General features: G+C 65.5%; 50 protein-coding genes (2 of these 50 only partly in view). 32 read left to right on the top strand and 18 right to left on the bottom strand.

The genetic code is table 11. The features are described from left to right. From pcnB to QCE69_RS02090, 5 genes are all read left to right on the top strand, one after another. A protein-coding gene (gene pcnB / locus QCE69_RS02110; RefSeq protein WP_309929214.1) for a polynucleotide adenylyltransferase PcnB crosses the window boundary here: on the top strand, nt 1–971 show its 3' portion. 622 nt of this gene lie to the left of the window's left edge; 971 of the gene's 1593 nt are visible here — the last part of the coding sequence; the start codon falls outside the window, past its left edge; the stop codon is at nt 969–971. 96 nt (nt 972–1067) lie between these two features. After that, nucleotides 1068–1616, top strand: a complete 549-nt coding sequence (gene folK / locus QCE69_RS02105; protein WP_309929213.1) for a 2-amino-4-hydroxy-6-hydroxymethyldihydropteridine diphosphokinase — start codon at nt 1068–1070, stop codon at nt 1614–1616. After that, complete coding sequence (locus tag QCE69_RS02100; protein WP_309929211.1) at nt 1613–2293, top strand: deoxynucleoside kinase; 681 nt, start codon at nt 1613–1615, stop codon at nt 2291–2293. The genes folK and QCE69_RS02100 overlap by 4 nt, the downstream gene beginning before the upstream one ends. A gap of 56 nt (nt 2294–2349) precedes the next feature. Beyond that, nucleotides 2350–3165 carry a 3-methyl-2-oxobutanoate hydroxymethyltransferase gene (gene panB / locus QCE69_RS02095; RefSeq protein WP_309929209.1) on the top strand — a complete coding sequence of 272 codons (816 nt, stop codon included), beginning with the start codon at nt 2350–2352 and terminating at the stop codon, nt 3163–3165. A gap of 124 nt (nt 3166–3289) precedes the next feature. Beyond that, complete coding sequence (locus QCE69_RS02090; RefSeq protein ID WP_309929207.1) at nt 3290–3589, top strand: hypothetical protein; 300 nt, start codon at nt 3290–3292, stop codon at nt 3587–3589. A 30-nt stretch (nt 3590–3619) separates the two neighbouring features. Here the strand turns inward: QCE69_RS02090 and QCE69_RS02085 are convergent, their stop codons facing one another. Further along, nucleotides 3620–4552: a CopD family protein gene (locus tag QCE69_RS02085; protein ID WP_309929205.1), complete on the bottom strand. Its 933-nt coding sequence runs from the start codon at nt 4550–4552 to the stop codon at nt 3620–3622. A 479-nt stretch (nt 4553–5031) separates the two neighbouring features. Between QCE69_RS02085 and QCE69_RS02080 the strand changes: the two genes are divergently transcribed. The 4 genes from QCE69_RS02080 (at nt 5032) to QCE69_RS02065 (ending at nt 9662) form a co-directional block, all read left to right on the top strand. Beyond that, a complete protein-coding gene (locus QCE69_RS02080) occupies nt 5032–5769 on the top strand; it encodes a c-type cytochrome (RefSeq protein WP_309929203.1) in 738 nt (245 codons plus the stop codon). Between the two features lie 21 nt (nt 5770–5790). Next, nucleotides 5791–7089, top strand: coding sequence for a cytochrome c (locus QCE69_RS02075; RefSeq protein WP_309913903.1), 1299 nt, complete (start codon nt 5791–5793; stop codon nt 7087–7089). A 150-nt stretch (nt 7090–7239) separates the two neighbouring features. After that, the gene (gene trhA, locus QCE69_RS02070) at nt 7240–7860 is read left to right on the top strand and encodes a PAQR family membrane homeostasis protein TrhA (protein WP_309807302.1); all 621 of its coding nucleotides are present in this window, start codon (nt 7240–7242) and stop codon (nt 7858–7860) included. A gap of 236 nt (nt 7861–8096) precedes the next feature. Continuing rightward, entirely contained in the window at nt 8097–9662 is a 1566-nt protein-coding gene (locus QCE69_RS02065) for a DEAD/DEAH box helicase (RefSeq protein WP_309913901.1), read from the top strand. Between the two features lie 37 nt (nt 9663–9699). On the opposite strand, the gene QCE69_RS02060 is transcribed toward QCE69_RS02065, so the two are convergent. The 3 genes from QCE69_RS02060 to QCE69_RS02050 form a co-directional block, all read right to left on the bottom strand. Next, on the bottom strand, nt 9700–10212 hold the full coding sequence (locus QCE69_RS02060; RefSeq protein WP_309929200.1) for a hypothetical protein: 513 nt from the start codon (nt 10210–10212) through the stop codon (nt 9700–9702). Between the two features lie 45 nt (nt 10213–10257). Further along, a complete protein-coding gene (locus tag QCE69_RS02055) occupies nt 10258–11082 on the bottom strand; it encodes a ferritin-like domain-containing protein (protein ID WP_309913895.1) in 825 nt (274 codons plus the stop codon). 418 nt (nt 11083–11500) lie between these two features. Next, nucleotides 11501–13138, bottom strand: a complete 1638-nt coding sequence (locus tag QCE69_RS02050; protein ID WP_309913891.1) for a gamma-glutamyltransferase family protein — start codon at nt 13136–13138, stop codon at nt 11501–11503. A gap of 456 nt (nt 13139–13594) precedes the next feature. Here QCE69_RS02050 and QCE69_RS02045 point away from each other — a divergent pair, with 456 nt between their 5' ends. Then, on the top strand, nt 13595–13792 hold the full coding sequence (locus QCE69_RS02045; RefSeq protein ID WP_309807295.1) for a hypothetical protein: 198 nt from the start codon (nt 13595–13597) through the stop codon (nt 13790–13792). Between the two features lie 93 nt (nt 13793–13885). Here the strand turns inward: QCE69_RS02045 and QCE69_RS02040 are convergent, their stop codons facing one another. Then, nucleotides 13886–14266, bottom strand: coding sequence for a hypothetical protein (locus tag QCE69_RS02040; protein ID WP_309929198.1), 381 nt, complete (start codon nt 14264–14266; stop codon nt 13886–13888). A gap of 219 nt (nt 14267–14485) precedes the next feature. Here QCE69_RS02040 and glpK point away from each other — a divergent pair, with 219 nt between their 5' ends. After that, entirely contained in the window at nt 14486–15982 is a 1497-nt protein-coding gene (gene glpK / locus QCE69_RS02035; protein WP_309929196.1) for a glycerol kinase GlpK, read from the top strand. A 140-nt stretch (nt 15983–16122) separates the two neighbouring features. Here glpK and QCE69_RS02030 read toward each other — a convergent pair whose 3' ends face one another. The 3 genes from QCE69_RS02030 to QCE69_RS02020 are packed head-to-tail and all read right to left on the bottom strand — an operon-like array spanning nt 16123 to nt 18433. Further along, on the bottom strand, nt 16123–16809 hold the full coding sequence (locus tag QCE69_RS02030) for an HAD family hydrolase (protein ID WP_309913882.1): 687 nt from the start codon (nt 16807–16809) through the stop codon (nt 16123–16125). A gap of 37 nt (nt 16810–16846) precedes the next feature. Next, nucleotides 16847–18043 carry an MFS transporter gene (locus QCE69_RS02025; protein WP_309913879.1) on the bottom strand — a complete coding sequence of 399 codons (1197 nt, stop codon included), beginning with the start codon at nt 18041–18043 and terminating at the stop codon, nt 16847–16849. Between the two features lie 12 nt (nt 18044–18055). Further along, nucleotides 18056–18433: a VOC family protein gene (locus QCE69_RS02020; protein ID WP_309929194.1), complete on the bottom strand. Its 378-nt coding sequence runs from the start codon at nt 18431–18433 to the stop codon at nt 18056–18058. Nucleotides 18434–18539: 106 nt separating this feature from the next. Here QCE69_RS02020 and QCE69_RS02015 point away from each other — a divergent pair, with 106 nt between their 5' ends. From QCE69_RS02015 to QCE69_RS01950, 14 genes are all read left to right on the top strand, one after another. Beyond that, nucleotides 18540–19511, top strand: coding sequence for a LysR family transcriptional regulator (locus QCE69_RS02015; RefSeq protein ID WP_309931522.1), 972 nt, complete (start codon nt 18540–18542; stop codon nt 19509–19511). A 132-nt stretch (nt 19512–19643) separates the two neighbouring features. After that, nucleotides 19644–21023, top strand: coding sequence for a tRNA (N6-isopentenyl adenosine(37)-C2)-methylthiotransferase MiaB (miaB, locus tag QCE69_RS02010; RefSeq protein ID WP_309929191.1), 1380 nt, complete (start codon nt 19644–19646; stop codon nt 21021–21023). Between the two features lie 20 nt (nt 21024–21043). Continuing rightward, nucleotides 21044–22159 (top strand): PhoH family protein, encoded by a 1116-nt coding sequence (locus QCE69_RS02005; protein ID WP_309929189.1) that lies wholly within the window; start codon nt 21044–21046, stop codon nt 22157–22159. Further along, the gene (ybeY, locus tag QCE69_RS02000; RefSeq protein WP_309913871.1) at nt 22156–22620 is read left to right on the top strand and encodes an rRNA maturation RNase YbeY; all 465 of its coding nucleotides are present in this window, start codon (nt 22156–22158) and stop codon (nt 22618–22620) included. The genes QCE69_RS02005 and ybeY overlap by 4 nt, the downstream gene beginning before the upstream one ends. Nucleotides 22621–22647: 27 nt before the next feature. Continuing rightward, the gene (locus QCE69_RS01995) at nt 22648–23343 is read left to right on the top strand and encodes a gamma-glutamylcyclotransferase (protein ID WP_309929187.1); all 696 of its coding nucleotides are present in this window, start codon (nt 22648–22650) and stop codon (nt 23341–23343) included. Between the two features lie 203 nt (nt 23344–23546). Further along, a complete protein-coding gene (locus tag QCE69_RS01990) occupies nt 23547–24452 on the top strand; it encodes a transporter associated domain-containing protein (RefSeq protein ID WP_309913867.1) in 906 nt (301 codons plus the stop codon). Between the two features lie 99 nt (nt 24453–24551). Next, on the top strand, nt 24552–26225 hold the full coding sequence (gene lnt, locus QCE69_RS01985) for an apolipoprotein N-acyltransferase (RefSeq protein WP_309913865.1): 1674 nt from the start codon (nt 24552–24554) through the stop codon (nt 26223–26225). Nucleotides 26226–26410: 185 nt separating this feature from the next. Next, a complete protein-coding gene (glyQ, locus tag QCE69_RS01980) occupies nt 26411–27439 on the top strand; it encodes a glycine--tRNA ligase subunit alpha (RefSeq protein WP_309807279.1) in 1029 nt (342 codons plus the stop codon). Between the two features lie 17 nt (nt 27440–27456). Continuing rightward, nucleotides 27457–29556, top strand: a complete 2100-nt coding sequence (gene glyS, locus QCE69_RS01975) for a glycine--tRNA ligase subunit beta (RefSeq protein WP_309929185.1) — start codon at nt 27457–27459, stop codon at nt 29554–29556. A gap of 21 nt (nt 29557–29577) precedes the next feature. Next, nucleotides 29578–30135, top strand: coding sequence for a D-glycero-beta-D-manno-heptose 1,7-bisphosphate 7-phosphatase (gmhB, locus tag QCE69_RS01970; RefSeq protein WP_309807277.1), 558 nt, complete (start codon nt 29578–29580; stop codon nt 30133–30135). A 26-nt stretch (nt 30136–30161) separates the two neighbouring features. Continuing rightward, entirely contained in the window at nt 30162–30935 is a 774-nt protein-coding gene (locus tag QCE69_RS01965) for a lysophospholipid acyltransferase family protein (RefSeq protein ID WP_309807276.1), read from the top strand. An 82-nt stretch (nt 30936–31017) separates the two neighbouring features. Further along, complete coding sequence (locus QCE69_RS01960; RefSeq protein ID WP_309913860.1) at nt 31018–31935, top strand: SprT family zinc-dependent metalloprotease; 918 nt, start codon at nt 31018–31020, stop codon at nt 31933–31935. 133 nt (nt 31936–32068) lie between these two features. After that, the gene (gene gloA / locus QCE69_RS01955; protein WP_309830565.1) at nt 32069–32455 is read left to right on the top strand and encodes a lactoylglutathione lyase; all 387 of its coding nucleotides are present in this window, start codon (nt 32069–32071) and stop codon (nt 32453–32455) included. Nucleotides 32456–32638: 183 nt separating this feature from the next. After that, entirely contained in the window at nt 32639–33571 is a 933-nt protein-coding gene (locus QCE69_RS01950) for a DMT family transporter (protein ID WP_309929182.1), read from the top strand. 12 nt (nt 33572–33583) lie between these two features. Here the strand turns inward: QCE69_RS01950 and QCE69_RS01945 are convergent, their stop codons facing one another. Further along, nucleotides 33584–34597: a DedA family protein/thiosulfate sulfurtransferase GlpE gene (locus tag QCE69_RS01945; RefSeq protein ID WP_309913854.1), complete on the bottom strand. Its 1014-nt coding sequence runs from the start codon at nt 34595–34597 to the stop codon at nt 33584–33586. A 189-nt stretch (nt 34598–34786) separates the two neighbouring features. On the opposite strand from QCE69_RS01945, the gene QCE69_RS01940 reads away from it, so the two are divergent. Further along, nucleotides 34787–35647 (top strand): MBL fold metallo-hydrolase, encoded by an 861-nt coding sequence (locus tag QCE69_RS01940; protein WP_309929181.1) that lies wholly within the window; start codon nt 34787–34789, stop codon nt 35645–35647. Between the two features lie 7 nt (nt 35648–35654). Here the strand turns inward: QCE69_RS01940 and QCE69_RS01935 are convergent, their stop codons facing one another. After that, on the bottom strand, nt 35655–36371 hold the full coding sequence (locus QCE69_RS01935) for a FadR/GntR family transcriptional regulator (RefSeq protein WP_409021191.1): 717 nt from the start codon (nt 36369–36371) through the stop codon (nt 35655–35657). A gap of 103 nt (nt 36372–36474) precedes the next feature. On the opposite strand from QCE69_RS01935, the gene dgoD reads away from it, so the two are divergent. Then, nucleotides 36475–37623, top strand: a complete 1149-nt coding sequence (gene dgoD / locus QCE69_RS01930) for a galactonate dehydratase (RefSeq protein ID WP_309807271.1) — start codon at nt 36475–36477, stop codon at nt 37621–37623. A gap of 24 nt (nt 37624–37647) precedes the next feature. On the opposite strand, the gene pabB is transcribed toward dgoD, so the two are convergent. From pabB to grpE, 4 genes are all read right to left on the bottom strand, one after another. Continuing rightward, the gene (gene pabB, locus QCE69_RS01925; protein WP_309929178.1) at nt 37648–39456 is read right to left on the bottom strand and encodes an aminodeoxychorismate synthase component I; all 1809 of its coding nucleotides are present in this window, start codon (nt 39454–39456) and stop codon (nt 37648–37650) included. Between the two features lie 28 nt (nt 39457–39484). Further along, nucleotides 39485–40627 (bottom strand): molecular chaperone DnaJ, encoded by a 1143-nt coding sequence (dnaJ, locus tag QCE69_RS01920; protein WP_309807269.1) that lies wholly within the window; start codon nt 40625–40627, stop codon nt 39485–39487. A 245-nt stretch (nt 40628–40872) separates the two neighbouring features. Further along, entirely contained in the window at nt 40873–42831 is a 1959-nt protein-coding gene (dnaK, locus tag QCE69_RS01915) for a molecular chaperone DnaK (RefSeq protein ID WP_309929175.1), read from the bottom strand. 231 nt (nt 42832–43062) lie between these two features. Beyond that, a complete protein-coding gene (gene grpE, locus QCE69_RS01910) occupies nt 43063–43671 on the bottom strand; it encodes a nucleotide exchange factor GrpE (protein ID WP_309913843.1) in 609 nt (202 codons plus the stop codon). A gap of 388 nt (nt 43672–44059) precedes the next feature. Between grpE and QCE69_RS01905 the strand changes: the two genes are divergently transcribed. Next, a complete protein-coding gene (locus QCE69_RS01905) occupies nt 44060–44221 on the top strand; it encodes a hypothetical protein (protein WP_309807266.1) in 162 nt (53 codons plus the stop codon). On the opposite strand, the gene QCE69_RS01900 is transcribed toward QCE69_RS01905, so the two are convergent. The 3 genes from QCE69_RS01900 to hrcA all read right to left on the bottom strand — a co-directional run bounded on the left by QCE69_RS01900 (nt 44193) and on the right by hrcA (nt 46842). Beyond that, the gene (locus QCE69_RS01900) at nt 44193–44600 is read right to left on the bottom strand and encodes an RNA-binding S4 domain-containing protein (RefSeq protein ID WP_309929172.1); all 408 of its coding nucleotides are present in this window, start codon (nt 44598–44600) and stop codon (nt 44193–44195) included. The genes QCE69_RS01905 and QCE69_RS01900 overlap by 29 nt on opposite strands. A gap of 25 nt (nt 44601–44625) precedes the next feature. Continuing rightward, nucleotides 44626–45693, bottom strand: a complete 1068-nt coding sequence (gene hemH, locus QCE69_RS01895; protein WP_309913839.1) for a ferrochelatase — start codon at nt 45691–45693, stop codon at nt 44626–44628. 132 nt (nt 45694–45825) lie between these two features. After that, nucleotides 45826–46842 (bottom strand): heat-inducible transcriptional repressor HrcA, encoded by a 1017-nt coding sequence (gene hrcA / locus QCE69_RS01890; protein ID WP_309807262.1) that lies wholly within the window; start codon nt 46840–46842, stop codon nt 45826–45828. A 258-nt stretch (nt 46843–47100) separates the two neighbouring features. Here hrcA and QCE69_RS01885 point away from each other — a divergent pair, with 258 nt between their 5' ends. Together QCE69_RS01885 and recN are read left to right on the top strand one after the other, a co-directional pair. After that, nucleotides 47101–47997 carry an NAD kinase gene (locus QCE69_RS01885; protein ID WP_309913836.1) on the top strand — a complete coding sequence of 299 codons (897 nt, stop codon included), beginning with the start codon at nt 47101–47103 and terminating at the stop codon, nt 47995–47997. 34 nt (nt 47998–48031) lie between these two features. Next, nucleotides 48032–49687 carry a DNA repair protein RecN gene (recN, locus tag QCE69_RS01880; protein WP_309929169.1) on the top strand — a complete coding sequence of 552 codons (1656 nt, stop codon included), beginning with the start codon at nt 48032–48034 and terminating at the stop codon, nt 49685–49687. Nucleotides 49688–49729: 42 nt separating this feature from the next. On the opposite strand, the gene glnE is transcribed toward recN, so the two are convergent. Beyond that, on the bottom strand, nt 49730–52573 hold the full coding sequence (glnE, locus tag QCE69_RS01875) for a bifunctional [glutamate--ammonia ligase]-adenylyl-L-tyrosine phosphorylase/[glutamate--ammonia-ligase] adenylyltransferase (RefSeq protein WP_309929166.1): 2844 nt from the start codon (nt 52571–52573) through the stop codon (nt 49730–49732). A gap of 145 nt (nt 52574–52718) precedes the next feature. Between glnE and QCE69_RS01870 the strand changes: the two genes are divergently transcribed. Together QCE69_RS01870 and QCE69_RS01865 are read left to right on the top strand one after the other, a co-directional pair. Further along, nucleotides 52719–57044, top strand: coding sequence for an AsmA-like C-terminal region-containing protein (locus QCE69_RS01870; protein ID WP_309929162.1), 4326 nt, complete (start codon nt 52719–52721; stop codon nt 57042–57044). 83 nt (nt 57045–57127) lie between these two features. Further along, on the top strand, nt 57128–57387 hold the beginning of the coding sequence (locus QCE69_RS01865) for a carbon-nitrogen hydrolase family protein (protein WP_309913825.1). 571 nt of this gene lie beyond the right edge of the window; the window shows 260 of its 831 coding nt (coding positions 1–260); it begins with the start codon at nt 57128–57130; its stop codon lies off the right edge, out of view.

Below are 57387 nucleotides of genomic sequence, written 5' to 3'. Positions count from 1 at the left end.
ACGCGATGTACTACGATCCGGCCACGCAGACCGTGCTGGACTATCACGACGGCATGGCCGACATCCGCGCGCGCCTGCTGCGCATGATCGGCGACCCGGCCACGCGTTATCGCGAGGACCCGGTGCGCATGCTGCGCGTGGTGCGCTTCGCGGCGAAGCTCGGTTTCGAGATCGACGAAGCCACGCGCGCGCCGATCAAGGAACTCGCCGACCTGATGAACAACGTGCCGGCCGCGCGTCTGTTCGATGAAATGCTCAAGCTGCTGCTGTCCGGCCACGCGCTCGCGTGTCTCACGCGGCTGCGCCAGGAAGGTCTGCATCATGGCGTGCTGCCCTTGCTCGACGTGGTGCTCGAACAGCCGCACGGCGAGAAGTTCGTCACGCTCGCGCTCACCAGCACCGACGAACGCGTGCGCGCGGGCAAGCCGGTGTCGCCGGGCTTCCTGTTCGCCACGCTGTTGTGGCACGACGTGCAGACCCGCTGGCAGCAATACACGGCGAACGGCGAGTATCCGGTGCCGGCGCTGCATCGCGCGATGGACGACGTGCTCGACATGCAGACCGAGAAGCTCGCGATCCACAAGCGCTTCTCGTCCGACATGCGCGAGATCTGGGGTCTTCAGCACCGGCTGGAAAAACGCGGCCGCAGTGCGCTGAAGCTGCTCGAACACCCGCGCTTCCGGGCGGGGTATGATTTCCTGCTGCTGCGTTGCGAATCGGGCGAGCTCGATGCGGAGATCGGTCAATGGTGGACCGACTTCATCGAGAGCGATCACGTTGCGCGTGAAGGCCTGCTCACGCAAGGCGGCAAGGAAAGCAGCGGCCCGAAGAAGCGGCGCCGCCGCAGCAACGCCAAGCGCCGTTCGGGCGATGCCGCCGCAGCCGGTCCGCAAACCGAAATGAATTCAGGCAGTGTTGACGGCCCCGCACCGGACAACGCAAGCAGGCGCGAAGACGCGGACAACGCATGACGCAGGTTTTGGTTAAAGTAGCGCAGAGCGACATCGCCTGAGTGTGTCGCTTGTCCGCTTCTGCTTTTGCTGAGACCCACGCGTAGGACTTCTGCCATGACGATTGCTTATCTGGGCCTGGGAGCGAATCTCGGCGATGCGCGCCAGACCCTGAAAGACGCCGTCGTGTGTCTCGCCCAGCAGCACACGATCACCGTGCTCGCGAAGTCGAGCCTCTACCGGACTGCGCCCATCGACGCCACCGGCGACGACTACTTCAACTGCGTCGTCAAGCTCGAGACCAGCCTGCCCGCCCGCGCGCTGCTGCGTCTGTGCCACGGCATCGAAGAGCAGTTCGGACGCGAGCGGCCGTATCGCAACGCGCCGCGCACGCTCGATCTCGACATCCTGCTGTACGGCGCATCGAGCGTCGACGAACCGGATCTCGTCGTGCCGCATCCGCGCATGACCGAGCGCGCCTTCGTGCTGGTGCCGCTCATCGAACTCGAACCCGATCTCATCCTGCCCCAGCGCGGCCGCGCGGATGCCTTCATGGCGGCCGTCGTCGAGCAGCGCATCGAGAAAGTCGCCGCCTGCCAGTGCATGGCCGGCTCACCCGCACGCGGCGCGGATCCCGCCGCCTCCAACAAGACCGATTGCCGATGAGCGTCCCGCCTCTGACCGTCACCGCGCCGCAACTCAAGCCGCCGCATCGCTACATTGCGATCGAAGGGCCGATCGGCGTCGGCAAGACCACGCTCGCCACGCTGCTCGCCGAACGCTGGTCGATGCGCACGCTGTTCGAGCGTCCGCAGGACAACCCGTTTCTCGAACGCTTCTATCGCGACACGTCGCGCCACGCGCTCGCCACGCAACTGAGCTTTGCGTTGCAGCGCACGGCGCAGGCAGCGGAGGCCGCCGGCATCGTCGCGAGCGGCACGCCGCTGATGGCCGACTTCGTCACGCAGAAGAGCGAACTGTTCGCGCGCCTCACGCTGAGCGACGATGAGTTCCAGTTGTACAAGGACATCGCGGGCCGTCTGCACGCCAGCGGTCCCGCGCCCGATCTCGTCATCTATTTGCAGGCCAGTCCCGAAGTGCTGTTCTCGCGCATTCAAAAGCGCGCGCTGCCGATGGAACTGCAGATCTCCGACGCCTATCTGCGCGCGCTGTGCGACGCCTACAACGAGTTCTTCTATCACTACGACGCGACGCCGCTGCTCACCGTGAACGCGGAACATCTGAATCCGCTCGCGTCGGATGAAGATCTCGCCTTGCTTCTGGAGCGCATCGACAGCATGCGCGGGCGCAAGGAATTCTTTGTCAAGGGCGTGTCGGCGTGAGCGCATGACGGCGTAGTGATGCAACGGCGCCCTTTCTCCTCTCCAGTGAAACCATCATGACGTACCTGCAGGAAACGAATCGCTCGACGATCACCGTCCCCAAGCTCCAGGCCATGCGCGAGGCAGGCGAACGCATCGCGATGCTGACCTGCTACGACGCGAGCTTCGCCGCGCTGCTCGACCGCGCGGGCGTCGATGTGCTGCTGATCGGCGACTCGCTCGGCAACGTGCTGCAAGGCCACGGCACGACGCTGCCGGTGACGGTGGACGACATCGCCTATCACACGGCCTCGGTGACGCGCGGCAACAAGAGCGCGCTGATCGTCGCCGACATGCCGTTCGGCACGCTCGGCTCGAAGGAAGAAGCCTACGGTCACGCCGTCAAGCTGATGCGCGCGGGCGCGCAGATGGTGAAGATCGAAGGCGGCGAGTGGCTAGCGGAAACGGTGCGCTTTCTCGTCGAACGGTCGATTCCGGTGTGCGGGCATGTCGGCCTGACGCCGCAATCGGTGCATGCGTTCGGCGGCTTCAAGGTGCAGGGCAAATCGGACGCCGCGGCCGAACGCATGAAGCGCGACGCCCTCGCGCTCCAGGAAGCGGGCGCGCAACTGCTCGTGATCGAAGCCGTGCCCACCTTGCTCGCCCGTGACGTGACGCAGGGCCTCGCCATTCCGACGATCGGCATCGGCGCAGGTATCGACTGTTCGGGGCAGGTGCTCGTGCTGCACGACATGCTCGGCATCTTTCATGGCAAGCGTCCGCGCTTCGTCAAGGATTTCATGCAGGGTCAGCCGAACATCTTCGCCGGCGTCGAGGCCTATGTCCGCGCGGTCAAGGACGGCAGCTTCCCCGGTCCGGAACACACCTTCTGACGCGCTGCGGGCCGCACGCTCCGGCCCTGCATATCCTGCCCACGAATTGCGTTTTCTCGTACATACTGGCGAGCTTCTTGCGGCTATGCTCGACAACAGTCACTAAAAAACAGCGAGAACGATCATGTGGCAAGTTCTTCCCGACGAGTACGTTCGGGCCCAGCTGGCAGTCGGTTCACTCGTCGCGCTCGGGGTGGCGCGCGTGGTGGCGGCGGGCATCGGCGCCCAGCGCGGATGGCGCATCACGCGGGTGACGCGCTGTTTCATCGGCGCGGCGGCGGTGTTCTGCTTGCCGCAACTGCTCGAAGTCATCTTTTATAGCGACTCGCACCTGGCCTTCGTCGAATTGCAGGGGAAGGTCATTGGCTGCGCGGTGGCACTGTTCTGTGCGCCGATCATCAGTCACCGGCTCGGGTACGAATAGGCGGAGAGTCGAACAGGCGCGGCCAGCCGCTCAACCCGCGAGCGACGCGCCCGGCACGCTGTGAGACAGCACGGCCGCGGCGACGAACACGCCGGCCATCAGCAATGCTTCGAGGCGCAGAACGTTGATGACCGTGTGCGCATCCGCTGTCGCCGCGCTGCGCTGCAAACGCGGCAGTCCCGACCAGCGGTTCAGCGCGCCGAGCAGCAGCGCCGCCGCGATCAAGCCAAGCTTGACGAGCAGTGCATGACCCCATGCGCTCGACATGAGCACGCCCGGCGAGCCGCCGGTGCCGCGCCACGCGTTGAACGCGCCCGTCGCGATGACCAGCGCCACCGCGACCATCGCCGCGCGCGACATGCGCGCCGTCAGGCGGATCAGCGTTGCGCGCGCCGTCGATGTATCCAGCGCCGGCAACACCCACGCGCCCGCGATGACCACGCCGCCCCATCCAGCCGTTGCAAGCAGATGCAACGCCTGCACGGCTTCGGCCGCGGAGAACGCTCCGGCGTCGGCCGCATGTCCGACCGCCGACTTGCCCGCTGCCACGATCAGCACCGCGCACGCAGCCAGTCCCGTCCGCGCTGCCGATGCCGGCCGGTCCGACACGGCGGCAAGCCACAACAGCACGCTGCCCGCCAGACTGACCGATCCGCCGATACCCGCATGCGTGCCCGTGGCCACGAGCCACAGCGAGGCGCCGGCCTTGATGACGGGCGCGCCGCTCATCGCCGCTGCTTCCAGCCAGAGCGACGCAAAGCTGCACAGCACGAGCACGCTCGCGGCGCCGGCCCCGATGCGCGCGGCCCGTCGCCAGCCGGCCAGCGCCGGCGAAAGCGGCGCAAAGGCCTGTTCCCGGGACAGCCACACTCTGAACATCAAGGCGCCAAGCGCGCAGGCGAAAGCGATATCCGCGGCCGCCGCGAAAGCGGTCTGCGCGAACCAAAGGGAATCGTCACTCATCGTGCAAGGTGTACTGCAAGAGCAAAGGGAAGGCGCATGGCCAGGAGGATGATCCTGGAGAGAAACCGGAGCGAGTCTAAACCAGGCCGGGGAAGTCGATCGGACAGGTCACGGTGCGGCACAGCATCGATTGCCTGCAAAACGCCTTGCAATTTGCCCATGCACTTCCGAAACTGCATGGATCGTATGGGCTGAAGCGTGCTTCCGAGTCGAGTCTTTGTCGAATGACAAGGCCTGGCTTTTGAACCGTTCGCTGCTGCGCGGCAAATTGTCGCGAATGCACTGCAACCGGACTCACGGCGCGATTGTGTCAAATAGTCATCATCATGCATCGATGATAGAATGCCGCGTCGCATCAGAGGCTCGTCGAGCCGCTGTGGCCGTGGTCCGCCACCTGTCGCCACTGTCAGTCCCCTGCGTGGCCGTGGTTCGCCACCTTCGCACCGAGCCGCACGAAGCTCGGCAGGTCCCCGAATTTCATGGAGTGTCGCGTGTTTCCAAGACGCATCTTCCGTCCGCTGCTTGCCTTGGCTCTGATCAGCAGCGCCGGCGTTTTCGGCGCACAAGCGCAAGCCCAGACGGCCAATCAGCCGGCGACCGACAGCATGGCCGCGCGCGTGCAAGGCTGCACCGCGTGCCACGGCGTTCACGGCGAAGGCACGGACAACGACTACTTCCCGCGTCTGGCCGGCAAGCCTGCGGACTATCTGTACAACCAGCTCCAGAATTTCCGCGAAGGCCGGCGCAAGTATCCGCCGATGAACTACCTCGTCACGTACCTCTCGGACGACTACCTTCATCAGATCGCCACGTACTTCTCAAATCAGCGTCCCCCGTATCCGCCGCCTGCCAAGTCGAACGTGTCGAGCAGCACGCTCGCGCGCGGCCAGCAGATCGTGCTGAACGGCGATCCCTCGAAGAACATTCCCGCTTGCGCGGCCTGCCACGGCAAGGGTCTCACCGGCATGCAGCCGGCCATTCCGGGGCTCGTCGGCCTGCATTCGGACTACATCAGCGCGCAGGTCGGCGCATGGAAGTCGGGCACGCGTCACGCGAAGGCTCCTGACTGCATGCAGCAGATCGCCTCGCGCCTGACGGACGACGACGTCACTGCCGTCGCCGCCTGGCTCTCCACGCAACAAGCACCCGCCAACCCGGTGCCCGCGCCCGCTGGCTCGTTGAAGATGCCGCTCACCTGCGGCAGCGAACCGCAATAAGGCGTCTGGAGCGACAACACAATGAAACGCAAGTCCCTGTTCGCACTTTCCTCGGCTGTCGTGGTGGCAGCCGTCGCAGCCGGCGCCGTCCTCTGGTCGGGCGGCGACAACCTGCATTCGGGCGGCGCCGTCGCGGCGACGCCGGCCGACAAGGCCGCCCTCATCAAGCAAGGCGAGTATCTGGCCCGCGCCGGCGACTGTATCGCGTGCCATACGGTGCGCGGCGGCAAGCAGTTCGGCGGCGGCCTGCCGATGGCCACGCCGTTCGGCACCATGTTCACGCCGAACATCACGCCGGACGATCAATACGGCATCGGCAAGTGGACGTCGGACGACTTCTACCGCGCGATGCACACGGGCCGATCGAAGGACGGCAGCCTGCTTTACCCGGGCTTCCCGTTCACGAGCTACACGAAGGTCACGCGCGCCGATTCGGATGCAATCTACGCGTACCTGCGCTCGGTCGCGCCGGTCAATGAGCCGAGCCGTCCGCACGAACTGCGCTTCCCGTTCAACAACCGCAACCTGCTGATCGGCTGGCGCACGCTGTTCTTCTCGGAAGGCGAGTACAAGCCGGATCCCACCAAGTCGGTCGAATGGAACCGCGGCGCGTACCTGGTCGAAGGCCTCGGCCATTGCGGCATGTGCCATACGTCGATCAACGCGATGGGCGGCCCGGTCAGCTCGGCGGCCTTTGCCGGCGGCCTGATCCCGCTGCAGAACTGGTATGCGCCGTCGCTGACGTCGAACAAGGAAGCCGGCCTCGGCGACTGGGACCTGAAGGACATCAACGACCTGCTGAAGACCGGCGTGTCGCAGCGCGGCGCGGTGTTCGGTCCGATGGCCGAAGTGGTCCACAACAGCCTGCAGTACATGACCGACGCGGACATCAACGCGATCTCGACGTATCTCAAGTCGATCCCGCAGAAGAAGGAAGCGCCGGAAGTCATGCAGCTCGAAACCTCCGAGAAGTTCGGCGGCGAACTGCTGACGCTGGGCAAGAAGGTGTACACCGAGAACTGCGCGAAGTGCCACGCGGAGAACGGTCTCGGCAAGCCGCCGGCTTACCCGCCGCTCGCCAACAACCAGTCCATCCAGATGCCGTCGGCCGTCAACCCGATCCGCATGACGCTCAACGGCGGTTATCCGCCGAGTACGGAAGGCAACCCGATGCCGCACGGCATGCCGCCGTTCGCACAGGCGCTGTCGGATACGGAAGTGGCTTCGGTCGTGACGTACATCCGTATGTCCTGGGGCAACCACGGTACGCCGGTGTCGCCGCAACAGGTCAGCAACCTGCGTTCGGCGCCGCTGGACTGATGTTCGACTGACATGTCCGGCGGTCATCCGCCTAGACAGCGTACAATACGCCATGGGGCGCAGCCTTCGTTAGTTGGGGCCGCGCCCCTTGTCTTTTGGCTGGGCCGTTTTGTGATTGCCGCGTGTGCGGCCCTGTCGCGTGGATTTCCTATGCATGTCGGTGAGCGTTTCAACAGCATCAGCCATCTGATTGGCGCCTTGCTGTCGGTGGCGGGCCTGGCGACGCTCGTCACGCTCGGCGCGCTCGAAGGCGATGCCTACAAGGTCGTGAGCTTTGCGATATACGGTGCGATGCTCTGCGCGCTGTACGTGATCTCCACGCTGTATCACTGGGCGCGCACACCGCGCGTCAAGGCCATACTCCAGAAGTGCGATCACTCGGCGATCTACCTGCTGATCGCCGGCAGCTATACGCCCTATACGCTGGTCACCCTGCGTGGGCCGTGGGGCTGGTCGCTGTTCGGCGTGAGCTGGGGCCTCGCGGTGTTCGGCATCACGCAGGAACTGACGCTCGGGCGCCGAACCCGCAGTGTCTCGATGGTGCTCTATGTGCTGATGGGCTGGCTCGCGCTCGTAGCCGTTCATCCGCTCGTGACGGCGCTGCCGCCCGCGGGACTCGCGTGGCTGGTGGCGGGCGGTCTGGTCTACACCGCCGGCATCTGGTTTTTCATCAACGACGAGCGCATCCGGCACGGACATGGCATCTGGCATCTGTTCGTGCTGGCAGGCAGCCTGTGCCAGTTCGTGAGCGTCGCGCGCTATGTCGCGTGAGCTCCGGCGGGACGGATGCCGCGGCATCGTACTATCGTCGATGCAACTTAGCGCCAGATGACGTGTCTTGATAGCACGTCGACCCTTGCGGTATTGCCGGGCGGTCATTGACCGCCAATCGGCCCGCCGCCCGATTTCTCCGAGCGTCACGCATGCGCTCTGCTGGCCGGACTCCGGTTCGCCGCAGCCCCGATTCGCATGCGCGCCGTTCGACATAACGAAGTGAATGTCCATCTATGTCTTTTGATTCACTCGGCCTGTCCGAACCCCTGCTTCGCGCCGTCAACGAACTCGGCTACTCCATCCCCACCCCCATTCAGCTCCAGGCGATTCCCGCCGTCCTGAAGGGCGGCGACCTGCTCGCGGGCGCCCAGACCGGCACGGGCAAGACCGCCGGCTTCACGCTGCCGATCCTGCAACGTCTGTCCCAGCTCGCGCCGGCCGCGGGCGGCGCCAAGCGCCCGGTGCGCGCACTGATCCTCACGCCGACGCGCGAACTCGCGGCGCAGGTCGAAGAAAGCGTGCGTGCCTACGGCAAATATCTGAAACTGCGCTCGACCGTGATGTTCGGCGGCGTCGGCATCAATCCGCAGATCGACGCGCTGCGCCGCGGCGTGGACATCGTCGTCGCGACGCCGGGACGGCTGCTCGATCACATGCAGCAGAAGACGATCGACGTGTCGCAGCTCGAGATCCTCGTGCTCGACGAAGCCGATCGCATGCTCGACATGGGTTTCATCCACGACATCAAGCGCGTGCTGGCGCGTCTGCCGGCGAAGCGGCAGAACCTGCTGTTCTCGGCCACCTTCTCCGACGAGATCAAGGCCCTCGCCGACAGTCTGCTCGCGTCGCCCGCGCTCATCGAAGTAGCGCGCCGCAATACGACGGCTGAAACGGTCGAGCAGAAGATCCATCCGGTCGATCGCGATCGCAAGCGCGAGATGCTCACGCACCTCATCCGCACGCACAACTGGTTCCAGGTGCTGGTGTTCACGCGCACGAAGCACGGCGCCAACCGGCTTGCCGAGCAACTCGGCAAGGACGGCATCAGCGCGCTCGCCATTCACGGCAACAAGAGCCAGTCGGCCCGCACGCGCGCGCTCGCGGAGTTCAAGGACCAGACGCTGCAGGTGCTGGTCGCGACCGATATCGCGGCGCGCGGCATCGATATCGATCAGCTGCCGCACGTCGTCAATTTCGATCTGCCGAACGTGCCGGAAGACTATGTGCACCGCATCGGCCGCACCGGACGCGCGGGCGCGGATGGCGAGGCGGTGTCGCTGGTGTGTGTCGACGAGCATCAGCTCCTGCGCGATATCGAACGCCTCATCAAGCGGCCTATTCCGCAGGAAGTGATCCCCGGCTTCGAGCCGGATCCGAATGCGAAACCCGAGCCGATCCAGCGTCGCAGCCAGGGCGGCGGGCGCGGTCAGGGACAAGGTCAGGGTCAGGGCCGGCAGGGGCAGGCGCCGCGTGGTGACGCTCGTCCAAAGAGCGAAGCACGGCGCAGTCCGGCCGAGCAGCCTCGTCGCGACGGCGGCCGCCCAAGCGGTGAAGCGCCGCGTGCGGCGCGGCCGGCCAATGGCGCCAACGGCGGCCAACCCGCGCGCGACGGACGCAGTCACGGCAACGGCAAGCCCGCTTCCAAGCCGAACACGGGCAATGGTTCGGCGCCGCGTCGTGCCGAATCGGCAACGGCAGCAGCCGGCCACGCCGACAACCGGCGCAAGCCCGGCGGCAATCCGGGCGCGTTGCTCGGCGGCCGCCGCGATCCGCAGCGTTCGGGCGATCGCAGCCGCTAAGGCTTCTGCTGGCCCGGGCTCCCGGGTCAGCCCTTCTTCACGCGGCGGCGCTCGCCGCCCGCTTCAGCCACTCGATCTGCTCGCGCCAGCGCGCGAGCACCGTGGCCTCTTCCTCGAGTTCGAATGCAATGCCATGCGTGAGTCGCGCATAGGGTACGCGCTGCGTGTCGCCGCTCTCGATCGTCCCGACGAAGCACGCGAGCGGCACGTCGTCGAGCGGCACGTGCCGCACTTCCAGATGAACCTGATGGAACGCTTCGTCGAACACGAAGGTAAGCGTCGCGCGTCCGCCGCCGGCGATGGCCCGCGCCGTGCGCGACGACGGCCATAGCGCGAAGGCAAGCGTGCGCTCGTCGGGGGCGAACAGTTCGCCGGTGCTGAGGAGCGCGGTCCGCACGCAGCGGGCATCGGCATCCGCGACGCACAGCGACGCCGTGAGACGGTCGGCCGCCGTGACATGCGTGCCGTCGAAGCACGCGCGCAGAGTCGGCGGCCAGGCGTCGAACACGGCATGCGCCGACAGGGCGGGTTTCGATGAGGTGGATGACATATGAAAATGCCGGCTTGGAGCCGGCATCATGGGTTGCTTTGCGGTCTAGCGAAAGAATAACTGCGTCATCTTGGAAAGCGGATAGTGAACGCCGGGCTGGATGCGTGCGGGCAGGTCCAGCGGCTTGAGCAGCATCTTGATGGCCTGATCCGCCGACAGGTTGCGCCTCACCAGCGCATTCACGCGCGCGGAGAGTTCCCGGTTGTAGTTCGAATCCTGTGCGTGCTCCGGATAGCGGACGGCGAAGACGTGTCGCAGCGCGATTTCGGAATCCTCGCTTTTCAGTTCGGCGACGCGCCGGATCAACGCACCGAGCACCGCGATACGGCCATTACCCTCGATCTTGTTCCACTTCTTGAAGAAGCGGAAAAAGTGCTTGTAGTGGCGGACTTCGTCGGTGCGGATGTTGTCGGTGATTTCCTTCAGCACCGGTTCGTCCGAGCAATCGTTGATGGCACGATAAAGCGTGGCCGTGCCGGTTTCGACGACACAGCGCGCCACCATTTCCAGCGCGCGCTTTTTCTCGAAAGCTTCGTAAGAGCAGGTCAGCGAATACTCATCGAAGAAGCTCTTGAACGCCGTGTCCCAGTCGAATTCCGGCCAGACGTAATTGATGTAGGTCCTGAGCGCCCTGCCATGCTGCATCTCCTCGGGCTCCCATTCGGTGTTGAGCCAGGCGGAAATTTCAGGATCGTCGTGAAAGTACTTGCTGAGGTTGCTCGTGTAGAGATCCGTGCCGCTCTCGATAAACGAGCAGGCGCACAGCAGCAAGAGAAGATGCTCGTTGGATTGCGCCTTTTGAAGGTCGATCCGGGACAGATCGATGTCTTCGATGCGCCACGGCATGACGTGGCTCGTTTCAGTGTGCATGTATCGCGCTCCTGGCTGGACTGAACGCGCCTTCGGCCAACAAGAGACGGCCGAGGTTTTCAGGCGACACCATGACCGGCTTCGTCATGGCATCTTCAACTTCATGTGTTAGCAGCTTGTTTTTGCATCTTAGCCGCCCTGCCGCGAGTTTGCAGGCATGGGGGACAGACTCGCGCGTGGCGGCATCGGTTCCATATGTGCAGAATTTCCACGACTCAAATGCCGACGCGCGTCGCTGCTATGCAGCATGAAACGTGCCGGGACGGGTGATGGAAATGTCGCTGAAGGGCGCGTGTCTGGAGGTTGGCGGCCGTGAGCCCGCGCACAGCCATGCGGAGCTTGGCGCGCAGGACCGTCGCCGCAGGAAAGCGGCGTTCCGCCATATACGGAAACCGCAACGACGCGGCTTCCTGACTGCTCAGAAACCGGCGGCGAGCCCGTCACGACGGCTGTCGCTAGCCGCAACATAACCGCGTTCCGGATCATTCCGATCGAGCTTCCAGATGTATTGCCCAGAACCGAAATCCATGTACGGATCGTCCACCGACTTGATGCGGTGCCCAAGCCCTTCGAGGGCGCGCGCCGTGCCGACGTCCAGCGTGGACTCGATGTCGATCGTGAAGTCGTGATTGACTTTCCAGCGTGGCGCATCGCACGCGGCCTGCGGCTGCTGGCCGTAGTCGAGCATGCGTACGACGGATTGCAGATGCCCTTGCGGCTGCATGTCGCCGCCCATGACACCGAAGCTCATGACGGCTTCCTGCCGGCCTTCGACCTGCTGCGTGAGGAACGCAGGGATGATCGTATGGAACGGGCGCTTGCCGCCGGCGACGACATTCGCCGACTTCGGGTCCATCGAGAAGCCGCAGCCACGGTTCTGCAGCGAGATGCCCATGCCGGGCACCACGACGCCCGACCCGAAGCCCATGTAATTGGACTGTATGAAGCTGACCATCATGCCGCGTTCATCGGCCACGGACATGTAGATGGTCCCGCCTGACTTGGGCATGCCGGCGTCGAAATGCGTTGCGCGTGACGGATCGATGAGTTTGGCGCGCTCGGTGAGATAGGCGTCGTCGAGCATCTGTTCCGGCGTCACTTCCATCGCCCGCGGGTCCGCGACGTAGCGATAGACGTCCGCGAACGCCAGCTTCATCGCCTCGATCTGCAAGTGCTGCGACTCGATGCCGTCGACGCCCAATGCGCCGACATCGAACTTGTCGAGGATCCCGAGTGCAATCAGCGCCGCGATCCCCTGTCCGTTCGGCGGGATCTCGTGGACCGTGTAGCCGCGATAGTCCTTGCTGATCGGCTCGACCCAGTCCGCCCGATAGTTGCGGAGATCCTCCATGGTCAGCGCCGCTTCACCTTCGCGGGCGAACGCGGCGATGCGCTCGGCAATCTCGCCTTCGTAGTACGCACGCGGGCCTTGTTCGGCGAGCATGCGCAGCGTCTTCGCGTGACCGGGGAAGCGCACGAGTTCGCTCACTTCCGGGGCGCGGCCATGTGGCATGAAGACATCCGCGAAGCCGGGTTGATTCCTGAGTTCAGGCACGGCCGCCGCCCACTTGTAGGCCACGACGCTCGCCACGGCGTGGCCGCGTTCAGCGATCTCGATGGCAGGCTCCATCAAGTCTGCAAACGGCAACGTGCCGAACTTCGCATGCAGCGCCTCCCATCCGGCGATGACGCCCGGCACCGTGACCGCGTCCCAGCCGCGCTTCGGTTGCCGCGCCAGGCCGTTGTCCTCGCCGTACTTGCGGCGGAAATAGTCGAGATTCCAGGCCGCCGGTGAAACGCCCGACGCATTGAGGCCGTGCAGCTTTCCGCCGTCCCAGACCAGTGCGAACGCGTCTCCGCCCAGGCCACACGACACGGGCTCCACCACCGTGATGGCCGCCGCCGCAGCGATGGCGGCATCGACTGCGTTACCGCCCTTCCACAACATGCGCAGGCCGGCCTGCGCGGCAAGCGGATGCGAGGTGGACACGATATTGCGGGCGAACACCGGCAGACGCGGTGTGGGATAAGGGTTTTGCCAGTTGAAGCGAGTCATTGAGTCGAGTCCGAAATACTTGCGCTTATGGTGATGACCGAAAGACGCGTGGAGAGTCATATGGGGGAAGTTTGCATTGCGCACTTAATCCCTAGCAAATTCGTTTGCCGTTTTGATTCATGATTTCGATTCATGAAACAAACGAAGCTTTATTGCCTGTTCAGATTAGCCTCTACCCTTACCCAATGGTGCAGTGCGACAAGCACTTCAAGTAGATTCTTCAAATTCCCTTCGGCAAAGGACCGCTTCCGACGAGAAGAAAAGTCAAAGCCAAAATTTTTCACTGTGAGTTTGGCACTCGTCTGACACTTGCCTACAATCCCAATTCCCGGAGCCCGCGGCACAACCACAGCGCGTCCCGGCGCTTGTCCAGTTTCCCCGTACAACGTTTCGAAGCAAAAAGATCCGGCTTACAAGGCCGGCTGCTTATGCCGTTCGGTCGTCATGGAGAACACAATGCTGAGTCCGCACGAATTTGCCACGCTGCTACTGGTTCAGGAAGCACCCAATCAGGTGGACATGGAGCGTCAGGAACTCGACGCCCTGCTTGAACGCCAACTCGTTCAACTCGAAAGCCTCGCCTCAGGACGTCAACAATGGCGTCTTACGGCAACCGGCGACTCCACCGTCAAGGCATTCAAGCGCTATTCGTAGGACGCGTAGCACGCGCGGCAGGACTCCGGACGCGGCCCTCAGCCGCGTCCGTTTCAAGTTCCCCTTTAAGGAATCTCCGATACCTCCGGCGCGTCATCCGGCGCGCAAGGTTGGATCGACCGCGGCGCGCCAGCTCAAGGCGCGAGCGCGCTGATCCAGGAAGAACGTTGCCCACGCACTTTGCGATTCCGGCCCGGGATTGGCCTTCCACGCGCGATACCGTTCTCCAATCTCCGCCTGGAACGCGCAGAAGCGCTCTCTGGACAGCCCGCCACGACGCTCGGCCACATAGGCGTCGAAGAACGCCGAATACACTGAAGGAGCGTCCGCGCCATAGTCACCCGGCGCAGCGCCGCACATGTCCTGCAGCGCGCTGAAGGACGGCGCACCCAGCGATCCGTCGAGACTGGGCGTGCTCACGCACCCCGCCAGCAGCACCACACCCAGCACACCTGAAGCAAACCGCACTCGCATTGCCCTCACCCCTTTCCGATTGAGTGACGCCAGTATCGGTCCAAGCGCACCGGCGCGCCACTCGGCCAAATGGCCTAGGCATCGCGCCGTTTCCGACTTTCTCTCCGCAATGTCCGCGCGTCCTATGCCGTTCGGCCGAGTTGTCCGCGCGGGCCGGCTCCGTTAGATTGGCCCGGACGACATTCAAGGCACGATGTACGCCCGAACCCGGAGATCACCATGCAGGATCAGACCATTCTCGCGCTCGACCAGGGGACCACCAGTTCGCGCGCCATGCTGTTCGACCGCCGCGGCAACATCGTCGCGGTCGCGCAGAAGGAATTTCAGCAGATTTATCCGCAATCGGGCTGGGTGGAGCATGACCCGCGCGAAATCTGGTCCACGCAGGCCGGCGTGGCCGCTGAAGCCGTCACGCGCGCGGGAGTGAGCGCGTCATCGATTGCCGCCGTGGGCATCACGAACCAGCGCGAGACCACCATCGTCTGGGATCGCGAGACCGGGACGCCGCTCTACAACGCAATCGTCTGGCAGGACCGGCGCACGGCGGCGTTCTGCGACGAACTCAAGAGCCGTGGTCTCGAGGCCATGGTGCGCGCCAAGACCGGCCTGCCCATCGATTCGTACTTCTCGGCCACCAAGATCCGCTGGATCCTGGACAACGTAGAGGGCGCGCAAGACAAGGCGCGCCAGGGGCGCCTCGCCTTCGGCACCGTGGACAGCTGGCTGATGTGGAACTTCACGCGCGGCGGCTTGCATGTCACCGACATCACGAATGCCTCGCGCACGATGCTCTTCAACATTCACGAACGGCGCTGGGACGACGAACTGCTCGACGTGCTCGAGATCCCGCGCAGCATGTTGCCCGAGGTTCGCGGTTCATCGGAGGTGTACGGCACCACGCGCGGCACCGTGTTCGCGCAGGATCTGCCACTTGCGTCGATGGCCGGCGACCAGCATGCCGCACTGTTCGGCCAGATGTGTACAGAGTCGGGCATGGTCAAGAACACTTACGGCACAGGCTGCTTTCTCGTCATGAACACCGGCGAACAGCCAATCGAATCGCGCAACAACCTCGTCACCACCATTGCGTGGCAGATCGGCGACCAGGTCAACTACGCGCTCGAAGGCAGCATCTTCATTGCCGGCGCGGTCGTGCAATGGCTGCGCGACGGCCTGGGCCTGATCCGGCATGCACGCGAGATCGAGCCGCTCGCCCGTCAGGTGCCGCACAGCGACGGCGTGTATCTCGTGCCGGCGTTCGCCGGGCTCGGTGCGCCGCACTGGACCCCGCGCGCACGCGGCACGCTCTTCGGCGTGACGCGAGGCACGTCCGCGAGCCACATTGCACGCGCGGCGCTCGACTCCATCGCCTATCAATCCGTCGACGTTCTGAAAGCCATGGAAGCGGACTCGGGCCTGCGCATCGCGGAGCTGCGTGTCGATGGCGGCGCGTGCGCCAATGATCTGCTGATGCAGTTCCAGGCTGATCTGCTCGGCGTGGAGGTCGCGCGGCCGCGCATCGTCGAAACCACGGCGCTTGGCGCGGCGTATCTCGCTGGACTGGCTGTCGGGTACTGGAAGGATGTCGACGAACTCAAGGCGCAATGGCAGCTCGAACGGCGCTTCACGCCCTCCATGCCGGCGGAGGAAGTCACCTCGCGTCTCGCGGGCTGGCAACGGGCGGTCGGGGCGGCCAAGGCCTGGGCGGACGGGTGAGTTCAACCCGCGGAGGAGATGCTGGAGTTTCACGCGCCATGCGTGGTGAAGCGTCGCGACGTGCGATGGCTTGTGGTGCCGCTAGCGGCACCGCGCTCGCCGCCGCGCCGCCCCGTCTGGCCAACGCGAAAACTAACCAATTACGAAAGCACGTCCCCAAAATCCCCACGCACCCCGGCGGCAACCAGCGCGGGCAATTCGTCCATATGCTCCATGATCCGCGTGATGCCTGTCTCGCGCAGCACTTGCGCATACCCGGAAGGAATATGACTCGCGCCCACGAACGCAATGGTCTTCATGCCCGCCGCGCGTGCCGCCGTCAGACCGGCCACGCTGTCCTCCACGACGAGACAGCGCGCCGGATCGACATCGAGCGTCCGTGCCGCCAGCAGATAGACATCCGGATAGGGCTTCGGCCGCTCGACCTGCTGGGCGCTGAACACCCGAGCCCCGACGATCTCCTCCAGCCCCGCGCGCCGCACGGAAGCGCGCACGCGCTCAAGACGGCTGTTCGACACCACCGCGACCGGCAGCCCGCAGCCTTCGAGCGCCGCGCGCACGCCGGCGATAGGACCGACCGATCGTGCGAGTTCCACGGCCACGCGCGCCTCGATCGTATCGACGAAACCGGCCGGCATCAGGATGCCGAACCGACTTTCGAGCTGCGCCAGGAATCGGGAAGTCTGCTGGCCGAAGGCCGTCTTGACGACCGGTTTGAAGTCGATGCCGGGAAACGTCTCGGTGAGCACGTCCAGCATCACGCGATCCGCGATGATTTCGCTGTCGACGAGCACGCCGTCGCAATCGCAGATGAGATGATCGATCATGTTGGCTCGAATTACGTTGAGCCAACATGATAAGCGTTCAGCAGGCGTCGGCAGCGTTTATGTCAGAACGATCGGAACGTTCGGCAGCACGCCGCGGCGCATCCAGACGCGCCGCGAACCACGTGACCCCGAGCGCGGCGAGCGCGACCACGGCGGCGGCCCACGGCAGTGCATCGAGACCGTGGCCATGCGTCAGCACCGCGCCGCCCAGCCACGCGCCGCCGGCATTGCCCACATTGAACGCGCCGATGTTCAGCGTCGAGGCCAGGTTCGGTGCGTCCTTCGCCTTCTCCACGACGCGCGTCTGCAATGGCGGCACCGTCGCGAACGCCGCGATGCCCCACACGAAGATCGTCAGGATCGCGCCCGCCTGGCTATGACTCGTCTTCGCGAACACCGCCATCACGATGGCCAGCGCGAACAGAATGCCCATCAGCGAGCGCATCAGCGCGCGGTCGGCAAGCCGGCCGCCGATCGTATTGCCGATCGTCAAACCCACGCCGAACAGCACCAGGATCAGCGTGACCGCGCGCGGCGAGAAGCCGCCCACCTGTTCGAGAATCGGCGCGATATAGGTGAACACGATGAACACGCCGCCGAAGCCGAGCACCGTCATCGTCAGCGCGAGCCACACTTGCGGGTCGCGCAGCACGCGCACTTCACGGCCCAGGCCGCTCGGCGCGGCGTCGTGACGGTTCGGCACCAGCAGCGTCACGCCCAGCGCGGCCAGCACGCCCAGCCCCGCGACAATCCAGAACGTCGCGCGCCAGCCCAGTTCCTGGCCGACGAAGGTGCCGAACGGCACGCCCAGCACGTTGGCGAGCGTGAGGCCGGTGAACATCAGCGCAATCGCGCTCGCGCGCTTCTCGGCCGGCACCAGCGATGCCGCCACCACCGCTCCGATTCCGAAGAACGAGCCGTGCGCGAACGAGGTGACGACGCGCGCGACCATCAGCAGGCCGTAACCTGGCGCGACCGCGCACAACACGTTGCCGACGATGAACACGGCCATCAGCAATTGCAAGGCGAGCTTGCGCGGCATGCGCGCCGTCAGCACGGCCAGCAGCGGCGCACCGACCGCGACGCCCAGCGCGTAGCCGGTGACGAGCAGGCCGGCCGATGGAATCGATACCGAGAGATCGTGCGCGACGTTGGGCAGCAGGCCCATGATGACGAATTCCGTCGTGCCGATGGCGAAAGCGCTGATGGCCAGCGCAAGAAGAGGCAGGGGCATGATGGCTCCGGTTCAGGATTGGGTGGTCACGAATTCCACGACGACGGCCGGCGCAAGTTGCACAAACAGCTGGCGCTCGCCGGACAGCGGAACGTCGGCAAGCTGATAGGCATAGCCGTGACAGTCCAGGCGCTGGAGAAGCGAGCGCCACTCGTCGGCGTCATCGATCCGCAAAGCAACGTGGTCGATGCGCGCCGTGCCCGGCCGCTGCGCCGGCGCATCGATGCCCGCCGCGACCAGATGCACCACCGGCCGCCCGCCGAGATACAGCCAGTAACCGCCGACGCCAAACGGCGGCCGCGCTCCGACCTCCACTCCGGCGATATCGACAAAGAAGCGCATCAACGCATCGCAATGCGGCGCGACGATCGTGACGTGATCCAGTTGCATGATCCGAACCTCCGTGACCACCGAAAGGCGCATTCTCCGGTTCGCGCATGCGTTTGAGAATTGGGCGAGTCTTTGAATCATTCTCAAACGGAATTTGAAAATGGCGATGGATCGGCTGGGCGACATGCGCCTGTTCATGGAAACGGCGATGGCCGGAAGCCTGTCCGCGGCAGGTCGCAAGCTCGGGCTTTCGCCGGCGGCGGCGAGCGCGCGGTTGATCAAGCTGGAGAAGGCCTTGCAGGCGCGGCTGTTCGAGCGCACCACGCGCCAGCTGCGCCTCACCGACGAAGGGCGCGTCTATCTGCAACATTGCCGGATCGCGTTGCAGGCTATCGACGACGGCGAAGCCGCCTTGCAGGCCGGTCAGAACGTCGTGCGCGGCAAGGTGCGCATCTCGGCGACATCGGATTTCGGGCGCAACATGCTGCGCGGCTGGCTCGACGCATTCCGCGCGCTGCACCCCGAGGTCAGCTTCGCGTTGACGCTGTCGGATTCGGTGTCGAACCTGCTGCACGAGGACATCGACCTCGCGATCCGCTTCGGCGCCCCGCCCGACAGCGGTCTCGCGGCCCGCGTGCTGGCGCCGAACCGCCGCGTGCTGTGCGCCGCGCCGGAGTATCTGGCGCGGCGCGGCACGCCGCTCACGCCGGCCGGACTGGTCGGTCACGAGTTCGTGGTGGTCGTCACGTCGAACGGGCCGCTCAGCGAACTCGAGTTCACGCGCGGCGAGGAACGCTACACGTTCTCAATGCCGGTCGCCGATTCCTGGGAAGCCAACGACGGCGCACTGGTCCACGCTTGGGCGCTGACGGGACATGGCATCGCGCACAAGTCTATCTGGGATATCGCCGCCGACGTCCGCGCCGGCCGGCTGCGCATGGTGCTGCCCGACTGGTGCACGCACGAGGCGCCGGTGCACGCGCTATTTCACGCGAACCGCTACATGGCGCCGCGCGTGCGGGCGGTGCTGGATTTTCTGGTCGCGCGCTTCGACGAAACCACCGCCGCGCTGCTCGGCGATCTCGCCTTTCCGCCGCGTCGGCCCGTGGAAGGCCGGGATGGGCCTGCGGCGCTATAATATCGCCCTCAAATGCGGTAAAAAGCGCGCAGATCGGAACAGAAAAGCCACGCGAACAAACACCATCCGCGAAGTCCCCTTTCAACTCCTAACCAGCGCCCCCAGATCAACCACTGTGACCGGCGACGATTCATGACCAAGAAAGTTTATGTAAAGACCTTTGGCTGCCAGATGAACGAGTACGACTCCGACAAGATGGTCGACGTGCTCGGCGCAGCGGAAGGACTCATCAAGACGGACACGCCCGAAGATGCGGACGTCATTCTGTTCAACACCTGCTCGGTGCGCGAAAAGGCCCAGGAGAAAGTCTTCTCGGATCTCGGCCGCGTCCGCGAGCTCAAGGAAGCCAATCCCAACCTGCTGATCGGCGTCGGCGGCTGTGTCGCGAGCCAGGAAGGCGCGTCGATCGTCGCGCGCGCACCGTACGTCGATCTCGTGTTCGGCCCGCAGACGCTGCACCGCCTGCCCGCCATGATCGACCAACGCCGCGCCACGGGCCGCGCCCAGGTCGACATCACGTTCCCGGAAATCGAGAAGTTCGACCATCTGCCGCCCGCGCGCGTCGACGGACCGAGCGCATTCGTGTCGATCATGGAAGGCTGCTCGAAATACTGCAGCTACTGCGTCGTACCGTACACGCGCGGCGAGGAAGTCTCCCGCCCGCTCGACGACGTCCTCACCGAAGTCGCCGGCCTGGCCGACCAGGGCGTGCGTGAAGTCACGCTGCTCGGCCAGAACGTGAACGCCTACCGCGGCGCGCTGACGCTCGGCTCGGAGGAGATCGCCGACTTCGCGACGCTGATCGAGTACGTGGCCGACGTGCCCGGCATCGAACGCATTCGCTACACCACGTCGCATCCGAAGGAATTCACGCAGCGCCTCATCGACACCTACGCGAAGGTGCCGAAGCTCGTCTCGCACCTGCATCTGCCCGTGCAGCACGGCTCGGACCGCATCCTGATGGCGATGAAACGCGGCTACACCGTGCTCGAATACAAGTCGGTCATCCGCAAGCTGCGCGCGATCCGTCCGGACCTGTCGCTGTCCACCGACTTCATCGTCGGCTTCCCCGGCGAGACCGAGGACGACTTCGACAGGATGATGGCGCTCGTCGACGAGATGCGCTACGACACGAGCTTCTCGTTCATCTATAGCCCGCGTCCCGGCACGCCCGCCGCGAACCTGCACGACGACACGCCGCGCGAGGTCAAGCTCAAACGCCTGCAACATCTGCAGGCGACCATCGAGGAAAACGTGCAGCGCATCAGCGCGTCGATGGTCGGCAAGATCGAGCGGATTCTCGTCGAACGCCCGGCGCGCAAGGATCCGAACGAGCTCGCGGGCCGCACCGAGAACAATCGCGTCGTCAACTTCCCGGCGCCGATGGAGACGCATGCACGGCTGATCGGCCAGATGATCGACGTGAAGATCGTGCACGCGTACCCGCACTCGTTGCGCGGCGAACTGGTGATGGTGGCGGACGCGCCCGCGCTGGCTCACGGGATGGCTTAATAAAGGACACCTGGTTCACTTTGAAGAACGCTCCCACGCAGCATCTGGAATTCACTGCCCCGCGCGAGGACAACGCGCGGCTCGCCAACCTCTGCGGCCCGCTCGACGAGAACCTGCGGCAGATCGAGCAGGCGCTCGACGTCACGCTGTCCCGCCGCGGCCACAAGATTTCGATTCGCGGACGCGGCGCCAAGGTCGCGCTCGCGGCACTCGAAAACTTCTACAACCGCGCGCGCGATCCGATTTCCGTCGATGACATCCAGCTCGCGCTGGTCGAGGCGCGTCACGCCACGCGGCGCGCGAAGGACGCGCGCACGGCCGGCAGCGAGGAAGGCGAAGCGGATCCGCGTTTTCGCGGCGACCTGGATCATCCGTTCGACGAACCCAGCGCGACGCTCGATCTCGGCGACGACGAAGACCACGGCCCGAAGCTCTACACGCGCCGCGCCGACCTGCGCGGCCGCACGCCCGCGCAGCGCGACTATCTGAAGCAGATCCTGTCGCACGACGTGACCTTCGGCATCGGTCCGGCGGGCACCGGCAAGACCTATCTCGCGGTGGCCTGCGCGGTCGACGCGCTCGAACGCGATCAGGTCAAGCGCATCGTGCTGACGCGGCCGGCGGTCGAGGCGGGCGAGCGGCTGGGCTTCCTGCCGGGCGATCTCGCGCAGAAGGTGGATCCGTATCTGCGCCCGCTGTATGACGCGCTCTACGACCTGCTCGGCTTCGACAAGACCGCGAAGATGTTCGAGCGCCAGATGATCGAGATCGCGCCGCTCGCGTACATGCGCGGCCGCACGCTGAATCACGCGTTCATCATTCTCGACGAGGCGCAGAACACCACGCCCGAACAGATGAAGATGTTCCTGACGCGGATCGGCTTCGGCTCGAAGGCGGTCGTCACCGGCGACACCACGCAGGTGGACTTGCCGCGCGGCCACAAGAGCGGGCTGATCGAGGCGCAGCATGTGCTCTCGGAAGTGCGCGGCATCGCCATCACGCATTTCACGTCGGCGGACGTGGTGCGGCATCCGCTGGTCGCGCGCATCGTCGAGGCGTACGACGCGCAGTCGCAGAAGGACGCCGCGCTCGCCGAAGCGGCCCGTCAGGCACAACACGCGAACCGGCCTGAATGAATCCGCGCCTCACCCTGTCGATGCAGTTCCCCGCCGCCAAGGCGTATCCGTCGCACAAGGCCGTGCTGCCGCGTGCGACGGTCGCGCGCTGGATCAAGGCCGCGTTGTTCGCGGACGCCGAACTCACCGTGCGCTTCGTCGGTGAAGAAGAAGGACGCGAGCTCAATCGCACGTACCGGCAAAAGGACTACGCCACCAACGTGCTGACCTTCGCCTACGCGGAATCGGAAGACGATCCGGTGACGGGCGATCTGATCCTGTGCTGTCCGGTCGTCGAGCGCGAAGCCGCCGAACAGGGCAAGCCGCTCGCCTCGCACTACGCGCATCTGATCGTCCACGGCACGCTGCATGCGCAGGGCTACGACCACGAGGACGAAAGCGAGGCGCAGGAGATGGAATCGATCGAGACAGATATCATGCAGTCTCTGGGTTTTCCCGATCCTTACGTGCCGCTGACCTGAAGCCGGTCCGATGCCCTCTCACGCAACGTGAACGACAAGACACCCGATCCCGCGCAGTTCCCGCCTGCCACGCCCGTCGTCGCCGCTGACGCTGACGCTAACTATCCGCCCATGCTCGGAGACTCCGCGCTCTGGACCGATGCGCAACTCGCCGCGTCGCGCGAAGCGGCGCTCGCGGGCTGGGACGGACGTTCCGACCTGTGGCTGTTCGGCTATGGCTCGCTGATCTGGAACCCCGGCCTGCCGACGCTCGAAGCGGTGCGCGCCCGCGTGCACGGCTACCATCGCGGGCTGTATCTGTGGTCGCGCGTGAACCGCGGCACGCCGGAGCAGCCGGGCCTCGTGCTCGCGCTCGACCGCGGTGGATCGTGCTCCGGCATGGCGTTCCGGCTCGCGGGCGGCGACGCCGCCGAGCACCTCGAAGTCCTGTGGCGCCGCGAAATGGCGATGGGCTCGTACCGGCCGGCGTGGCTGCCCTGCACCTTTGCCGACGGACGGCGCGTCGAGGCCCTCGCCTTCGTGATGCGGCGCGAGGCCAGCTCCTACACCGGCAAGCTTCCCGATCCCGTGGTGCGCACCGTGCTCGGCTGCGCCAGCGGGCGCTACGGCACGACGCTCGACTACGTGAGCCGGACCGTCGAGGCGCTGCGGGAAAGCGGCATGCCGGACCGCGCGCTCGAAGCCTTGCTGAAACGCTGCCGGTCGCAACAGGGCGCGGGATGACATCCGCGTTGCTTACGGTTTTACGTATGAAGGTCACTTTTCGCGTGCCATTCGGCCAGCGCCGGACACCGGACACACTCGTCGCATATTTTTCCGCTAGCATGGTTTCCATTGCACACGCCGCGCCGCCCGGCCGGCGTTTTACCTTGGTGTATGCTTAACTTTCCGCTAAATTGCGCCCGGGAACGCCTGGGCGCTTCACTATGAACGAACCCTATCCCAGTCGACGCCATTCCGACAAACCGCCGGAAAAGCGCTCGCTGCTCGAACGCCTGACCGATTTCATCTCGCACGAACCCGAGTCGCGCGACGAACTTCTCGAAGTGCTGCAGGACGCGCACGAGCGCAACCTGCTCGACGCCGATTCGCTCTCGATGATCGAGGGCGTCTTCCAGGTCTCCGATCTCTGCGCGCGCGACATCATGATTCCGCGTGCGCAGATGGACGCCATCAACATCGCGGACACGCCCGCCGAATTCATTCCCTTCGTGCTCGAAAAAGCGCACTCGCGCTATCCGGTCTACGAAGGCAATCGCGACAACGTCATCGGCGTGCTGCTCGCGAAAGACCTGCTGCGCTATTACGCCGAAGAGGAATTCGACGTGCGCGGCATGCTGCGCCCCGCCGTCTTCATCCCGGAATCGAAACGCCTCAACGTGCTGCTGCACGACTTCCGCGTGAACCGCAATCACATCGCGCTCGTCGTCGACGAGTACGGCGGCGTCGCGGGCCTCATCACCATCGAGGACGTGCTGGAGCAGATCGTCGGCGACATCGAGGACGAATACGACTTCGACGAGGAAGCCGGCAACATCATCGCCACGCCCGACGGCCGCCATCGCGTGCGCGCGCTCACCGGCATCGAGCAGTTCAACGAGGCCTTCGGCTCCGATTTCTCCGACGACGAAGTCGACACCATCGGCGGTCTCGTCACGCATCGTTTCGGACGCGTGCCGCATCGTGGCGAAAAGGTGCGCATCGACGATTTCGCCTTTGAGATCCTGCGCGGCGACGCGCGGCAGATTCACGTCCTGCTCGTGCGGCGCGTGCCGAATCTCACGCAGCAGCATCATCACGCGGGCGACGACGAAGACGAACTGCGCGACTGATCGCCGCGATCGCCGCGCGGGCGGCGGGGCATCGCAGTACGCCACGCCGCGCCTGTCCTCATCCGTGACCCCGCCTCCGTTTCATCTCGACCGTCATCAATGGCCGATTCATCGTCCCGCCTCCTGTTCCGCAAGCGCACCGCATCCGTGACCCCGGCAGCCGCCGAAGCGCCGCGCGCCCTGCCCTTCTGGCATTACCTCGCCGCCGCCGTGCTCGGCGCGGCGAACACGCTCTCGTTCGCGCCGACGCCGCACGGCGGCTGGCTCGAACTCGTCATCTTCGCGCTGTTCTTCGCGTGGCTCACGCGCACCCGCGGCTGGCGCAGCGCCGCCATGACCGGCTGGGCCTTCGGCTTCGGCAACTTCGTCACGGGCGTGTGGTGGCTCTATGTCAGCATGCACGTCTATGGCGGCATGGCCGCGCCGCTCGCCGCGGCGGCGGTCGCATTGTTCTCGCTGTATCTCGCCGTGTATCCGGCGCTGTCGAGCGTGGTCTGGTCGCTGGTCGCGGGCCGCGCCCGCTTCGGCGATGAAGACGCCGCCACCGCGCGCGACATCGACGCCTCGCCCCGCCATGCGCCGACCTGGCACGGCGCGTTCGCCTTTGCGAGCGCCTGGGCGCTGGGCGAATGGCTGCGCGGCCTCGTGTTCACCGGCTTCCCGTGGCTCGCGAGCGGCTATGCGCAGGTCGATGGTCCGTTGAAGGGCTTCGGCTCGGTCGTCGGCGTGTATGGCGTCGGATGGGTGCTCGCGCTGTTTGCCGCGCTGGCCGTGCAGGCCATTCATCACTGGCGCCGCATGGGTCTGGGCGCGCGTGCGCTGATCCCGGCGGCCGTGGCCGTCGCGCTGCTGGCGGCGGGCATGCTGCTGTCGCTCGTGCAATGGACCACGCCCGCCAACGCGCCGCTCACCGTGCGTCTGCTGCAAGGCAACGTGAAGCAGGAAATGAAGTTCGAGCAGGCCGGCGTCGATGAATCGCTCGCGCTCTACAAGCGTCTCATCACCGAGAAGCCCGCCGATCTGATCGTCACGCCGGAAACCGCGCTGCCGGTGCTCTCGGTGCAGATCCCGCAGGACTTCGCCGTGGCCATCCGCAACTTCGCCGACACCACCAACTCGTCGATCCTGTTCGGCGCGATCGGCGTCACGATCCTGCCCGACGGCCGCGCGACCGACTACACCAACAGCCTGTTCGGCGTCACGCCGCGCGTGAACGGCGTCTATCGCTACGACAAGCATCACCTCGTGCCCTTCGGCGAATTCGTGCCCTACGGCTTCCACTGGTTCGTGCGCCTGATGGGCATCCCGCTCGGCGATCTCGCGCGCGGCCCGATCGCGCAGAAGGCGTTCATCGTGCACAACCAGCCGGTCGCCGTCGATATCTGCTACGAGGACATCTTCGGCGAGGAAATCGCGCGCACGATCCGCGAGCAGGAAACGCCCGCGGGCATTCTCGTCAACTCGACGAACCTCGCGTGGTTCGGCAACACCATCGCGCTCGACCAGCATTTGCAGATTGCCCGCATGCGCTCGATCGAAACCGGCCGGCCGATGCTGCGCGCCACCAACACCGGCATGACGGCGGCGATCGCGGCCAATGGCGATGTCGTGTCGAAGCTGCCGGTCTTCACCACCGGCGTGCTCGAAGCGACCGTGCAGGGCACCTCCGGCAGCACGCCCTACGTGACGAGCGGCAACATGACGGTGATCGCCGTCTCGCTGATCCTGCTCGCATTCGGCTTCGCGTTCGCGCCGAGCCGCAGGCGTCCTTAGCGCATCCCCGAACGCGCCCGCCCGAAGGCCGCATCGCGCGGCCGGCACACTTGCTTCCCCGGGACACGGGCCGGCCAAAAAGCCGCACCCGTTCCCCGTTCGGATAAAATTCAATGTTTTAGCGCTTCGGCCGGTTCACTGAATCGCGTCTTCACGACGATGGCCGCGCCCCGCACAAGGCAATCATGCTCACTTTCCAGCAAATCATTCTGACGCTGCAGTCCTACTGGAACGAGAAGGGTTGCGCGCTGCTCCAGCCGATCGACATGGAAGTCGGCGCGGGCACCTCGCACGTCCACACGTTCCTGCGCGCGATCGGTCCCGAACCATGGCGCGCCGCCTATGTCCAGCCCTCGCGCCGCCCGAAGGACGGCCGCTATGGCGAGAACCCCAATCGCCTGCAGCACTACTACCAGTATCAGGTGGTGCTCAAGCCGGCGCCGGAAGACATCCTCGACCTGTACCTCGGCTCGCTCGAAGCGCTCGGCTTCGACCTGAAGCAGAACGACGTGCGCTTCGTCGAGGATGACTGGGAGAACCCGACGCTCGGCGCGTGGGGCCTCGGCTGGGAAGTGTGGCTCAACGGCATGGAAGTGACGCAGTTCACCTATTTCCAGCAGGCGGGCGGCATCGACTGCAAGCCGGTGCTGGGCGAGATCACCTATGGTCTCGAACGTCTCGCGATGTATCTGCAGAAGGTCGAGAACGTGTACGACCTGGTCTGGACCGAGTGGGAAGAAGACGGCCCGAGCGGCAAGGTGCTGCGCCGCCTGACTTACGGCGACGTGTATCACCAGAACGAAGTCGAACAGTCCACCTATAACTTCGAGCACGCGAACGTCGATCTGCTCTTCACCTTCTTCAAGAGCTACGAGGAAGAAGCGAAGAAGATGATCGAGGCGAAGCTTGCGCTGCCGGCTTATGAACTCGTGCTGAAGGCGGGCCACACCTTCAATCTGCTCGACGCGCGCGGCGCGATCTCCGTGACGGAACGCGCGGCGTACATTGGCCGGATTCGCGCGCTGTCGCGTCTCGTCGCCCAGGCTTACTACGAGTCGCGCGAGGCGCTCGGCTTCCCGATGCTCGGCAATCCGGTGAAGGGCGACCGCGACCTCGTCACCGACGAACAGGAAGCGCAGCGTCCCGCCTGGACGCCGCCGCTCAAGCCCGAAAGCACGCCGCCGGGCGAACGCAGCAACAACGAACAGGTTTGACGAGGCTCGACAGAACAATGACGCAATCCAATCACGCTTCCCTGCTCGTCGAATTGCTGACCGAGGAACTTCCGCCGAAAGCGCTCGCGCGTCTCGGTACTGCTTTCGCCGATGGCATCGTGGAGCGTCTCGCTGCGCGCGATCTGATCGACGGCACGCCTGAGTTCGAGAAATACGCGACGCCGCGCCGTCTCGCGGTGCTGATCCGCAACGTGCGCGATGTCGCGCCGGAAAAGCAGGTGCGCGAGAAAGTGCTGCCGGTGACGGTGGCGCTCGACAAGGAAGGCAATCCCACGCCGCCGCTCGCGAAGAAGCTCGCGGCGCTCGGCTTTCCCGACTTCCCGCTCGCCGATCTCGAACGCGCGCAGGACGGCAAGGCCGAAGCCTTTTTCCTGCGTTATGCCGCGCCGGGCGCGACCCTGAGCGAAGGCCTGCAGGCCGCGCTCGACGAAACCCTCGGCAAGCTGCCGATTCCGAAACTCATGACCTACCAGCGCCCGGACGGCACCAGCGTGCAGTTCGTGCGTCCGGTGCAGCGCCTGATCGCGCTGCACGGCCGCGAGGTGGTGGCGGTCAGCGCGCTCGGCATCGATGCCGGCGACACGACCCTCGGGCATCGCTTCATGTCGGAAGGCCTGGTTGCCATCACGCACGCCGACGACTACGCCGAGACACTGCGCACGAAGGGCCGCGTGGTCGCGAACTTCGACGACCGCCGCGAATCCATCCGCACGCAGTTGCAGGCGTTCGCGGGTGAAGACCGCGTCGTGATGCCCGAAGCGCTGCTCGACGAAGTGAACGCGCTGGTCGAATGGCCGGTGGTCTACGAATGCCGCTTCGATGAGGAGTTCCTGCAGGTGCCGCAGGAATGCCTGATCCTCACGATGCAGACGAACCAGAAATACTTCGCGCTCACCGACCAGAACGGCCGCCTGCGCTCGCGCTTCCTGATCGTGTCGAACATCGATACGAAGACGCCGGGTGAGATCGTCGAAGGGAACGAGCGCGTCGTGCGTCCGCGTCTCGCCGACGCGAAGTTCTTCTTCACGCAGGACAAGAAGAAGCGTCTCGAAGACCGCGTGCCGCTGCTGGCGAACGTCGTCTATCACAACAAGCTCGGTTCCACCTTGCAACGCGTCGAGCGCCTCGAGTCGCTGGCCGGCGAGATCGCGCCGATGGTCGGCGTCGATGCCGCACTGACGCGCCGTGCCGCGCGACTTGCGAAGGCCGACCTGCTGACCGACATGGTCGGCGAGTTCCCCGAACTGCAGGGCACGATGGGCACGTACTACGCGCGCCACGACGGCGAGCCGGAAGAAGTCGCGCTCGCGTGCTCCGAGCACTATCAGCCGCGCTTCTCCGGCGACGATACGCCGTCCACCGGCGTCGGCGCCGCGGTCGCGCTCGCGGACAAGCTGGAGACGATCGTCGGCATCTGGGGCATCGGCCTCGCGCCGACCGGCGAGAAGGATCCGTTCGCGTTGCGCCGTCACGCGCTGGGCGTGCTGCGCATCCTGCTCGAGAAGAAGCTGCCCGTCGACCTGCGCGAGCTCGTCGCCGCCGCGCAGCGCCAGTTCGCGAACGTGCCGCACGTCGCGGATTCGCAGGAAGCGGTGTACGCGTTCTTCCTCGACCGGCTGCGCGGCCTGCTGCGCGAACGCGGTTTCGAAGCCAACGACATCGAAGCGGTGCTGAGCCTGAACCCGACGCGTCTCGACGACATCGTCGCGCGCCTCGACGCCGTACGCGAGTTCGCCGCGCTGCCGGAAGCCGCAGCGCTTGCCGCCGCCAACAAACGCATCTCGAACATCCTGAAGAAGTCGGAACAGGGCGCGCCCGGCGCGGTGAACCCAGCGCTGCTGGTCGAAGCGGCGGAAAAGAATCTGTACGCGCAAATCGAGCAGGTGACGCCGCGCGTTCAGAGCACGCTCGCCGCGCGCAACTACACCGAAGCGCTGACGGCGCTCGCCGCGCTGCGCGAAGCGGTGGACACCTTCTTCAACGACGTCATGGTGAACGCGGAAGATCCGGCCTTGCGCAACAACCGTCTGGCGTTGCTCCATGCGCTGCATCAGCAGATGAACTGCGTCGCGGACATCTCCAAGCTCGCGACCTGAAGAGAGTAAAAAGGACGCACCATGGGCGTGAACAAGAAACTGGTGGTGCTGGATCGCGACGGCGTCATCAACGTCGATTCCGATGCGTACATCAAGTCGCCGGACGAATGGGTCGCCATTCCCGGCAGTCTTGAAGCCATCGCGCGGCTGAACCAGGCGGGGTATCGCGTGGCCATCGCGTCCAATCAGTCGGGCATCGGACGTGGCCTGTTCGACATGGCCGCGCTCAACGCGATGCATCAGAAGATGAACCGCGCGGCCGCCGCCGTGGGTGGCCGGATCGATGCCGTGTTCTTCTGCCCGCATACCGCCGAAGATCAATGCGACTGCCGCAAGCCGAAGCCCGGCATGCTGCAGCAGATCATCGACCGGTTCGAGATCGATCCGGAAGACACGCCGCTCGTCGGCGACTCGCTGCGCGATCTCCAGGCCGGCGAGACACTCGGCTTTCCCGTGCATCTCGTGCTGACCGGCAAGGGCGAAAAAACCCTCAAGGAAGGCAACCTGCCGGAAGGCACCGTCGTTCACAAGGACCTGCGCGCGTTCGCGCTCGACCTGATTGCACGGCATCACGACTGACCCGCCGTTCGTATTGCAGAGACTCCATGCGCTTCATCCGTTCGTTGTTGCTGTTGATCTATTTCATCGTGTACACGGTGCCGTACGCGACCGCCTGCTTCATCGCGTTTCCGTTCATGCGCGCCGACCGCCGCTACTGGATGGCCGCCGGATGGTGCAAGTCGACCATCGTCGTGCTGCGTCATCTGATCGGGATCCGCTATACGATCGAAGGCATGGAGAATCTGCCGGCCGGTCCGGCCGTGCTGCTCTCGAAGCATCAGTCCGCGTGGGAGACGCTCGCGTTCCCCGCGCTGATGCCGCGTCCGCTCTGCTACGTCTTCAAGCGCGAACTGCTCTACGTGCCGTTCTTCGGCTGGGCGCTGGGCCTGTTGAAGATGGTGCATATCGACCGCAAGCAGGGCCGCGATGCGTTCACGTCCGTGACGCGCCAGGGCCGCGCGCGCATGGACGAAGGCGCGTGGGTCATCATGTTTCCCGAAGGCACGCGCATACGCACGGGCAGCCAGGGCAAGTACAAGACCGGCGGCGCGCGCTTCGCGGTCGCGACGGGCGCACCGGTCGTGCCGATCGCGCATAACGCCGGGCGGGTCTGGCCGCGCCATTCGTTCATCAAATATCCGGGTATAGTCACGGTGTCGATTGGCAAGCCGATCGACACCGCCGGTCTCACGCCCGAAGAAGTCAACGTGCGTGTCGAAAGCTGGATCGAAACTGAAATGCGCCGCATCGATCCGCACGCCTACACCGCGCCGTACGCACCGCCGGGTCGAGCCGGCGCCGCGGGCGCGGGCCGCTGAGCGGCCGGGCATCAAGTCGAGCCGCGGCGTGCCATATTCGTTCTTCTCGTCATTCCTGCGCCGCGAGCGCAAAGCCGAACCGATGCAGAAGCCCCCATCGCGGCAGCGTCCCGCCGTCGCGCTCGATACCCTGCAACTCGATCTGCCGTTCGAGCATGCGCCTGCCTATTCCGGCGCGCCGCCCGCAGGCGGTCCCGCGCCGCTGCGCGGCGACATTCCGCATGCCGAACCCGCGCCCGTCCTCACGCCCACCGCACCGCCCGCACCGCTGCCCGAAGGCGTGCGGCTGCGCCGCATCACGCTGAAGGCAGGCACGCTCGATTACCGGCTGAAGCGCTCGTCGCGCCGCACGATCGGCTTCTGCATCGACGGCACCGGTCTCGCCATCACGGCGCCGCGCTGGGTGACGATCGCCGATATCGAAACTGCGATCCTCGACAAGCAGACCTGGATCGTCAACAAGCTCACCGAATGGCAGACGCGGGTCGAGCAGCGCGCGTTGCCGCGTATCGAATGGAAGGACGGCGCGCAGTTTCCCTATCTCGGCAAGACCATTCGCGTGGCGCTCGGCGCGGCCGCGTCCCTGTCCTTCGATGACGCGACGAGCCTGCTCTCGCTGCCGCTGCCCGCGAACGCGGATGCGCAGCAGATCAAGGACCGCGTGCAGGGCTGGCTGCAATCGGAAGCGAAGCGCATCTTCGGGGAACGGCTCGTGGTGTATGCGGCGAAGCTCGGCGTCGAGTATCGCGCGTATGCGCTGTCCTCGGCGGCGACGCGCTGGGGCAGTTGTTCGAGCGACGGCAAGATCCGCCTCAACTGGCGGCTGATCCATTTTCCGCTGTCGATCATCGACTACGTGGTCGCGCACGAACTCGCGCATCTGCGCGAGATGAACCATAGCCCGCGTTTCTGGCAGACGGTCGAATCGATCTTCCCGGAGTTCCGCGAGGCGCGGCATACGCTCAAGCATCATCCGCCGGACCTGCTGCCGGCGCTGTGAGAGCTCCGGCACGGCCGCGGCGCCGACGGTACAATTTCATCCGCATCCCCGCCGCAGGCGCACCGGGCCCCGCCCGGACACAATCGCTACCATCGCGCCGCGCGGGCATCTCCCCCACAACAGGAACCCCATCATGCGACTCCTTCACACGATGCTGCGCGTCGGCGACCTGCAGCGTTCGATCGATTTCTACACGCGCATTCTCGGCATGCACGTGCTGCGTCAAAGCGAAAACACCGAGTACAAGTACACGCTCGCCTTCGTCGGCTACGGTCCCGAAAGCGAACACAGCGTGCTCGAACTGACCTACAACTGGGGCACCGAGAAGTACGACATGGGCACGGCGTATGGCCATATCGCGCTCGAAGTCGACAGCGCCGCCGATGCCTGCGAACGCATCCGTCAGGCAGGCGGCAAGGTCACGCGCGAAGCCGGTCCCGTGAAGGGCGGCACGACCGTGATTGCGTTCGTCGAAGATCCGGACGGCTACAAGGTCGAACTGATCGAAAAGCATTCCTGATGCAGGCATGACCCCACGCGCCGCACGTTCGCTGCGGCGCGCCTTCCGCGCCCAATCTCCACGGGCACGTCCCGGACTTTCCGTTGTCTGGCCCGTTCGCTGGCACAATCGACGCTCCAAATCAGTGCATGACCGATGCGCGTTTCGCGCCGGCCGTATGCACCACCGTCAACGAACCCGCCGATGAGCACCCCTTCCTTCACCGCGCGTCGCCCGCTGGACGCCACCGCGGTCATCACGATGATCGCGCTGTGCGGCGCGTGGGGTTTCCAGCAGGTTGCGATCAAGGAGGCGAACGCGTCGATTCCGCCGCTGTTGCAGGCCGGCATCCGTTCGCTGATCGGCACCCTGCTGTTGTGGATCTGGACCCGCACGCGCGGGGTGCCGCTGTTCACGCGAGATGACACCCTGACCGCCGGCCTGCTCGCCGGGCTGTTGTTCGGCGGCGAGTTCGTCTGCATCTTCTTCGGCCTGAGCCTCACCAATGCCACGCGCATGGCCGTGTTCCTGTACACCGCGCCGTGCTTCACCGCGCTCGGCCTGCACTGGTTCGTTGCGGGCGAAAAGCTTGCGCGCGCGCAGTGGAGCGGCATCGTCCTGGCGTTTTGCGGCATCGCGCTCGCGTTCGCGGACGGCTTCCTGCACGGTCATCCGCAGGGCGAGTCCGTCATGCAAGGCGTCGCGGGCGATGCGCTCGGCGTGCTCGGCGGCATCCTGTGGGCCGCGACGACCGTGCTGATTCGCGCGTCCTCGCTGTCGCATGCGAGCGCGAGCAAGACGCTGTTCTATCAGCTGGCGGTGTCGGCGGTGCTGTTGCTTGCGCTGGCGGTGAGCGCGGGACAGACGCAGGTGAATGAGGTGTCGCCGCTCGCCCTCGCGAGTCTCGCGTACCAGGCGGTGATCGTCTCGTTCATCAGCTATCTGACATGGTTCTGGCTGCTGACACGCTATCTGGCGTCGCGCTTGTCCGTGTTCTCTTTTCTCACGCCGATCTTCGGCGTCGGCTTCGCCGTGCTGCTGCTGGGCGAGCATGTCAGCGTGCGGTTCATGACCGCCGCCGCGATGGTGCTCGCCGGCATCGCGCTGGTGAACCGGCCGCCGCGGCGGCGTACCTGACGAAGCGCAGGTTCACTCCGGCGCGGTCGCGCGGATCGTCACCATGTCGTGATCGATATCGTCGCGATCGGCGGGCAGGTGCAGATGCTCGGCCGGGATCGGCTCGACCGGATAGCCGTGTTTCTCCCACGCGTCCAGCCCGCCCTTCAAGGGCCGCACATGCCGGAAGCCCTTGTCGCGCAACTGCCGGGCGATGATCTTCGCCGTCGCCTCGTTCGGACACACGCAGTACACCACCACCTCATGCTCGGCATAGAGCTGACCGATGCGATCCGGTGAATCCAGGTCCAGCGCGACGGCCCCGGCGATCCGGTACGGTTCCTTGCGGCGCACTTCCGGCGGACGCGCGTCGTAGATCACGGGCGGCATCGCGGAGCGCATCATCTCGTCGAGCTGGCCGGGCGTGATGTGATACTTCTCGAGCCACTGACGGAACTGCACGCGCCGGATCCAGCGATACAGCAGAAAGCCGAGCGCGAGCATCGCCAGGATGTCGATGACCGTCGTGCCGTTGGCGCGCACCAGCACAATGAGCCGGCCGATCTGCTCCTGCAGCGCCGCGCCGCCGAGCATCCAGAAACTCGCCCACGCAGTCGCGCCGATCAGATCCCACAGCACGAACACCCGGATCTCGATCTGCGTGGTGCCGAGCAGCGGCGCGGACACGAGCCCGAGCCCCGGCACGAACTTCGACAGCGCGAGCAGCGGCACGCCGAAGCGCTCGAACCAGCGGCGCGCGGTGCGCAGCGTCGAGTCGATCGACAGGGAGAAGCGCACGAGCGAGTTGAGGAAGCGCCGGCCATACAGACGGCCGGCGGCGAACCACAGGGAATCGGCGATCAGCACCGCGAGCACCGCGGCCAGCAGCATTTGCCAGAACGACGCCGCGCCGGAGGCGACGAGCGTGCCAGCCAGGATGAGCATCGGCGCGGCGGGGACCGGCACGCCGAGTTGCGTCGCGAGGACGCTGACGAAGACGGCCCACGCGCCCCACGACGTTGCAAGCGAGGTCGGGACGTGCGGCATTTGGTTTCTCGAAGAAGCTTCTGCTTGCGCTAGGAGTGACGCGACACGTGACGCGATGAGCGGCGCCGGCGCAAAGGGTTACACTTTATCCCGATCCCGGCAAACCCGCCCAGTGGGTCTGTCCAGCATCGGCAGAACCGTATACATGCGGGCAATGAGACGGCAGGCAAGGGAACAGGGAGCATCATCGTGCAACCGATCATTCACCCCTTCCACGACGACGCCACAGGCACCATGACCTATGTGGTGTTCGAGCGGCCCGGTTCCGCGGCGGCGATCATCGATTCCGTGCTCGACTACGATCCGAAGGCCGCCCGCACCTCGACGCGCTCGGCCGATGCCGTCATCGCATTCGTGCGCGCGCAGCGGCTTGCCGTCGAGTGGATTCTCGAAACCCATGCGCACGCGGATCATCTGTCGGCGGCGCCGTATCTGAAGCGGCGGCTCGGCGGAAAGATCGGCATCAGCGAGTCGATCCGGACCGTGCAGCACGTGTTCAGGAAGATCTTCGATCTCGAGCCGGCCTTCCGGCTCGACGGCTCCCAGTTCGACCATCTCTTCAGCGACGGTGAGCGCTTTGCCATCGGCGAGCTGGCCGCCGATGCGCTCTTCGTGCCTGGCCACACGCCCGCCGACATGGCGTACCGGATCGGCGATGCGGTGTTCGTCGGCGATACGCTCTTCATGCCGGACGCAGGCACCGCGCGCTGCGACTTTCCGGGCGGCGACGCGCGCACGCTGTATGGCTCGATCGGACGCCTGCTGGCGCTGCCGCCCGACACGCCGCTATTCGTCTGCCACGACTATCCGCCCGAATCACGCGCCGCCCATTGGCAGGCGACCGTGCGCGAGCAGCGCGAACGCAACATTCATGTGGGCGGCGGCAAGAGCGAGGCGGAGTTCATCGCCATGCGCGAGGCCCGCGACGCGACGCTCGGCATGCCGACGCTCTTCATTCCCGCGATTCAGGTCAACATTCGCGCTGGCCGATTCCCCGATCCTTCGGGCAACGGCACGACCTATCTCAAGCTTCCGCTCAATACCTTCTGAGCGCGCCTCAGGCCTCGATCCGCCCGCGCGTCACGCCGAGCAGATCCGCCATCGCGCGGCGGGCGGCGGCGGCATCGCGGGCGACGATGGCATCGAACACAGCGGTATGTTCCGCGAGCGACGCGTTGTACACGTCAGCCCGTTTCGCATTGAGCCGCAGCTGACCTTCGAGAGTCCGCTCGATCAGCGCACCCAGCGGAATCAGCAACTCGTTGCTGCATGCCGCCAGCACGCACAGGTGAAACTCGAGGTCGGCACGGACCCATTCGTCCACGTTCTGCGCGTCGGCCATGGCCTGGTGCGCCCGCGCGAGACACGCGAGGGTGTCGCTGTCGTGATTGTCGGCGGCGAGCGCGGCCGCGTACGGCTCGATCATCTCGCGCATTTCCTGCAGCTTGAGCGCGAACTGGAGCGGCGGCGCCACGCGCGAATACCAGTCGAGCATGTCCGTATCGAGCAGGTTCCAAGCATGTCTTGCGCGCACGCGCGTGCCGACCTTGGGCCGCGACTCGACCAGCCCTTTCGATGTCAGCGTGCGCAAGGCCTCGCGCAGCACGGTACGGCTGACGTCGAAGCGCTCCATCAATTCCGCCTCGCGCGGCAAGGCTGCCCCGGGCGCGATATCGCCGCGCAGAATCGCCAACCCCAGTTCATGGGCGACGCGGCCATGCAGATCTCGGTGAATGATGGCCTCCGATTGAGTTCTGGCAGGATTATCCGGTATTTGTCTGATGTGCCAACAGATTTGCGCTGCCTCTGAATAATACTATTAATATGCTCACTGACGCGCTTTTTGCTACCATGCGGAATCCTTCTGGAGACGCTCTATGAAAATCACGAAACTCGAGACCTTCATCGTTCCGCCGCGCTGGTGCTTCCTCAAGATCGAAACCGACGAAGGCATCACCGGCTGGGGTGAACCCGTCGTCGAAGGCCGCGCGCATACGGTGGCCGCCGCGGTCGACGAACTGTCGGACTACCTGGTCGGCAAGGATCCGCGTCATATCGAAGACCTGTGGCAGGTGATGTACCGCTCGGGCTTCTATCGCGGCGGGCCGATCGGCATGAGCGCGATCGCGGGCGTCGATCAGGCGCTGTGGGACATCCTGGGCAAGTTTCACGGCGTGCCGGTGCATGCGCTGCTTGGCGGCCAGGTGCGTGACCGGATCAAGGTGTATTCGTGGATCGGCGGCGACCGTCCGAGCGATGTCGCGAACAACGCGCGCGCCGTGGTCGAACGCGGCTTCAAGGCCGTGAAGATGAACGGCTCGGAAGAGTTGCAGATCATCGACACCTTCGACAAGGTGCAGGGCGTGATCGACAACGTGCGCGCGGTGCGTGAGGCGGTGGGTCCGAACGTGGGCATCGGCGTGGACTTCCACGGCCGCGTGCACAAGCCGATGGCCAAGGTGCTCGCGAAGGAACTCGACCCGTACAAGCTGATGTTCATCGAGGAGCCGGTGCTGTCGGAGAACGTTGAGGCGCTGCGCGACATCGTCAGCCAGACCAGCACGCCGATCGCGCTCGGCGAGCGGCTCTATTCGCGCTGGGACTTCAAGCACATCCTGGCCGGCGGTTACGTGGACATCATCCAGCCGGACGCGTCGCACGCGGGCGGTCTCAGCGAATGCCGCAAGATCGCGACCATGGCCGAAGCCTACGATGTCGCGCTCGCGCTTCATTGTCCGCTCGGGCCGATCGCGCTTGCGACCTGTCTGCAGATCGACGCCGTCAGCTACAACGCGTTCATCCAGGAACAGAGCCTCGGCATTCACTACAACAAGGGCAACGACCTGCTCGACTACATCAAGAATCCTGAAGTCTTCAAGTATGAAGACGGCATGGTGTCGATTCCGCAGGGACCGGGCCTCGGGATCGAAGTGAACGAGGAGAAGGTGCGCGAGATGGCGAAGGTTGGCCATCGCTGGCGCAACCCGGTGTGGCGTCATGCGGATGGCAGCGTGGCCGAGTGGTGATCTCCCTGGTGTGACGGGGCGGCGTCAGTGTTTCAGCGTCGCCTCTAACGCGCCGCGCAGCGCGTTACTTACGAGCAAGGCTTCGGCGCGGTCCAGGTCCGCCGGCTTCAGCGTGCGTTCAGCCGCGCCAAGTTCTTCCATCAACACCGCGCGCATCACGCCCGGCAGTACGCCCGCATGGATGGGCGGCGTCCACCACTCGCCATCGAAACGCGCGAATACGCTGGTCCGGCCGCCTTCGGTCAGCTCGCCGCGTTCGTTGCAGAACAGCATGTCGAACGCACCTTCCGCTTCGGCGGCCTTCCACGCGCGGTCGTAGTCGGCCCGGTGCGTGGTCTTGTGGCGCAACAGCGGATCAGCCGATGCGCGCGGCGCAAAGCCACGCTCCGACGCGAGCAGCACGGCGACGCCGGGTTCAGGAAGACTGCCGAGCGGCGCGCTCGTAAGCGCGAACTGCCCGCTCTTGTCGAGTGCGATCCGCAAGCGATACGGCGTGTCCTCATCGAAGCCGGCGCAGTACTGCGCGACGTGCGCGGTCAGCGCGGCCTGATCGAACGGGAAGCCCAGGCTGGCCGCACTGCGTTTCAAGCGCGCGATGTGCCGGGCGTAGTGGCGTATGCCTTCGGCGCGCGTCGCATACGTGGTTTCGAAGAGTTCGAAACCCGGATCGGCGCCGGTCAGGAAGTGGGCTTTCAACAAACACTCCCGGTGTTCGTCGGCGGCGACGCTGTCGAGCACGATGCCCGCGCCGATGCCCAGTTGGCCGCGCCGCTGCGCGGCATCGACGACGAGCGTACGGATCGCGACCGACAGACGGCAGTCGCCGTTCGCATCGAGCCAGCCGATCGCGCCGGTGTAGAGGCCGCGCGGCGACGTCTCGATCTCGTCGATCAACTGCATCGTCCGATACTTCGGCGCGCCGGTGATCGAGCCGCACGGGAACAGCGCACGTATCAGGTCGGCGAAGGTCGTGCCGGGGATCGCGCGGGCCTCGATGGTCGAGGTCATCTGCCACAGGGCCCCGTAGGGCTCGACGGAAAACAGCGCCGGCACGTGCACCGAACCCGTGACCGCGACGCGCGACATGTCGTTGCGCAGCAAGTCGACGATCATCACGTTTTCGGCACGGTTCTTCGGGTCGCTGCTGAGCGCCTCCGGAGGGGTGTCGCGCGGCGCGGTGCCTTTCATCGGCCGCGTGCGCAGCTGGTCACCCTGTTTCTCGAAGAACAATTCCGGCGAACACGACAGCACCGATCTGCCGTCCGGCAGCGCGATCAACGCGCCGTAGTGCACGGCCTGGCGCTCCCGCAGACGCCGGTATAGCGCGAGCGGCGAGCCGAACACGTCGAAATTCAGGCGAAAGGTGTAGTTGATCTGGTAGGACTCGCCTTCCCGCAACGCCTGCTGCACGGCGGCGACGGCGGTATCGAACTCGGCGCGCGTGACGCTCGGCTCGATGTCCGCGACACCCGCCACCGAAGGCTGCGCGCTCCCGGTGTCCTGCAACGCGAGCCACGCGCTCGCTTCATCGCGCGAAAGAGGCTGGCAGGCGCGGAACATCAACACCCGCAAGGCGTGATCTCCACCACCTTCGCGGCGCTCGCTGCATTTCAATTGCAGATCGCGACCGAACTCGTAATCCGCAACGACCACCGCATGCAGTCCCGCTTGCAGATCCCGTTCGATTTCGCCGCACACCGTGTCAAGCGCATGCGGGTCCACACACGTGCGTTCGTGCGCCAGATTCGTGTATAAACGGCTCGACCGCCGTTGGGCGGTCGAGTCGTGATCATCGAGCAGCGCGAATACCGCGCTGCGCTCCTCAGTCTTCATGACAGTGCTCGCGCGTCCGTCGATCGCATCAGTCAAAGAAGCTCTTCACGCGGTCGAACCAGCTCTTGCTTTGCGGACTATGCCGCGCGCCGCCTTCCACCAGTGACTTCTCGAACTGCCGCAGCAGATCGCGCTGCTGGTCGGTGAGCTTGACCGGCGTTTCCACCTGGACGTGCACGTAGAGATCGCCCGCGATGCTCGAACGCAAACCCTTGATGCCCTTGCCGCGCAGACGGAACGTCTTGCCCGACTGCGTGCCTTCCGGCACCGTGAAGCTGGCGCGTCCAGCAAGCGTCGGCACTTCGATCTCGCCGCCCAATGCCGCCGTGGTGAACGGAATGGGCATCTGGCAATGGAGGTCGTCGCCGTCGCGCTCGAACACCGAGTGCTGCTTGATGTGGATTTCCACATACAGGTCGCCGCTCGGCCCGCCGTTGATGCCCGGCTCGCCGTTGCCCGCCGAACGGATGCGCATGCCGTCGTCGATGCCCGCCGGAATCTTCACTTCCAGCGTCTTGGTTTCCTTCACCTTGCCCTGGCCGTGACAGTTCGTGCACGGCTCGGGAACGTACGTGCCGGTGCCGTGGCACTTCGGGCACGTCTGCTGGATGCTGAAAAAGCCTTGCGACATGCGCACCTGGCCCTGGCCATGACAGGTCGGGCAGGTTTCGGGCTTGGTGCCCGGCTTCGCGCCCGAGCCGTGGCAGACGTTGCAGTTCGCCCAGCTCGGCACGCGGATCTGCGTGTCGTAGCCGTGCGCCGCCTGTTCCAGCGTGATTTCCATGCTGTAGCGCAAGTCCGCGCCGCGATACACCTGCGGTCCGCCGCGCCCACGGGCGCCGCCTGCGCCGCCGCCCGCGGCCTGACCGAAGATGTCGCCGAAGATGTCGCCGAAGGCGTCCGCGAAACCGCCGAAACCTTGCGCACCCGCGCCCGCCATGTTCGGGTCCACGCCCGCATGGCCGTACTGGTCATAGGCGGCGCGCTTCTGCTGGTCGGAGAGCATTTCGTAGGCCTCTTTGACCTCCTTGAAACTCTCTTCCGACTTCTTGTTGTCCGGATTGCGGTCAGGGTGATACTTCATCGCGAGCTTGCGATATGCCTTCTTGATCTCGTCGTCGCTCGCGTTTTTCGCGACGCCCAGAACCTCGTAGTAATCCCGTTTCGCCATATCGGTTCAATGCCGCCGCGCTGAAGCGGCAGTTCCTGTCAGATGCCCGGACCGCCAGGCCCGCGCTTTGAAACTTTCGCGCCGTGCCCGAACGCGCCGAATGAGGCCTCGAGCATGACACGCTGAAAAAACAACGTGCCCGGGGAGCCGCAAGGCCCGCCAGGCGCGTTACACGTCAGACGCGTCCCGCGTCCCGGTCAAACCGACGCGGGCGCGGGACGTTGCCATCCACGCGCCCTTGCGGCTTAGTCCTTCTTGACTTCCTTGAAGTCGGCGTCGACGACGTCATCGTGCTGCTGGCTCGCGCCCGCCTCCGCCGACGCGCCCGCTGCACCCGCCGCTCCCGCTGCCGCACCTGCGGCGCCTTGCTGCGCCTGCATGTCGGCGTACATCTTTTCGCCGAGCTTCTGCGATGCCGTAGCCAGCGCCTCGACCTTCGCCTCGAGCGCGGCCTTGTCGCTTGCGCTGTCCTTCAGCGCATCTTCAAGGTCCTTCAACGCGGCTTCGATCTTTTCCTTCTCCGACGCGTCCACCTTGTCGCCGTATTCGGCAACGGCCTTCTTCGTGCTGTGGACCAGCGCGTCGCCCTGGTTGCGAACGTCGGCCAGTTCACGCAGCTTGCGGTCTTCGTCGGCGTTGGCTTCGGCGTCCTTCACCATCTTGTCGATTTCGGCGTCCGTCAAGCCCGAGTTCGCCTTGATGGTGATCTTGTTTTCCTTGCCGGTTGCCTTGTCCTTCGCACCGACGTGCAGGATGCCGTTTGCGTCGATGTCGAAGGTCACTTCGATCTGCGGCGTGCCGCGCGGCGCCGGCGGGATGCCTTCAAGATTGAATTCGCCGAGCAGCTTGTTGCCCGCGGCCATTTCACGCTCGCCCTGGAACACCTTGATGGTCACGGCGCCCTGGTTGTCATCCGCCGTCGAATACACTTGCGCGTGCTTCGTCGGGATCGTGGTGTTCTTGTTGATCATCTTCGTCATGACGCCGCCGAGCGTTTCGATGCCCAGCGAAAGCGGCGTGACGTCGAGCAGCAGCACGTCCTTGCGGTCGCCCGACAGCACCTGGCCTTGAATCGCAGCGCCAACCGCCACGGCTTCATCCGGGTTCACGTCACGGCGCGGATCCTTGCCGAAGAACTCCTTCACCTTTTCCTGCACCTTCGGCATGCGCGTCATGCCGCCGACCAGGATCACGTCGTCGATTTCGCCGACCTTCACGCCCGCATCCTTGATGGCGATGCGGCACGGTTCGATCGTGCGCTCGATCAGCTCTTCGACGAGCGCTTCGAGCTTCGCGCGGGTGAACTTGAGGTTCAAGTGCTTCGGACCCGACGCGTCTGCCGTGATGTACGGCAGGTTGATGTCGGTCTGCGCCGTGGACGACAGTTCGATCTTGGCCTTTTCAGCCGCTTCCTTCAGGCGCTGCAGCGCGAGCACGTCCTTCGAGAGGTCGACGCCCTGCTCTTTCTTGAACTCGCCGATGATGTAGTCGATGATGCGCTGGTCGAAGTCTTCACCGCCGAGGAACGTGTCGCCGTTGGTGGAGAGCACTTCGAACTGCTTCTCGCCATCCACGTCCGCGATTTCGATGATCGAGATGTCGAACGTGCCGCCGCCCAGGTCGAACACGGCGATCTTGCGGTCGCCCTTTTCGGCCTTGTCGAGACCGAAGGCGAGCGCGGCTGCCGTCGGTTCGTTGATGATGCGCTTGACTTCCAGGCCGGCGATGCGGCCCGCGTCCTTGGTAGCCTGACGCTGGCTGTCGTTGAAGTACGCCGGAACCGTGATGACGGCTTCCGTCACCGGCTCGCCGAGGTAGTCTTCAGCGGTCTTCTTCATCTTGCGCAGCACTTCCGCGGACACCTGCGACGGCGCGAGGTTCTTGCCGTGCGCCTCGACCCATGCGTCGCCGTTGTCGTGCTTGACGATCTTGTAGGGCATCAGGTTGATGTCCTTCTGCACTTCCTTCTCTTCGAAACGGCGTCCGATCAGGCGCTTGACCGCGTACAGCGTGTTGCGCGGGTTGGTGACCGACTGACGCTTCGCCGGCGCGCCGACGAGAATTTCGTTGTCGTCGAGATACGCGATGATCGACGGCGTGGTGCGCGCGCCTTCCGAGTTCTCGATGACCTTGACCTGATTGCCTTCCATCAGCGCCACGCACGAATTCGTGGTGCCGAGGTCGATACCGATGATTTTGCCCATTTTTTATCCTCTCCTAGCTTTGATCGCAGTGGCGTTGCGGCGGCGAGTTGGATCGCCCGATGCCGGCGGATCCGCCGACTCATTCGCCGATTTACCGGGCCGAACACCCAAAATTCATACCTGTACGCAAGATAAGTGCGCCAGTTTCGATTTCAAGACCCTGAAACCGATGCGGTCTATAGTTTTTTTGCGAAGCGGCCGGCTACGCACCGGCTGGTTCGCTCGAGCGCCTTACTTCGGAGCTGCGACAGTCACGAGCGCCGGACGCAACACGCGGTCGGCAATGACGTAGCCTTTCTGCAGCACCGAAACGACCGTGTTGGCATCCTGCTCGGCGGGCACCATCGAAATGGCCTGATGACGATGCGGATCGAACTTCTCGCCCACTGGGTTCAACGCCACGACACGGCCCTTTTCGAGGGCGCCCGTGAGCTGCTTGAGCGTCAGTTCGACGCCCTCGCGCACCTTGGCGAGGTCGCTCGACTGGTCGGCCAGCGCGGCTTCCAGGCTGTCCAGCACCGGCAGCAGGTTCTCCGCGAAGCTTTCGATCGCGAATTTATGCGCCTTCGACACATCTTCCTGGCTGCGGCGGCGGACGTTTTCCGTCTCCGCCTTCGCGCGCAGAAAGTCTTCTTTCAGCGCGACGATGGTGGCCTGCGCCTCGGCGAGCGCGGCATCGGCCGCGTCCGGCGCGGGCTGCGCGGCAGACGCTGCGTTGGGCTGCGCGGACTGCGCCGTTTCGGCTGCGGCCTGGCCAGGAGTGGCATCGGCGGCCTGGCGCGCGGTTTCGTCGGCGGGCGTGGGGTTCTGGCTCGCTGAATTCTCTTGCGTGTTTTCCATGTCGCTGAATGTGTATTGCTGTGAGTTGAATCGGATGAGAAAACAGGGCATTGGCGCTGTCTTCCGCACTAGCTGCGGAAGTTGGGGCGTCACGGACATTTTCAAGCTGTGACGGCGAACTTTTCGGACGAATTTCAGCGTGCAGACGAAGCGCTGACGCCTGAAACGAGCGGTAACGCGCGTTTTGCCGCACCGCGCAGAATGAGATTGAGGGAAAGCCCCCGGTCTCCTACACTCCAGAGAAGCACCCGCAGGACGCACGTTAACCCTAATCCTCCGAATGCTTCAAACCCGCTTCAGCCTTTGCCCGTTTCCTGACCCTGCCCCGTAGCGCCCGCATGCACCTGCATGCGCCTCGTGGCCGGGGAAACCCATTACCGGGGGTACCATGAAACTGACCTTTGCTATCGCGGTGGTCGCCCTGGTACTCGTCGCGGGCACCACCACCATCTGCATGTCAGGCGCGGTCACCGACCGCACCACCGAATACGGCGGCGTTCACGCCACCATGGAACGCTACTTCAATCCGAACCAGAAAGTTTGTCGATGACGCGCCGGTCGCGCTTCGTCGGCCTGCCCTGCAGCTGCGCGGCCGGCTCGCGGAAGGTCCGGCGCCGTTCGGCTTCGGCCATGCGTTGCGCGCGTCCGTCCTCCGTCTCGGCATAGAGCGTCTGCGCCACGCTGGCCGGCCCGCGCACGTCGCACACGCCCAGCACCTCGACCCGCCAGACAATGCGCTCGATATCGATCTCGACGAGATCGCCCACGCGCACTTCCTTCGAAGGCTTCACGCCCGCGCCGCCGATCTTCACGCGGCCCTTCTCCACCGCGTCGCTCGCGAGCGAACGCGTCTTGAAGAAGCGCGCCGCCCACAGCCATTTGTCGATGCGCAGGCGCGCGCCGGGATCCGTCGAAATCTTGTAGTTCATCGCTGCATGCTGGTTGAAGCCGGATTCACGCGACCGCGCTGAGCGGCTGCGGCGCCTGCACGGGCCACCCTTGCAGATGCTGCGCCGCGATTTCGCCGATGCCCTTGATCCACGCAGGCGACGCGTTCAGGCAGGGAATCCGGTGAAAGTGCTTGCCGCCGGCCTTCAGGAACTCGTCGCGCACCTCGATGCCGATTTCCTCGATGGTCTCCAGACAATCCGCCGTGAAACCGGGGCAAAACACGTCGACGCGCGTCACGCCGCCCGCGCCCAATTCTGCGAGCGTGGGCGCGGTGTAGGGCTGCAGCCATTCCGCGCGGCCGAAGCGCGACTGGAAGGTCACGCGGCACTCGACCGGCGTGAGCCCTAGCGCGGCGGTGAGCAGCGAGCCGGTCTGCTGGCACTGGTCGTGATACGGATCGCCGAGATCCATGGTGCGCTTGGGCACGCCGTGGAAGCTCAGCACCAGTTTGTCGCCGGCCGCGAAATCCGGCGCGCCGTGATGCCGCCAGTAGTCGCGCACCTGCTCGGCGAGCGCGGCGATATACGCGGGATGATCCGCGTAATGGCGCACCGTGCGGATCTCGGGCTGATTGCGCACGCGCTTCAGGGCGGTAAAGGCGTCGTCGAAGGCGGTGGCCGTGGTGGAGGACGAATACTGCGGATACATGGGCAGCAGCAGGATGCGCTCCGCGCCTTCGAGCTTGAGCTGATTCAGCATGGCGCCGATGCCGGGTGTGCCGTAGCGCATGGCATAGTCCACGATCACGCGATAGTCGTTCGCCGCGAACAGCCGCCGCAATCCTTCCACCTGCTTCTCGGTATGCACCCGCAGTGGCGAACCTTCCGGCATCCACACCTGCGCATATTTGCGGGCCGAGGCGCGCCCGCGCAGCGGCAGGATCAATAGCCGCAGGATGAATTGCCAGACCAGCGACGGAATCTCCACCACGCGCGGGTCCGACAGGAACTGCGCCAGATACTTGCGCACGGCCCGCGGCGTGGGCGCGTCCGGCGTGCCGAGATTGATCAGCAGCACCGCGACGCGATGAGAAGCGCTGGGCTGCGAGGGCAACTCGAGGTCGAAACGCATAGGGCAGGCGGGCCGGAGGCGGTGGCTGAAAGGTGAGGACCATTATAGCGGCGCGCTTTCGGCCGCATCATCGGCCGAATGGCCGAGTAGCGCCGCCCGTCGACACCCGTCAAGATGAGCGCAACGAGGACGTCACTGATGACTGAGCGACATCGAGAGCAGCCGCGCGGTGATATCCACGATCGGAATCACACGGTTGTAGGCCATGCGCGTCGGGCCAATCACGCCGAGCGTGCCCACGATCTTCCCGTTCACTTCGTACGGCGCGGTAACCACGCTCATTTCCTCGATGGGCACCAGGTTCGACTCGCCGCCAATGAAGATCTGCACGCCCTGCGCGTGGCTGGACACATCGAGCAGTTGCAGCAGCGAGGTCTTCTGGTCGAACAGGTCGAAGAGCTTGCGCAGCCGCGCCATGTCGGAGGAGAGGTCGGCCACTTCCAGCAGGTTGCGCTCGCCGGAAATGAGCACGGTGTCCATCGGGTCCGTCTCGGTGGTGGTCGCCACCACGGCGGCCTGCATCAGCGTGGTCATGTCGCCGCGCAGCTGGTCGATTTCCTCGCGCAGGCGGCGGCGCACCTCGTCGAAGGACAGGCCCGCGAAATGCGCGTTGATGTAGTTGGAGGCTTCCGTGAGCTGGGACGGCGAGTAATCGCGCTGGGTCGCCATCATGCGATTCTGCACGTCGCCCTCAGGCGTGACGATGATGAGCAGAATGCGTTTGTCCGACAGCCGCATGAACTCGATCTGCTTGAACATGTGGCTGCGGCGCGGCGTCAGTACGACACCCGCGAACGAAGACAGGCTGGACAGCACGCTCGCCGCGGCCGCGACGATCTTCTGCGGTTCCTCGCCCTGCAAGCGGGTCTTCACCGCGGTTGTCATCGCTTCGTCTTGCGGCGCTTCCACAGTCAGCATCGTGTCGACGAACAGGCGGTAGCCGCGCGGTGTCGGAATGCGTCCCGCCGAGGTATGCGGACTCGCCACGAGGCCCAGGTCCTCGAGGTCGGACATCACATTGCGGATTGTTGCGGGGCTCAGCTCCAGGCCGGAGTGCCGTGATAACGTGCGCGAACCGACCGGCTGACCTTCGGCGATGTAGCGCTCGATCAGCGTCTTGAGGAGGGTTTGTGCACGTGGGTCTAGCATGGCCGGATTTTAGCTCAATGGGGCAGGTGGCGGCGCGCCGCGGCTCATGGGTAGAGTTGGGGTGGGTCTGGCGTTCCACGATTCTCACGCTGCGTCACGTTGCCTCGCGTTGCAGCGCGCCGCATCGCGTTCAACGTCCGCTCCATTCTAGCGAGAAACAATGGGCATGCCGGCGCGCGTTTCGCCCAGACGTGCGCGAGCGCTTGCGGCGCGGGACCCACGGTTCTTTTCGCTCACTGACTATGGTGTAATGCCGGCATGGAAATCGGTCAATTCAAGACGGTCGCCCTCGTCGGGCGCCCCAATACGCCAGGCATCGAGCCGCCGCTGCGAGCGCTCGCCGATGTCCTCGCGCAGCAAGGCTTCGAGGTCGTGTTCGAGGCGGGCACCGCGAAGGAGGTCGGCGTGACGGAATTCCCGGCGCTCTCCATCGCCGAGATGGGCGCCCGCGCGGACGTCGCCATCGTGCTCGGCGGCGACGGCACCATGCTTGGCATCGGCCGGCAGCTCGCGCCGTACAGGACGCCGCTCATCGGCGTGAATCACGGACGCCTCGGCTTCATCACGGACATTCCGCTCAAGGAAATGAGCGAGATCATCCCGCAAATGCTGGCCGGGCAGTTCGAGCGCGAGGAACGCACCCTGCTCGAAGCGCGCATCGTACGCAACGAGAAGCCCATCTATCACGCGCTCGCCTTCAATGACGTCGTGGTGAATCGCAGCGGCTTCTCCGGCATGGCCGAATTGCGCGTCTCGGTGGACGGGCACTTCATGTACAACCAGCGTTCGGACGGCTTGATCGTCGCCACGCCCACCGGCTCGACGGCCTACGCGCTGTCGTCGGCGGGGCCGATCCTGCATCCGCAGCTGCAAGGCTTCGTGCTCGTGCCGATCGCGCCGCACTCGCTGTCGAACCGTCCGATCGTGCTGCCCGACGACTCCAAGGTCACCATCCAGATCATCGGCGGCCGGGACGTGAACGTGAATTTCGACATGCAGTCCTTCACCGCCGTCGAGCTCAACGACGCCATCGAGGTCCGCCGCTCGAAGCATACGGTGCCGGTGCTGCATCCGGTCGGCTACAGCACCTACGCGACGCTGCGCAAGAAGCTGCACTGGAACGAGCATCCGTCGCAGGACACCTCCACTCTCTGATCCGATTCGCCAGACCCTCTTCCGCGAAGCATCCATGCTCCGACACCTCTCCATTCGAGACTTCGTCATCGTCGCCGCGCTCGACATCGAGTTCGACTCCGGCTTCACGGTCTTTTCGGGCGAAACCGGCGCCGGCAAATCCATCCTGATCGACGCCCTCGCGCTCACGCTCGGCGCGCGCGGCGACGCGGGCGTCGTGCGCACCGGCCAGCCGCGCGCCGACATCACCGCCGAATTCTCCACGCATGCGCTGGTCGTTACCTGGCTCGAGGAGCACGCGCTTGGCGAAGCAGGCGCCGACACCGTGATGTTGCGACGGGTGATCGACTCGAACGGCCGCTCGCGCGCGTTCATCAACGGCACGCCGGCGACGCTCGCGCAGCTGCGCGAAGTGGGCGAGATGCTGGTCGATATCCATGGCCAGCACGCGCATCAATTGCTGATGCGTCCCGACGCGCAGCGCGAACTCTTCGACACCCACGCGCAGTTGCTGGACACCGCCGGCGCGGTGAATCGCGCGTGGCGCGCCTGGCGCGACGCCCAGCAGGCGCTGGAAAGCGCGCAGAGCCGCGATCGCGAGCTGCAACTGGAACGCGAACGCCTCGCATGGCAGTTGAGTGAATTCGACAAGCTCGCGCCGCAGCCGGGCGAATGGGAGGAAGTGAGCGCGGAGCAGCATCGGCTGTCGCATTCGGCGAGTCTCATCGACGGCGTGCAGGGCGCACTCGGCGCGCTGTCCGAGTCCGACGAGGCGATGATCTCGCAGCTCGGCGCCATCACGTCGAAGCTGCGCGGCCTCGCGGATATCGATCCGGCGTTGAACGACGTGCTCGCGTCGCTCGAACCGGCCGAGATCCAGTTGCAGGAAGCGGCGTATTCCCTGTCGCACTACGCGCAGCGACTCGAACTCGATCCCGAGCGGCTGGCGCAAGTGGACCGGCGCATGGATCAGCTGCACTCCACCGCGCGCAAGTTCCGTCTTCAGCCGGAGAACCTGCCTGAAGAGCACGAGGCACGCCGCCGCCAGCTGGCCGAACTCGACGCCGCAGGCGATCTCGACGCGCTCGCCGCCGCTGCCGAAAAGGCACGCGGCGTCTATCTCGAACAGGCGAAGGGCTTGTCGAAGGCGCGCGGAAAGGCGGCGAAGAGCCTGTCGAAGGCGGTCACCGAAGGCATGCAGGAACTGTCGATGGCAGGCGGCAGCTTCGACGTCACGCTTGTTCCGCTCGCGGAAGGCGGCGCCAACGGTCTGGAGCAGATCGAGTTTCGCGTCGCGGGTCATGCGGGCGTCGCGCTCAGGCCGCTCGCAAAGGTCGCGTCCGGCGGCGAACTGGCGCGTATCAGCCTTGCGCTGGCCGTCATCGCCAGCACGGCGAGCCCGACGCCCACGCTGATCTTCGACGAAGTGGACACCGGCATCGGCGGCGGCGTGGCGGAAGTGGTCGGGCGTCTGCTGCATCAGCTCGGACAGCATCGTCAGGTGCTGTGCGTCACGCATTTGCCGCAAGTCGCGGCACGCGGCGACCAGCATTTCCAGGTGGCCAAGGCCTCCGACGACGCCGGCGGCACTGTCAGCACGGTCACGCCGCTGGACAAGCCGAAGCGCATCGAGGAAGTGGCACGCATGCTCGGCGGCCTGGAAATCACCGCGACCACCCGCAAGCACGCCAAGGAAATGCTCGCAGCCTGAGCGAACGGCGCGGCTGCGAAGCCGCGCCTTCAGAACCTTGACTCAGGAAGCCACGGCAAACACCCGCTTCCATAACGCCGTCACCGCCTCGCGCTCGCCCTGCACTTCGTCCGGCGCCACGCGCGCCTTTTCCATGCCGTCGAGCCGCATCCGGTGCTGCAGCTTGCGATAGTGCCGGTAGATGGCGCCGATCGTGTCCGCTTCATCGGCTGAAATCAGGCCGCTCTGCGCGGCGATCCTGAGCAGCGAGATGTTCCCCGCGTTGCGCACGAACTCGCGATGCTCGCGCGCATGCAGCAACACCCAGTACTGCACGACGAACTCGATATCCACCATGCCGCCGCGATCATGCTTCAGGTCGAACAGCGCGCTCCGGTTCGGATGCCCGTCGGCGACGCGCTGACGCATCGACGCAATCTCGCGCGCCAGCGCCGCCGCATCGCGCTCCGTCACCATCACGTCCGCACGGATCGCCTCGAACTGCGCGCCGATGCCCGCATCGCCCGCGCTGAAACGCGCGCGCGACAGCGCCTGATGCTCCCATACCCACGCCGTGTTGGCGGCGTCGCCCTCGCGGATCTGATAGCGGCGGAAGGTGTCCAGATCGGTCACGAGCAGCCCGGATTCGCCGTTCGGACGCAGCCGCAGATCGACATCGAACAGCGTGCCCGCGCCGGTCGCCGACGTGAGCCAGGTGATCAGGCGGCGCGTGAACATCGCGTAGATCTCGGACGCGGCGTCATGCGGATCGTCATACAGGAAGATGAGATCCAGGTCCGACGCATAGCCCAGTTCCTTGCCGCCGAGCTTGCCGTAGGCGATGACCGAGAACAGCGGCGTCTCGCGATGCCGCTTCGGGAACTGCTGCCAGACGGTCTGCACGGTGACGTCGAGCACGGCGTCGGCAAGCTCGGACAGACGGTCGCTCACGTGCTCCACCGTCAGACGCCCCGCGAGGTCGATCAGCAGGATGCGGAACACTTCGGCCTGATGCGCGTGGCGCAGCAGATCCATCTGATGCTCGGCGTCCTCGGCGGCCTGCAGCCGGGCCGTCAGCGAGCGCTTGAACTGCGTCCAGTCGAACGGGCTCGCGATGGCCTCGTCGTCGAGCAGTTCATCGAGCAGTTGCGGATGGCGGATCAGATAGCCCGCCGCCCAGCGCGAGCCCGACAGCACCGACAGCACGCGCTCCAGCGCCGCCGGATACTCGGTCAGCAGCGCCAGATAGGCGCCGCGCCGCCCGATGCCTTCGAGCAGGTCGAACAGGCGCGCGATGGTATCGGCGCGACGGGTTGCATCGATCGACTGCACGGCTTCGAGCGCCCGCTGCGCGACGATGTCGAAACGCTCGCGGCTCTGCGGCGGCAGGCTGGCGTAGCGCGTCGAATTCCATACGGCGGTCAGGCGCGACAGCACCGGCGCCGGATCCGCGAAGCCAAGTTCGACGAGCCGCGCACCCAGTTCTTCCTGCGCGGAATCGTCGGCGAGCGCGCTGCTCCAGATCCACGACGCCGCCGAATCGTCCGACACGCCGCAACCGCCCTCGCCGCTCACCTTGTCGGCGAAGATCGCGTCGAACTGCTGTTCGACGAACTCGCGATGCGCATCGAGCTTGTCCATCAACGCCGCGTAGTCCGCAAAGCCGAGCGAGGCCGCGAGGCGCGCGCGTTCGTCATCGTCGACGGGCATCGCGTGCGTCTGCGCATCGTTGCGATACTGCAGCCGATGCTCGACCGTGCGCAGAAACAGATACGCATCCGACAGCGCCTCACACACGGCCGGCGCAAGCAGGCCGTGCGCCTCGGCGCGTTCGAGCACGGCCAGCGTCGGACGAATGCGGAAGTCCGCTGCCTGACCGCCGCGAATCAACTGGAACACCTGCGCACTGAACTCGATCTCGCGGATGCCGCCGCGCCCGAGCTTGATGTCGTCGGCCTTGTCGGGACGCATCGAGGCGCGGCGCCGCGCTTCCTGACGGATCTGCTGATGCAGCGCGCGGATCGCCGCGATCACGCCGTAGTCGAGATAGCGGCGATAGATGAACGGCGTCGCGATGGCTTCGAGCTGCCTGACGAGGCGCTGTCCCGACTCGCTCTGCGTCTCCGAGACGAGCCGCCCCTTGATCCACGCATAGCGTTCCCATTCGCGGCCCTGCACGTAGAAATATTCCTCGAGCATGCCGAGGCTGCACACGAGCGGTCCGGAGTCGCCGTTGGGACGCAGCCGCATGTCCACGCGGAACACATAGCCGTCCGCGGTGATTTCCGCGAGCGCGCCGATCAGCCGCCGGCCGAGCCGTGTGAAGAATTCCTGGGTAGTGAGCGCCGCGCGCGTGCCGCCGGCGGTCTCGCCGTCTTCCTCGTAGACGAAGATCAAATCGATGTCCGACGACGCATTCAGTTCGCGCCCGCCGAGCTTGCCCATGCCGACCACGCCGAGCGTCAGCCGCTCGCCCTCTGGTCCGCGCGGCTCGCCGAACAGCGCTTCGAGATCCGCCGAGAGCACGGCGAGCGCGCGCTGCACCGTCACTTCGGCGAGATCGGTCATGGCGCCGGTGACTTCGGCGACATTCGCCGCGCCCGCGAGATCGCGTTCCATCACCGTGCAGAACACTTCTGTCCGCACGCGCCGCAGCGCGGTCTTGAGCGCGGCTTCATCGAGCGTGCCGTGTGCGGCGCCGGGCGCGCAATGCGCATCGAGCCGTGCTTCGATCCATTGCCGCGTGACGGGCGCCTGCTTCCACTCCGCCACGCTGGACGCCAGTTCGGGACGCGCAGCATAGGCGCGCGCTGCATAGTTGGAATAGTCGGAACTGAGGAGAGTGGCGTCGGTCATGAAAGGTTGGGTTCGCTCATTGCTTCTGCTCTTAACTTTCTGAAATGTCACGGACCCCGCACACTGCCGTCCGAGTCTTGCCGGGCGCGGCTCTGCGCGCTTTCACGAGCGCACGGACGGCGGCGGTCAACACCATGCCCGTGTTACATTTCAGCGTCAAACACGCAAAACTACCATATCGCCGATTAGCCGCAGCATGTCCGACAGCAGACGATCCGTCGACCCGAACGAAGTTGGACAAGCCCAGCCCAGCGGCAACGCCGAGCGCGTGCTTTCGCGCGTCTTCAGAATCGTTCTGGTCATCGCGGCGGTCCTCTATTTCGCGGTGGCGGCGCTCTATATCGGCTTGCGATACATCGTGCTGCCGCAGGTCGATTCGTTCCGCCCGCGCATCGAGCAGATGGTCTCGTCGAAGATCCACGCGCAGTTGCATATCGGGCGCATTTCCGCACGCTGGTCAGGGCTCTCGCCGACACTCGATATCGACAACCTGCGCATCGACGCCGCCGACGGTTCGCCCGGACTCGCCGTGCCGCACGCCAGCGCGAGCATCGCGTGGAGTTCGCTGGTGCGGCTGCGGCCCAAGCTCGCGGACCTGATCGTCGACGGACCGGACGTGATCATCGCGCGCAATCCGGACGGCGCGCTGAGCGTCGCTGGGGTACCGCTTCCCACGCACCGTACCGGCTCGAACGCGTTCACGACCTGGCTGCTCGGCCAGGACCGCATTCTTCTGCGCGACGGCACGCTGCGCTGGCGCGATGCGCAGCGCGCGGCGCCCGAGATCGCGTTCAAGCGCCTGCAAGTCGTGATCCTCAACCAGGGCACGCGCCATCGCGCCGCGCTCCAGGCGCCCGCCGACGGCGACGTGCTGCACGGGCCGCTCGACCTGCGCGCCGACTTCCGCCATCAGCCGTTCTCCGCGATGGGCGCGCCCGCGAACTGGACTGGCCGGCTGTACGCGTCCACCGGGCCGGTCGATCTGCCGATGCTCGCGCGCTACGTGAAACTGCCCTTCCAGATGTTCGACGGCCAGGTCAACAACGAGATCTGGCTCAACTTCGCGGGCGGTCAGTTGCAGAACGCGACCGGCGAACTGACCGGCTCGAACATCAGCCTGCGGGTGCACCCGACACAGCCGCGCCTCGACCTGCCGATCGCGCGTTTCGGCTGGACGGTCGCCAAGGACGACACCGCCTACACGCTCGAACTGCGCAACCTGCACGCCGAACTCGGCCAGTTGCCGCTCGACGACAACACGCCGGTGTCGCGCCTGCTGGTGTCGCGTCTGCTCACGGCCACCTTCCGGCCGCCGAGCGTCGGCAAGGGACAGCTGTTGCGGCTGACGGGCGATACCGTCGACATCGGCATCCTCGCGGAATTCGTGCGCGCGCTGCCCGTGCCGGCGAAGGTCCTCAACGAGCTGGTGCGCTTCAATCCGCGCGGCCAGGTATCGAACTACACGATCTACACGGAACGGACCGCGCCCAAAACCGAAGAGGAAGCGGCCCAGCAGCACAAGAAGGGCGACGCCCCGCTGCTGCACTACGCCTTCAAGGGCGAGCTCCAGGGACTCAGCGTGCAGGCCCAGGAACCGCCCCCCGGTCTCACCGTGAACAACCATCCGCGCGCGGGCATTCCGGGTGTCGAGAACCTGTGGGGCACGGTCGACGCCAACGAGAAGGAAGGCCGCATCACCCTCGACACGAAGAACGCGGCGATCATCATTCCCGGCGCCTTCGACGACCCGCGCCTCACCTTCGACACGCTGCAGGGCAAGGCGAACTGGAGCGTCGCCGACGCCATCGCGCCCGGCGAGCAACGCCGCGCCTTCAAGATTCATGTCGATACGCTGCGCATCCGCAACGCCGACGCCGAAGCCGAAGCCACCGCCGACTACTGGAACCAGGGACACGGGCGCGGCAACCTCGATCTGAAGGCGAAGGTCGCGCACCTGAAGGTCACGCGGCTGGTGCGCTATCTGCCGACCAGCCTCAACGAGCGCGTGCGCGTGTATCTCGGCCACGCGCTGCAGGCGGGCACCGCGAAGAACGGCACGATCGAAGTACATGGCGACCTTACGCGCTTCCCGTATGCCAAGTTTCCGAACGACGGCGTGTTCCGCATCAACGCGCCCTTCACCGGCGGCAAGTTCGATCCCACGCCGTTCCCGCCGCGCACGATGGCCAACGGCTTGCCGAACTTCTGGCCGGCGTTCGAGGGCATCGACGGCACCTTCACGCTCGCGCAGAACAGGCTCGGCTTCGACATCGATCGCGGCCATTACCGTGGGGTGAAGGTGTCGAAGGTGGTCGGACGTATCGACGACACCGGCAATCGCGAGACCAAATTGTGGATCGACGGGAAAGCGCGCGGCCCGCTCGCCGACATGCTCCAGTACGTGGACGACAGCTCGCTCGGCCTGATGGCGAAGCACCGCACGCGCAATATCGCCGCAAAGGGCGACGCCGTGCTCGACCTGACGCTCGGCATTCCGCGCTACCGTCCGCCCGCGCCGCAGCCGCCGCTCAAGACCGACTACAAGGGCTCGCTTACCTTCGCCGACAACGAAGTGGCCTACGGCAAACTGCCGTCGCTCACGCATCTGCGCGGGCGTGCCGACTTCGGCGCGAAGACCGTCACGCTCAATGGACTGACCGCGCAACTGCTCGGCGGCGACGTGCGCGCGAAAGGCGGCGTGCAGCCGGACGGCAGTTATGCGATCGACGTGAACGGCCGTCTCGGCGCGGACGCGGCGCAACGGCTGAACACCCACATCAGCCCGCAGGTGGTGCAGTTCATGAAGCGCATCAACGGCAGCGCGCCCTACGAAATGCACGTGCGCGGCACGAAGAACGCGCTGCCGAACGTGCAGGCGAGTTCGGATCTCGCGGGCCTCTCGATCGATCTGCCGGCGCCGTTCGGCAAGGCGCAAGGCACGCCGATGCCGTTCTCGTTCAGTTTCGAGCCTGCGCCCGGCGGTCCGTCCGACCTGCACGACGCGGAACTCACCCTCGGGCCGGTGCACGCGCACTACGTGCTGCAGCAGATCGGCCGCGCACAGGTGAAGATCGATCCGCAGAACGCCGCCGAACCGATGAACATGCGCGCGCAGCTGAAGGTGGCGCGCGGCGCGATCGCCGTGAACAAGCCTGCCGATCTGCCGGCCGAGGGCGTGAGCGCCGTCGTGGAGCTCGACGAACTCGACGCCGACGCCTGGCGCAAGACCTTTGCCGAAATCAGCGCGGCGACGCCGGCAAGCGCTGCCGCCGCCAGTGCGGAACCCGACGCGCCGCGTCCACCCTTGAGCGAGAACGTGCGGCAGTTCATTCCGACGCGTGCCGCCATCCATTTCACGACGCTCAGGCTGCTCGACCGGAAATGGGAAAACGTCGTGATCGGCGCGAGCGAGACGGATCGCAAGTGGCAGGCGAACGTCGCGTCGAACCAGGTGTCGGGTTATCTTGCCTGGACGCCTGGCGCGACAAAAGCGAGCCCCGGCACCTTGCAGGCGCGCTTCGCCAAGGTCGTGATTCCGGAGAAGACCGAGAACGATCTCGTCGGCCGGGTGATCCGCAAGCCGCCGCGCAACATGCCGACGATCGATCTCATCGTCAACGAACTGGTGTTCCGCGGGCACAGCCTCGGGCGGCTCGAAGTGGATGCGCACAACGAAGTCGTGGCCGACGAACCGATCTGGACGCTCGACAAGCTCGAGCTCGACAACCCGGACGCCACCCTCACCGCACGCGCGACCTGGCGCACGCTGCCGGGCGCCATGACACCGACCGCACAGGCGGTGCCGCCCGACACCCTGCCCTACGACACCGACGACGGCCTCGCGCGCCGCACATCGCTCGACTTCCGTCTCGACGTCAGGAACGGCGGCCAGCTGATCGACCGCTTCGGCGCGCCGCATGTGGTGAACGCGGGCAACGGCACGGTGTCCGGCGAGGCGGCCTGGAACGGCGGCCCGACCACGCCCGATCCGAATACGCTCGAAGGCAAGCTCGCCGTGGATCTGCATCACGGCCAGATCCTGCGCGCGCCGGGCGCGGCGAAGTGGCTCGGCATCTTCAGCCTGCGCAGCCTCGCGAACCTGCTGACGCTGCATTTCGAGGACGTCGTCGGCAAGGGGCTGCCGTTCGAGAAGATCACGGGCAACGCGCGCATCGCCGACGGCATCGGCCGCACGGACGACTTCCTGATGGTCACGTCGCCCGCGCGCGTGCAGATGCAAGGTCTGGTCGATCTGCCGAAGCAGACGCAAGACCTGCACGTGAAGGTGATTCCCACCGTCGGCGCAGGCGTCGCCGCGATTCCCGCCGCGGTCATCAACCCGCTGCTGGGCCTCGGCGTGCTGGCGGCGGACATCGCGCTGTCGGCGTCGATCCGCAAGGCCTTCGCCGTCGACTACGCCATCACCGGTTCCTGGACGAAACCGGTCGTCCAGCGACTCAAGGGCGATCAGGGTAAGATCGAAACACCCGCGGCCGCCGTCGCGCCGGGCGCCGTCCAGTAAAAATACGGACGTGCGCCTTTCACGGCGGCGCTTGATTCGTCCTTTCAACTCGTCCCTTTTTCTCCTTCAGCGCACCCAAGGACATGAGCGAAACATCGAGCGAAGGCGCGGCCCCGTTCCAGGTCGCCGCGCTGCAGATGGTCAGCACGCCGGACCGCGAGCGCAATCTGGCCGCCGCCGGACAACTCATCGCAGAAGCCGCCCGCCGTGGCGCGCAACTGGTTCTGCTGCCCGAGTACTTCTGCTTCATGGGCTTCAAGGACACGGACAAGCTCGCCATCCGCGAGCAACCCGGCAGCGGTCCCATCCAGCAGTTTCTGGCCGACTCGGCGCGCGAGCATCG

Source organism: Caballeronia sp. LZ032 (assembly GCF_031451315.1).
GTDB lineage: Bacteria > Pseudomonadota > Gammaproteobacteria > Burkholderiales > Burkholderiaceae > Caballeronia.
This window is presented reverse-complemented; position numbering and strand designations above follow the sequence as displayed.

What these genes read in the sequence shown, in the direction of transcription:
- folK (WP_309929213.1), top strand. Translation starts at nt 1,068, where the DNA reads ATGACGATTGCTTATCTGGGCCTGGGAGCGAATCTCGGCGATGCGCGC.
- recN (WP_309929169.1), top strand. Translation starts at nt 48,032, where the DNA reads ATGCTCCGACACCTCTCCATTCGAGACTTCGTCATCGTCGCCGCGCTC.
- QCE69_RS01885 (WP_309913836.1), top strand. Translation starts at nt 47,101, where the DNA reads ATGGAAATCGGTCAATTCAAGACGGTCGCCCTCGTCGGGCGCCCCAAT.
- pabB (WP_309929178.1), bottom strand. Translation starts at nt 39,456, where the DNA reads ATGAAGACTGAGGAGCGCAGCGCGGTATTCGCGCTGCTCGATGATCAC.
- gmhB (WP_309807277.1), top strand. Translation starts at nt 29,578, where the DNA reads ATGGGCGTGAACAAGAAACTGGTGGTGCTGGATCGCGACGGCGTCATC.
- glpK (WP_309929196.1), top strand. Translation starts at nt 14,486, where the DNA reads ATGCAGGATCAGACCATTCTCGCGCTCGACCAGGGGACCACCAGTTCG.
- trhA (WP_309807302.1), top strand. Translation starts at nt 7,240, where the DNA reads ATGCATGTCGGTGAGCGTTTCAACAGCATCAGCCATCTGATTGGCGCC.
- QCE69_RS01945 (WP_309913854.1), bottom strand. Translation starts at nt 34,597, where the DNA reads ATGCCGCACGTCCCGACCTCGCTTGCAACGTCGTGGGGCGCGTGGGCC.
- QCE69_RS02040 (WP_309929198.1), bottom strand. Translation starts at nt 14,266, where the DNA reads ATGCGAGTGCGGTTTGCTTCAGGTGTGCTGGGTGTGGTGCTGCTGGCG.
- QCE69_RS01965 (WP_309807276.1), top strand. Translation starts at nt 30,162, where the DNA reads ATGCGCTTCATCCGTTCGTTGTTGCTGTTGATCTATTTCATCGTGTAC.
- QCE69_RS02060 (WP_309929200.1), bottom strand. Translation starts at nt 10,212, where the DNA reads ATGTCATCCACCTCATCGAAACCCGCCCTGTCGGCGCATGCCGTGTTC.
- dnaK (WP_309929175.1), bottom strand. Translation starts at nt 42,831, where the DNA reads ATGGGCAAAATCATCGGTATCGACCTCGGCACCACGAATTCGTGCGTG.
- glyS (WP_309929185.1), top strand. Translation starts at nt 27,457, where the DNA reads ATGACGCAATCCAATCACGCTTCCCTGCTCGTCGAATTGCTGACCGAG.
- QCE69_RS02085 (WP_309929205.1), bottom strand. Translation starts at nt 4,552, where the DNA reads ATGAGTGACGATTCCCTTTGGTTCGCGCAGACCGCTTTCGCGGCGGCC.
- QCE69_RS02050 (WP_309913891.1), bottom strand. Translation starts at nt 13,138, where the DNA reads ATGACTCGCTTCAACTGGCAAAACCCTTATCCCACACCGCGTCTGCCG.
- miaB (WP_309929191.1), top strand. Translation starts at nt 19,644, where the DNA reads ATGACCAAGAAAGTTTATGTAAAGACCTTTGGCTGCCAGATGAACGAG.
- QCE69_RS02025 (WP_309913879.1), bottom strand. Translation starts at nt 18,043, where the DNA reads ATGCCCCTGCCTCTTCTTGCGCTGGCCATCAGCGCTTTCGCCATCGGC.
- QCE69_RS02015 (WP_309931522.1), top strand. Translation starts at nt 18,540, where the DNA reads ATGGATCGGCTGGGCGACATGCGCCTGTTCATGGAAACGGCGATGGCC.
- dgoD (WP_309807271.1), top strand. Translation starts at nt 36,475, where the DNA reads ATGAAAATCACGAAACTCGAGACCTTCATCGTTCCGCCGCGCTGGTGC.
- QCE69_RS02075 (WP_309913903.1), top strand. Translation starts at nt 5,791, where the DNA reads ATGAAACGCAAGTCCCTGTTCGCACTTTCCTCGGCTGTCGTGGTGGCA.
- gloA (WP_309830565.1), top strand. Translation starts at nt 32,069, where the DNA reads ATGCGACTCCTTCACACGATGCTGCGCGTCGGCGACCTGCAGCGTTCG.
- QCE69_RS01960 (WP_309913860.1), top strand. Translation starts at nt 31,018, where the DNA reads ATGCAGAAGCCCCCATCGCGGCAGCGTCCCGCCGTCGCGCTCGATACC.
- dnaJ (WP_309807269.1), bottom strand. Translation starts at nt 40,627, where the DNA reads ATGGCGAAACGGGATTACTACGAGGTTCTGGGCGTCGCGAAAAACGCG.
- QCE69_RS01950 (WP_309929182.1), top strand. Translation starts at nt 32,639, where the DNA reads ATGAGCACCCCTTCCTTCACCGCGCGTCGCCCGCTGGACGCCACCGCG.
- hrcA (WP_309807262.1), bottom strand. Translation starts at nt 46,842, where the DNA reads ATGCTAGACCCACGTGCACAAACCCTCCTCAAGACGCTGATCGAGCGC.
- QCE69_RS02045 (WP_309807295.1), top strand. Translation starts at nt 13,595, where the DNA reads ATGCTGAGTCCGCACGAATTTGCCACGCTGCTACTGGTTCAGGAAGCA.
- QCE69_RS02090 (WP_309929207.1), top strand. Translation starts at nt 3,290, where the DNA reads ATGTGGCAAGTTCTTCCCGACGAGTACGTTCGGGCCCAGCTGGCAGTC.
- QCE69_RS01870 (WP_309929162.1), top strand. Translation starts at nt 52,719, where the DNA reads ATGTCCGACAGCAGACGATCCGTCGACCCGAACGAAGTTGGACAAGCC.
- panB (WP_309929209.1), top strand. Translation starts at nt 2,350, where the DNA reads ATGACGTACCTGCAGGAAACGAATCGCTCGACGATCACCGTCCCCAAG.
- glyQ (WP_309807279.1), top strand. Translation starts at nt 26,411, where the DNA reads ATGCTCACTTTCCAGCAAATCATTCTGACGCTGCAGTCCTACTGGAAC.
- QCE69_RS02030 (WP_309913882.1), bottom strand. Translation starts at nt 16,809, where the DNA reads ATGATCGATCATCTCATCTGCGATTGCGACGGCGTGCTCGTCGACAGC.
- QCE69_RS02020 (WP_309929194.1), bottom strand. Translation starts at nt 18,433, where the DNA reads ATGCAACTGGATCACGTCACGATCGTCGCGCCGCATTGCGATGCGTTG.
- lnt (WP_309913865.1), top strand. Translation starts at nt 24,552, where the DNA reads ATGGCCGATTCATCGTCCCGCCTCCTGTTCCGCAAGCGCACCGCATCC.
- QCE69_RS01990 (WP_309913867.1), top strand. Translation starts at nt 23,547, where the DNA reads ATGAACGAACCCTATCCCAGTCGACGCCATTCCGACAAACCGCCGGAA.
- grpE (WP_309913843.1), bottom strand. Translation starts at nt 43,671, where the DNA reads ATGGAAAACACGCAAGAGAATTCAGCGAGCCAGAACCCCACGCCCGCC.
- ybeY (WP_309913871.1), top strand. Translation starts at nt 22,156, where the DNA reads ATGAATCCGCGCCTCACCCTGTCGATGCAGTTCCCCGCCGCCAAGGCG.
- QCE69_RS02065 (WP_309913901.1), top strand. Translation starts at nt 8,097, where the DNA reads ATGTCTTTTGATTCACTCGGCCTGTCCGAACCCCTGCTTCGCGCCGTC.
- QCE69_RS01900 (WP_309929172.1), bottom strand. Translation starts at nt 44,600, where the DNA reads ATGAACTACAAGATTTCGACGGATCCCGGCGCGCGCCTGCGCATCGAC.
- QCE69_RS02100 (WP_309929211.1), top strand. Translation starts at nt 1,613, where the DNA reads ATGAGCGTCCCGCCTCTGACCGTCACCGCGCCGCAACTCAAGCCGCCG.
- QCE69_RS01905 (WP_309807266.1), top strand. Translation starts at nt 44,060, where the DNA reads ATGAAACTGACCTTTGCTATCGCGGTGGTCGCCCTGGTACTCGTCGCG.
- hemH (WP_309913839.1), bottom strand. Translation starts at nt 45,693, where the DNA reads ATGCGTTTCGACCTCGAGTTGCCCTCGCAGCCCAGCGCTTCTCATCGC.
- QCE69_RS02055 (WP_309913895.1), bottom strand. Translation starts at nt 11,082, where the DNA reads ATGCACACTGAAACGAGCCACGTCATGCCGTGGCGCATCGAAGACATC.
- QCE69_RS02080 (WP_309929203.1), top strand. Translation starts at nt 5,032, where the DNA reads ATGGAGTGTCGCGTGTTTCCAAGACGCATCTTCCGTCCGCTGCTTGCC.